The organism is Bradyrhizobium sp. DN3 (genome assembly GCF_041357655.1).
Taxonomy (GTDB): Bacteria; Pseudomonadota; Alphaproteobacteria; order Rhizobiales; family Xanthobacteraceae; genus Bradyrhizobium.
Genome location: NZ_JAULLN010000013.1, coordinates 1 through 55624, shown reverse-complemented (window position 1 = coordinate 55624; position 55624 = coordinate 1). Strand labels below are relative to the sequence as shown.

Annotated in this window: 54 protein-coding genes and 1 pseudogene (1 of these 55 cut by a window edge); 43 read left to right on the top strand and 12 right to left on the bottom strand. The window is 64.0% G+C overall.

Annotated elements, in window-relative coordinates; translation table 11 throughout:
* Positions 1 to 1063, top strand: partial view of a c-type cytochrome gene (locus AAE027_RS20085; RefSeq protein ID WP_370988539.1) — the 3' portion only. Its footprint begins 227 nt before the window's first position; the window shows 1063 of its 1290 coding nt (coding positions 228–1290); the start codon falls outside the window, past its left edge; it ends in the stop codon at positions 1061 to 1063.
* A gap of 36 nt (positions 1064 to 1099) precedes the next feature.
* Here AAE027_RS20085 and AAE027_RS20080 read toward each other — a convergent pair whose 3' ends face one another.
* Positions 1100 to 3070 (bottom strand): 4Fe-4S binding protein, encoded by a 1971-nt coding sequence (locus tag AAE027_RS20080; protein WP_370988538.1) that lies wholly within the window; start codon positions 3068 to 3070, stop codon positions 1100 to 1102.
* Positions 3071 to 3253: 183 nt separating this feature from the next.
* Between AAE027_RS20080 and AAE027_RS20075 the strand changes: the two genes are divergently transcribed.
* The 10 genes from AAE027_RS20075 to AAE027_RS20030 all read left to right on the top strand — a co-directional run bounded on the left by AAE027_RS20075 (position 3254) and on the right by AAE027_RS20030 (position 12385).
* A complete protein-coding gene (locus AAE027_RS20075) occupies positions 3254 to 3973 on the top strand; it encodes a biotin/lipoate--protein ligase family protein (RefSeq protein WP_370988537.1) in 720 nt (239 codons plus the stop codon).
* Entirely contained in the window at positions 3970 to 4509 is a 540-nt protein-coding gene (locus AAE027_RS20070) for a DUF6505 family protein (RefSeq protein WP_370988536.1), read from the top strand. The genes AAE027_RS20075 and AAE027_RS20070 overlap by 4 nt, the downstream gene beginning before the upstream one ends.
* Entirely contained in the window at positions 4506 to 5513 is a 1008-nt protein-coding gene (locus tag AAE027_RS20065; RefSeq protein WP_370988535.1) for a DUF6352 family protein, read from the top strand. The genes AAE027_RS20070 and AAE027_RS20065 overlap by 4 nt, the downstream gene beginning before the upstream one ends.
* Positions 5510 to 6025, top strand: coding sequence for a DUF3305 domain-containing protein (locus tag AAE027_RS20060; protein ID WP_370988534.1), 516 nt, complete (start codon positions 5510 to 5512; stop codon positions 6023 to 6025). Before AAE027_RS20065 ends, AAE027_RS20060 begins: the two co-directional genes overlap by 4 nt.
* The gene (locus AAE027_RS20055; RefSeq protein WP_370988533.1) at positions 6022 to 6645 is read left to right on the top strand and encodes a DUF3306 domain-containing protein; all 624 of its coding nucleotides are present in this window, start codon (positions 6022 to 6024) and stop codon (positions 6643 to 6645) included. The genes AAE027_RS20060 and AAE027_RS20055 overlap by 4 nt, the downstream gene beginning before the upstream one ends.
* A 120-nt stretch (positions 6646 to 6765) precedes the next feature.
* Positions 6766 to 7545 (top strand): molecular chaperone TorD family protein, encoded by a 780-nt coding sequence (locus AAE027_RS20050; protein WP_370988532.1) that lies wholly within the window; start codon positions 6766 to 6768, stop codon positions 7543 to 7545.
* A 29-nt stretch (positions 7546 to 7574) separates the two neighbouring features.
* A complete protein-coding gene (locus tag AAE027_RS20045; RefSeq protein ID WP_091887502.1) occupies positions 7575 to 7793 on the top strand; it encodes a twin-arginine translocation signal domain-containing protein in 219 nt (72 codons plus the stop codon).
* Between the two features lie 2 nt (positions 7794 to 7795).
* Positions 7796 to 10738 (top strand): formate dehydrogenase subunit alpha, encoded by a 2943-nt coding sequence (locus AAE027_RS20040; RefSeq protein ID WP_370988531.1) that lies wholly within the window; start codon positions 7796 to 7798, stop codon positions 10736 to 10738.
* Between the two features lie 11 nt (positions 10739 to 10749).
* Positions 10750 to 11346, top strand: a complete 597-nt coding sequence (gene fdh3B / locus AAE027_RS20035; protein ID WP_091887497.1) for a formate dehydrogenase FDH3 subunit beta — start codon at positions 10750 to 10752, stop codon at positions 11344 to 11346.
* 31 nt (positions 11347 to 11377) lie between these two features.
* Positions 11378 to 12385, top strand: a complete 1008-nt coding sequence (locus AAE027_RS20030; protein WP_370988530.1) for a formate dehydrogenase subunit gamma — start codon at positions 11378 to 11380, stop codon at positions 12383 to 12385.
* A 26-nt stretch (positions 12386 to 12411) separates the two neighbouring features.
* Here AAE027_RS20030 and AAE027_RS20025 read toward each other — a convergent pair whose 3' ends face one another.
* The 4 genes from AAE027_RS20025 to AAE027_RS20010 form a co-directional block, all read right to left on the bottom strand.
* Entirely contained in the window at positions 12412 to 12612 is a 201-nt protein-coding gene (locus tag AAE027_RS20025; RefSeq protein ID WP_370988528.1) for a hypothetical protein, read from the bottom strand.
* Positions 12613 to 12804: 192 nt separating this feature from the next.
* Positions 12805 to 13836: a class II aldolase/adducin family protein gene (locus AAE027_RS20020; protein ID WP_370988526.1), complete on the bottom strand. Its 1032-nt coding sequence runs from the start codon at positions 13834 to 13836 to the stop codon at positions 12805 to 12807.
* 10 nt (positions 13837 to 13846) lie between these two features.
* Positions 13847 to 14701, bottom strand: a complete 855-nt coding sequence (locus AAE027_RS20015) for a TIGR01459 family HAD-type hydrolase (protein WP_370988525.1) — start codon at positions 14699 to 14701, stop codon at positions 13847 to 13849.
* Complete coding sequence (locus tag AAE027_RS20010; protein WP_370988524.1) at positions 14698 to 15978, bottom strand: FGGY-family carbohydrate kinase; 1281 nt, start codon at positions 15976 to 15978, stop codon at positions 14698 to 14700. Before AAE027_RS20010 ends, AAE027_RS20015 begins: the two co-directional genes overlap by 4 nt.
* Before the next feature lie 167 nt (positions 15979 to 16145).
* Here AAE027_RS20010 and AAE027_RS20005 point away from each other — a divergent pair, with 167 nt between their 5' ends.
* The 18 genes from AAE027_RS20005 to AAE027_RS19920 all read left to right on the top strand — a co-directional run bounded on the left by AAE027_RS20005 (position 16146) and on the right by AAE027_RS19920 (position 36040).
* Entirely contained in the window at positions 16146 to 17144 is a 999-nt protein-coding gene (locus AAE027_RS20005; protein WP_128934685.1) for a sugar-binding transcriptional regulator, read from the top strand.
* Positions 17145 to 17167: 23 nt separating this feature from the next.
* On the top strand, positions 17168 to 18607 hold the full coding sequence (locus AAE027_RS20000) for an extracellular solute-binding protein (RefSeq protein ID WP_370988523.1): 1440 nt from the start codon (positions 17168 to 17170) through the stop codon (positions 18605 to 18607).
* Positions 18608 to 18736: 129 nt separating this feature from the next.
* The gene (locus AAE027_RS19995) at positions 18737 to 19663 is read left to right on the top strand and encodes a carbohydrate ABC transporter permease (RefSeq protein WP_206734794.1); all 927 of its coding nucleotides are present in this window, start codon (positions 18737 to 18739) and stop codon (positions 19661 to 19663) included.
* Positions 19664 to 19680: 17 nt separating this feature from the next.
* Positions 19681 to 20538: a carbohydrate ABC transporter permease gene (locus tag AAE027_RS19990; protein ID WP_091887484.1), complete on the top strand. Its 858-nt coding sequence runs from the start codon at positions 19681 to 19683 to the stop codon at positions 20536 to 20538.
* A 4-nt stretch (positions 20539 to 20542) separates the two neighbouring features.
* A complete protein-coding gene (locus AAE027_RS19985) occupies positions 20543 to 21649 on the top strand; it encodes an ABC transporter ATP-binding protein (RefSeq protein WP_370988522.1) in 1107 nt (368 codons plus the stop codon).
* A 16-nt stretch (positions 21650 to 21665) separates the two neighbouring features.
* Positions 21666 to 22781: an ABC transporter ATP-binding protein gene (locus tag AAE027_RS19980; RefSeq protein WP_370988694.1), complete on the top strand. Its 1116-nt coding sequence runs from the start codon at positions 21666 to 21668 to the stop codon at positions 22779 to 22781.
* A gap of 2 nt (positions 22782 to 22783) precedes the next feature.
* On the top strand, positions 22784 to 24364 hold the full coding sequence (locus AAE027_RS19975; RefSeq protein ID WP_370988521.1) for an FGGY family carbohydrate kinase: 1581 nt from the start codon (positions 22784 to 22786) through the stop codon (positions 24362 to 24364).
* On the top strand, positions 24357 to 25397 hold the full coding sequence (locus tag AAE027_RS19970) for a 2-hydroxyacid dehydrogenase (RefSeq protein WP_370988520.1): 1041 nt from the start codon (positions 24357 to 24359) through the stop codon (positions 25395 to 25397). Before AAE027_RS19975 ends, AAE027_RS19970 begins: the two co-directional genes overlap by 8 nt.
* A gap of 19 nt (positions 25398 to 25416) precedes the next feature.
* A complete protein-coding gene (locus tag AAE027_RS19965) occupies positions 25417 to 26169 on the top strand; it encodes a class II aldolase/adducin family protein (protein ID WP_370988519.1) in 753 nt (250 codons plus the stop codon).
* The gene (locus tag AAE027_RS19960) at positions 26166 to 27674 is read left to right on the top strand and encodes a glycerol-3-phosphate dehydrogenase (RefSeq protein ID WP_370988518.1); all 1509 of its coding nucleotides are present in this window, start codon (positions 26166 to 26168) and stop codon (positions 27672 to 27674) included. The genes AAE027_RS19965 and AAE027_RS19960 overlap by 4 nt, the downstream gene beginning before the upstream one ends.
* 136 nt (positions 27675 to 27810) lie before the next feature.
* Positions 27811 to 29142, top strand: coding sequence for an extracellular solute-binding protein (locus AAE027_RS19955; RefSeq protein ID WP_370988517.1), 1332 nt, complete (start codon positions 27811 to 27813; stop codon positions 29140 to 29142).
* Positions 29143 to 29291: 149 nt separating this feature from the next.
* Positions 29292 to 30179: an ABC transporter permease subunit gene (locus AAE027_RS19950; RefSeq protein WP_370988693.1), complete on the top strand. Its 888-nt coding sequence runs from the start codon at positions 29292 to 29294 to the stop codon at positions 30177 to 30179.
* A gap of 4 nt (positions 30180 to 30183) precedes the next feature.
* The gene (locus AAE027_RS19945) at positions 30184 to 31104 is read left to right on the top strand and encodes an ABC transporter permease subunit (protein WP_370988516.1); all 921 of its coding nucleotides are present in this window, start codon (positions 30184 to 30186) and stop codon (positions 31102 to 31104) included.
* A gap of 9 nt (positions 31105 to 31113) precedes the next feature.
* Positions 31114 to 31875 carry a glycerophosphodiester phosphodiesterase family protein gene (locus tag AAE027_RS19940; RefSeq protein ID WP_370988515.1) on the top strand — a complete coding sequence of 254 codons (762 nt, stop codon included), beginning with the start codon at positions 31114 to 31116 and terminating at the stop codon, positions 31873 to 31875.
* The gene (locus AAE027_RS19935) at positions 31872 to 33401 is read left to right on the top strand and encodes an alkaline phosphatase D family protein (RefSeq protein WP_370988514.1); all 1530 of its coding nucleotides are present in this window, start codon (positions 31872 to 31874) and stop codon (positions 33399 to 33401) included. The genes AAE027_RS19940 and AAE027_RS19935 overlap by 4 nt, the downstream gene beginning before the upstream one ends.
* 99 nt (positions 33402 to 33500) lie before the next feature.
* A complete protein-coding gene (locus AAE027_RS19930; RefSeq protein WP_206732729.1) occupies positions 33501 to 34448 on the top strand; it encodes a sugar-binding transcriptional regulator in 948 nt (315 codons plus the stop codon).
* Between the two features lie 124 nt (positions 34449 to 34572).
* Positions 34573 to 35610 carry a zinc-dependent alcohol dehydrogenase gene (locus AAE027_RS19925; RefSeq protein ID WP_370988513.1) on the top strand — a complete coding sequence of 346 codons (1038 nt, stop codon included), beginning with the start codon at positions 34573 to 34575 and terminating at the stop codon, positions 35608 to 35610.
* Positions 35611 to 35650: 40 nt separating this feature from the next.
* Positions 35651 to 36040, top strand: coding sequence for an NUDIX hydrolase (locus AAE027_RS19920; RefSeq protein WP_128934670.1), 390 nt, complete (start codon positions 35651 to 35653; stop codon positions 36038 to 36040).
* Between the two features lie 104 nt (positions 36041 to 36144).
* Here AAE027_RS19920 and AAE027_RS19915 read toward each other — a convergent pair whose 3' ends face one another.
* The 3 genes from AAE027_RS19915 to AAE027_RS19905 are packed head-to-tail and all read right to left on the bottom strand — an operon-like array spanning position 36145 to position 38107.
* Positions 36145 to 36441 carry a hypothetical protein gene (locus tag AAE027_RS19915; RefSeq protein ID WP_370988512.1) on the bottom strand — a complete coding sequence of 99 codons (297 nt, stop codon included), beginning with the start codon at positions 36439 to 36441 and terminating at the stop codon, positions 36145 to 36147.
* Between the two features lie 26 nt (positions 36442 to 36467).
* A complete protein-coding gene (locus AAE027_RS19910) occupies positions 36468 to 36992 on the bottom strand; it encodes a flavin reductase family protein (protein WP_370988511.1) in 525 nt (174 codons plus the stop codon).
* Positions 36993 to 37018: 26 nt separating this feature from the next.
* Positions 37019 to 38107: an LLM class flavin-dependent oxidoreductase gene (locus AAE027_RS19905; RefSeq protein ID WP_370988510.1), complete on the bottom strand. Its 1089-nt coding sequence runs from the start codon at positions 38105 to 38107 to the stop codon at positions 37019 to 37021.
* 124 nt (positions 38108 to 38231) lie between these two features.
* Between AAE027_RS19905 and AAE027_RS19900 the strand changes: the two genes are divergently transcribed.
* Complete coding sequence (locus AAE027_RS19900; RefSeq protein WP_370988508.1) at positions 38232 to 39146, top strand: LysR family transcriptional regulator; 915 nt, start codon at positions 38232 to 38234, stop codon at positions 39144 to 39146.
* 15 nt (positions 39147 to 39161) lie between these two features.
* On the opposite strand, the gene AAE027_RS19895 is transcribed toward AAE027_RS19900, so the two are convergent.
* Positions 39162 to 40049: an SMP-30/gluconolactonase/LRE family protein gene (locus AAE027_RS19895; RefSeq protein WP_370988507.1), complete on the bottom strand. Its 888-nt coding sequence runs from the start codon at positions 40047 to 40049 to the stop codon at positions 39162 to 39164.
* Positions 40050 to 40175: 126 nt separating this feature from the next.
* Between AAE027_RS19895 and AAE027_RS19890 the strand changes: the two genes are divergently transcribed.
* Positions 40176 to 40850 (top strand): TetR/AcrR family transcriptional regulator, encoded by a 675-nt coding sequence (locus tag AAE027_RS19890; protein WP_370988506.1) that lies wholly within the window; start codon positions 40176 to 40178, stop codon positions 40848 to 40850.
* 12 nt (positions 40851 to 40862) lie between these two features.
* Here AAE027_RS19890 and AAE027_RS19885 read toward each other — a convergent pair whose 3' ends face one another.
* Positions 40863 to 41843: a Bug family tripartite tricarboxylate transporter substrate binding protein gene (locus AAE027_RS19885; RefSeq protein ID WP_370988505.1), complete on the bottom strand. Its 981-nt coding sequence runs from the start codon at positions 41841 to 41843 to the stop codon at positions 40863 to 40865.
* 195 nt (positions 41844 to 42038) lie between these two features.
* Between AAE027_RS19885 and AAE027_RS19880 the strand changes: the two genes are divergently transcribed.
* From AAE027_RS19880 to AAE027_RS19840, 9 genes are all read left to right on the top strand, one after another.
* Positions 42039 to 42809 (top strand): enoyl-CoA hydratase/isomerase family protein, encoded by a 771-nt coding sequence (locus AAE027_RS19880; RefSeq protein WP_370988504.1) that lies wholly within the window; start codon positions 42039 to 42041, stop codon positions 42807 to 42809.
* 2 nt (positions 42810 to 42811) lie between these two features.
* Positions 42812 to 44944, top strand: a complete 2133-nt coding sequence (locus AAE027_RS19875) for an acetate--CoA ligase family protein (RefSeq protein WP_370988503.1) — start codon at positions 42812 to 42814, stop codon at positions 44942 to 44944.
* Between the two features lie 58 nt (positions 44945 to 45002).
* Positions 45003 to 46229, top strand: a complete 1227-nt coding sequence (locus tag AAE027_RS19870; protein WP_370988502.1) for an ABC transporter substrate-binding protein — start codon at positions 45003 to 45005, stop codon at positions 46227 to 46229.
* 70 nt (positions 46230 to 46299) lie between these two features.
* Complete coding sequence (locus AAE027_RS19865) at positions 46300 to 47511, top strand: acyl-CoA dehydrogenase family protein (protein WP_370988501.1); 1212 nt, start codon at positions 46300 to 46302, stop codon at positions 47509 to 47511.
* The gene (locus AAE027_RS19860; RefSeq protein WP_370988500.1) at positions 47511 to 48548 is read left to right on the top strand and encodes an acyl-CoA dehydrogenase family protein; all 1038 of its coding nucleotides are present in this window, start codon (positions 47511 to 47513) and stop codon (positions 48546 to 48548) included. Before AAE027_RS19865 ends, AAE027_RS19860 begins: the two co-directional genes overlap by 1 nt.
* 15 nt (positions 48549 to 48563) lie before the next feature.
* Positions 48564 to 49337 (top strand): SDR family NAD(P)-dependent oxidoreductase, encoded by a 774-nt coding sequence (locus AAE027_RS19855; protein WP_370988499.1) that lies wholly within the window; start codon positions 48564 to 48566, stop codon positions 49335 to 49337.
* A 31-nt stretch (positions 49338 to 49368) separates the two neighbouring features.
* Positions 49369 to 50154, top strand: a complete 786-nt coding sequence (locus AAE027_RS19850; protein WP_370988498.1) for a carboxymuconolactone decarboxylase family protein — start codon at positions 49369 to 49371, stop codon at positions 50152 to 50154.
* Positions 50155 to 50171: 17 nt separating this feature from the next.
* The gene (locus tag AAE027_RS19845) at positions 50172 to 50639 is read left to right on the top strand and encodes a tripartite tricarboxylate transporter TctB family protein (RefSeq protein WP_370988497.1); all 468 of its coding nucleotides are present in this window, start codon (positions 50172 to 50174) and stop codon (positions 50637 to 50639) included.
* A gap of 12 nt (positions 50640 to 50651) precedes the next feature.
* The gene (locus AAE027_RS19840; protein ID WP_370988496.1) at positions 50652 to 52151 is read left to right on the top strand and encodes a tripartite tricarboxylate transporter permease; all 1500 of its coding nucleotides are present in this window, start codon (positions 50652 to 50654) and stop codon (positions 52149 to 52151) included.
* A gap of 21 nt (positions 52152 to 52172) precedes the next feature.
* Here AAE027_RS19840 and AAE027_RS19835 read toward each other — a convergent pair whose 3' ends face one another.
* A complete protein-coding gene (locus AAE027_RS19835) occupies positions 52173 to 52922 on the bottom strand; it encodes an IclR family transcriptional regulator (RefSeq protein WP_370988495.1) in 750 nt (249 codons plus the stop codon).
* On the opposite strand from AAE027_RS19835, the gene AAE027_RS19830 reads away from it, so the two are divergent.
* The 3 genes from AAE027_RS19830 to AAE027_RS19820 all read left to right on the top strand — a co-directional run bounded on the left by AAE027_RS19830 (position 52900) and on the right by AAE027_RS19820 (position 55340).
* On the top strand, positions 52900 to 53061 hold the full coding sequence (locus tag AAE027_RS19830) for a hypothetical protein (protein ID WP_176945579.1): 162 nt from the start codon (positions 52900 to 52902) through the stop codon (positions 53059 to 53061). The genes AAE027_RS19835 and AAE027_RS19830 overlap by 23 nt on opposite strands.
* A gap of 70 nt (positions 53062 to 53131) precedes the next feature.
* Positions 53132 to 53662 (top strand): nuclear transport factor 2 family protein, encoded by a 531-nt coding sequence (locus AAE027_RS19825; RefSeq protein WP_370988494.1) that lies wholly within the window; start codon positions 53132 to 53134, stop codon positions 53660 to 53662.
* Between the two features lie 43 nt (positions 53663 to 53705).
* Positions 53706 to 55340 (top strand): flavin-containing monooxygenase, encoded by a 1635-nt coding sequence (locus AAE027_RS19820; protein ID WP_370988493.1) that lies wholly within the window; start codon positions 53706 to 53708, stop codon positions 55338 to 55340.
* A gap of 33 nt (positions 55341 to 55373) precedes the next feature.
* Here AAE027_RS19820 and AAE027_RS19815 read toward each other — a convergent pair.
* Positions 55374 to 55624 (bottom strand): annotated as a pseudogene (locus AAE027_RS19815) (MFS transporter); the annotation flags it as partial.

The window sequence follows — 55624 nt, the reverse complement described above, 5'->3', positions numbered from 1 at the left end:
TGCTGTCGCCTTTCTGAGCGGAGGCCGCCTGGTCACGGCCGGCGCCGATGCACGGATTGCGGTATGGACGGCGGGCCGGCAGCGGCCGGATCGGGTGTTCGAGGGACATGGAGGTCCAATCGTCGCGCTTGCGGTGTCTCCCGATGGTGCGCTTCTCGCATCCGGTTCATGGGATCGGACGGTGCGGCTCTGGTCGCTGTCGGACGGCGCGTCGCGCGTGCTCGAAGGTCATTCGCAGAACGTCAACGGCGTCGCCTTCACACCGGACGGCAGGTCGCTTCTCAGCGTCGGCTATGATCTCACGTTACGCATCTGGCGTTTGCCGGATGGCCAGCCTGAAGTCGTGACGTTGCCGGCGCCGCTCAACGCGGTAGTTGTGGCGCCGGATGGTGAAATCGTCACGGGCGCGGTTGATGGCATGCTGCGGATGCTGACCACCGACGGCAAGGTCAGCGGCGAGGTCGCGGCCGGTCCCACACCCGTGGTGGCCTTGACGATATCGGGAGACGGCACGTTGATTGCTGCGGCCGGCATCGGCGGCACGGTGGCGATCATCGATCGCAAGTCGCGCAGCCTGCTACGAACGCTGGTCGTGTCCGGCTTGCCGGTATGGTCGGTCGCCTTCCTTCCGGATCGAGAGACACTGATGACGGGTGGTGCGGACGGCAAGATCAGGCGCTGGAATGCGCGCACCGGCGATCCCATTGGTTCGAACCTCTCGGGAACGCCGGCCGATCCGCTCGCCGCCTATGCCGGCGATCCTGGCGCCGATGTATTTCGGGCATGTGTTGCCTGTCACACGCTGTCGGATAAGGAGGTTCAGCGTGCGGGCCCGACACTTGCGGGACTATACGGCCGCAAGATCGCTTCGCTGCCGGGCTATCGTTTCTCCGAAGCGCTGAAGACGATGGACATCGTCTGGACGCCGGAGACGGTCGCAAAGCTGTTCGAGATCGGGCCGAATGCCTACACCCCCGGCACCAAGATGCCGGAGCAGCGCATCGGCTCGGCCGAGGACCGCCGTGCGTTGACCGACTTTTTGGGCCGCGCAACGTCGCGATAATTGCCCCTTCCGATCCTGCGAAGATATCCGCTTCGTCTAGTCCTTGCCATCGCGCTGGCGGAGATAGTCATCCGTCGTTCGTGGTGGCGTTCGTTCCGGCACGCCCTTGAAGGGATCGAATTGCTGTTCGCTCATGACGATGACGCGGCAGTCAGCGCACATCCTGAGTGCCGCGATCCGCTTGTCACCCGCCGGATACATCCAATGCCGGCCTTCGAGCTTGGCGGCGATGCGGTCGATCGTGCTCTTGACGCCGAAGGCCGTGCCGCAGCGGACGCAGAGTGCGGGCTCCTCTTCCTTGATAATCACGGCGGAGGCACGGGCCGCGCGGAAATCAATCTGCGGCTTGAGGCTGATGACTTTTTCCGGACAGGTGCTCTGGCACAGGCCGCATTGCACGCAGGCGTCCTCGACGAACTTCAGCACTGGCCGCTCGGGATCGTCGCGCAGCGCGCCGGTCGGGCAGGCCGAGACGCAAGAGAGGCATAGCGTACAGCCGCTGGTATCGACGCTGATTGCGCCGATCGGCGCACCCTGCGGCAGGGCGATTACGTCGACCGGTTTCGGCGCCAGGCGATGCAACTCGCTGAGCCCGAACCGCAAAAGGTCGCGCCGCTTGCCGACGGTCTTGAAGGTCGCGGGCGCAGCGACGGCCGCGAGCGTGCCGATCGCAGCCAAATGCTCGCCGAGCGCGTCGGGATCATCCGTTTCGATGGTGGTGACGCGGTGGCCCTCAAAGCCGAGGCCGCCAAGGATCGCTTCAGCCATGGCGATCGTCTGCGACAGTCCGGTCACATCGTGGCGCGGCTTTGCGCGCAGCAGGAACCGTACCGCCGATACGCCATAGGCAAAGGCGCCGACGACCGCCTCCAGCCCGAGCTGCGTGATCTCGTTGACGGCGAAGGGAAGCACGTTCGCCGGCAAGCCGTCGCCATGACGCGCCAGGGCATCGATCAGAGGCGTGCCGTGCGGGCTGTCATGAAAGAGCAGCACCGCATTCGTGCCACCGGCCTCATGGTAAGTGAGCAGCATGGCACGAATTCTTTGAAGCTGCGTATCGGCGGGCGGCAGTGCATAAGATGCCGCGCCGGTCGGGCAGGCGGCGGCGCATTGGCCGCAGCCCGCGCAGATGTTCGGATCAATTGCGACATGATCGCCGACGGGCGTAATCGCCCCGGTCGGGCAGAGATCGAGGCAGCGATGGCAGCCTGTGCGCTTCGAGCGCGAATGGGCGCAAAGAGCGGGCGTAACGTCGACATATTTCGGCTTGTCGAAGCTGCCGACGAGATCTCGCGCGGTCAGCACGGCGCGGAGCACGGCAGCGGGATCGTTCGGATCTGCGCGCAGATAGCCGTCGCGCAACTCGTGGGCGGGAAACAATGGCATCCCGCCGGAAAGGTCGAGCACGATATCGCAGCGCGAGGTGACCCCGCTTCGCGGTGCGTCCAGCACGAAGCGATCGCGCGAGGAGGGGCGGGGACGCGCATAATCGTCGATCGCAAGTTCGAAAGCGCCGAAATGTCCCTTTGCGGAGCGGATCGTGCCCTGCACGATCGGGAAGACCGTTGCAGCGGACGGCATCATCTCGTCGAGCTGTTTCAGCATCACCGTGACGTCGAGGTGATCGGCAAGCAGGCGGCCGGCTTCGATCGCGGCCTCATCGCGCCCGTAGATCAGGACCACGCCCTCGCTCGACAAGGTGACGAGCGGATAGTCCGGGGCCGGGATGGAGGCGGATGCGAGCAGGGCAGCCATTTTCGCGCCGGCGCGCGCGCCGTCGCCTGACCAGCCGGCCGTTTCGCGGATGTTGACGAAGCTGATCGCATCAGGCCGTTCGCCGGCCTCGTCAGTGAATTGCGCGGCCTGCTGCGTGCAGGCGACCGTCAGTGCGCCTCCAGCGGCCGCTGCGCTGCGGAAGTGATCGAGCTCCGCGCCGCAGAGATGGCGAAAGCTCTTGATCTCGCAGCTGGGACATCCACGCTGAATCGCGGCCGAGTCGAGACGCATCGTGTCTTCGCACGAGCAGATCAGGACGGTCTTGGATGGCTGCTCCAGGTTAACCCCTCCGCCAATCCGGTACCGACAACGGACTCGCGCCGGCCCTGCGCCTCGTATAGAACATTATCCATCGGGAAGAAAAGGAAAGCGGAGGACGGCCTGCCGTCGATCCCAGTCAGCCACGTTTCCCTGGTGGAACCGATCCACCTGCCGCCGCCGTTCACATTGGTGCGGCTGCGCGAGAGTGGCGACGCTTTTGCCCACGCATGCCGCATTGCACCGGAGAGCGGCGCCGGAACGCTCGTCTATGTCGGGCGCTTTGATCTGGCGGAGTTCGCCGTGGTGCTGGAGCCAGCCGAGCCCTTCCGTACGGCGCGGCGCGCGTTCTACGCCGGCATGGTCGCGCTCACCGATGCCTTGCGTGCCTACGCACCGCCGAGCAAGCCCATCACAATCGGCTGGCCGGATGCCGTCAGGATCGACGGAGGGCTGGTCGGCGGCGGGCGCATGGGTTGGCCTCTCGCGGCCACTGAGGAGGAGCCGCCGCCATGGCTGGTGTTCGGCGCGATGATCCGGACGGTTGCCATGACTGACGAGCCGGGTGTCCACCCGCTCGCCGCGGCGCTCGAGCAGGAAGGCTTTGGCGAGGCTGGCGCGGCGCAGATCACGGAGAGCTTTGCCCGGCACCTAATGCTGGCATTCGATGACTGGCAGGCGGGCGGTTTTGATGGCGTCGCGCGCGAATATCTTTCCCGTATGCCCCGCGAACGGCAGACCGTTCAGCGCATCGACGATCGTGGCGATCTCCTCACGCGCCGGATTGGGGCGGGCGAGATCGAACGTGGCGACCTCGCGCAGGCGCTTCTGGCTCCATCCTGGCTCGATCCGGCACTTGGAGGGCCGCGGCTGTGAAGCTCTTGCGTACTATCGCGCTCGATCCCTCCGACACCTTCGTGTTCGATGTGGCGGCCGAGCCGGGTGAATGGGCCGTCTCCGGTGCTTTCCGCTTCTGGGATTGCGACGGTGCGAAGCTCGAGGGCAAGGCGCGTGCGGCGTTTCGCGGCGGGTTCCTCGGCGTGCAATCCTGGGGCTGGTCGACGCTGGCGCAGATCGTTCCGGCGACCGAGGACGATTACCGCAGCCTGGTCGATCTCCTTGCCAGGCAGCTCGTCGATCGTTTCGGTGCGCCGGACATGGCGACAGCAATGACGGCCGCGGAAGAGGAGGTGGTGTTCTCGCAGTCGCTGTGCACCCATCCCGTCAGCTCGCTTATTGCAGTGCACCGGGCTTCAAGCGACGGAGAGATCCGGGAGTCCTTCCGCCGACTGAAGCTCCGCGAAGGGCAGGGGCACAGCAAGGCGTTCTCGTTCATGGAAGTGGACGACGACGTCCAGCCTGACGGCGAGCTCAGGCTTGCGGATCTGGGCCGGGAGCCGACCGTCAGATGAATGATTTCTGGATCGCCTGCGGCCATCATTTGCTCGATCGCGACGAGGGCGGTGGGCTGTGCGTCACCGACGAATTCCTCAAGGCCTATTTTGCGCGTCCCGAACTGATGCCGCCGGCCGATGCATGTCCGATCGAACGCCGGTTGCACCGCGAACTGCTCGCCGATCCGCGTCAGGCGGTCGGCGCCGACGAAATTGCCGCAATTTCCGATGCCGACGCCCGGGAGAACTGGCAGTTCGTGCTGGCCTTTCGCGATCTCCTGTTGCGGCATCCGACGCTCGAAGCCGCCTATCTTGCATCGGTGCGATCAGGCGCGAACGACCTGCCGCCACTGTTCGTCAACCAGCTCGTACATGTCATCCTGCGCAACGCGCTCGACGGCTGCGACGATCCATTCGTGCTGCGCGCGGCCGAGCTGTTCTTCCGGGTCCAACGGATTTTGCCGCATGAGCAGGCCCTGCTGCTTGGCGACGAGGAGATCGTCGGCGGCCGGAGTCCGACCCCGGTGCTCTCCCTGATGTCGATGCTGGGCGGCACCACCGAAGCGGTGCTCGATGTGTTGAGCGACGAGAATGTCGGGGTGTATTGGCAGCGCAGCGACCAATTCGACATGGCCCTTGACCTCACGGCCGGCGGACGCGGACCAGCTGCGCTGGCGGAGGCGATGACGCGCTGGATCTCCCACCTGCTGGGCATCGACGTCACGATCGAGCCGCTGCGTGCGCTGCAGGAGGCAGACCTCACCTGGTATGTCGGGCTCGATGCCGACGCCACTGGGCTCGGCGACCGTCTGTGGCACGGCGACGAACTCGACCAGCGTAGCGCCGACCGAGTGCTCGCGCTGTTCCGGCTGACTTTTGCGGATTCAAGCCGCGCGCATGACGATGTCGGGGACGAACCTATCTATCTGATCCTGTCAATGACGGCGGATCAGAAGCTCCGGATGAAGCCACAAAATCTGCTGACCGGCCTGCCGGTGAAGCGCCTGGAGATGGTGACATGAGCCCGGCGGTATCGCCACTAGCGTCCATCTCCGTCGGCGTCGTCGTCGAGCGGCGCAAGGCCGACTCGCCCTGGATTGACTTCGTCTGGCGCGGAATTGCCGTTCTGCCGGACGAGCCGGCGGCGCAACCCTGGACCGTGCTCCGCGAGCAGGACGGCACGACCCTGTTCTATGCGGGAAGCGCGACCGTGGATCTCTATCCCTCCGAGACGGCGCGCTATCGCGACAATCTCGCCTCCGGCAGTCCGAGCATCTGGACTGTGCTGTCGCCCTCGGAAGGCGCCTGGCCCTATGCCCTTACTGCGGTTACCGCCGACCCCGCTGAGGGCGAGGGCTTTACCGAAGCCGCCGACAATCTCGTCGAGGCCGTGCCGATGCCGGAGGTACTGCGCGAAGCAATTGAAAGGTTCGTGGCCGAGCACCATGTGGAGCGGGAATTCGTCAAGCGCAAGCGGCGCCGCGCTGATCCGGAGGCGCTGGCGCGCCGCGACCATGAAGGCGGACAGGAATGAGTGAGGAGGAGTTCCTTGCACGTTGGTCCCGCCGCAAACGCGAAGCGCGAGCGGAGCCGGCGAAGCCTGCCGCGGCGCAGCCCACGCTGCCGCCCGAGCGCAAGGACGATGATAGCGCGTTCGATCTCTCGAGCCTGCCGTCGATCGATGAGATCAATGCCGCGACCGACATCACCGCCTTCCTGAGCAAGGGCATTCCACAGGAGTTGAGCCGTGCGGCTCTTCGCCGCGCCTGGGCGACCGATCCCGCCATTCGCGACTTCATCGGGCTTGCGGAGAATGCATGGGACTTCAACGACCCGACCGCAATGCCGGGTTTTGGGCCGCTGGATTGTTCGTCGGAACAGCTGGCCGCACTCGTCGATCGCATCGTCGGCGGGGTGCGCGAGGTGGTCCAATCGCTCCCCGAGGCGTCGATTGAAACAGCGGATACTTCGGCGGAATTGCGTCAAGCCGACGCGACGGCCGCATCGGATGGTGTCGAGACATCGGAGGCGAGGGAACAGCCGGCAATCTCTGTTGCGGTGCAACCGACAGTCGCGGACAGATCTGCGGATTTCGCTGAGCCCGTGAGGCGCCGTAATCACGGTGGTGCACTGCCGCGCGAGCAGCACGACTAAAGGCTATAGGCTCAGGCTATGGACGGATGATTGACCATCCGTGGAACCGGGACTAAATTTCATTAGCGCTTTGTAACAAAAGCAATAATCAAGCAGACGGGACTCGGATGGGAGGTCCACGTGCGGGATGACGGGCTTGATCGCGCAATCGATGCTGCAGGCGGCATTGCTCAGCTTGCGCGCAAAATAGGTATCAGCCAACCCTCCGTGTCGAATTGGACCCGCGTGCCAGCACAACGGGTGGTTGCAGTCGAAGCAGCGACCGGCGTTGCACGCAACGATTTGCGGCCCGATCTCTACAGCGAACAAGCCGTATCAGCAGAGCTTGTCGATTCCGTCGATGCTGCGCGCGCGCAGGAATATGCGTTGCTAGCAACGTTGCTGTCCGCGCCGCCGTCGAAACGATTGCTCGAGCAGCTTGCGGCATTGAGTGGCGACGCAACGCCACTCGGCCGCGCGCATGCAGCGCTCGCCGACGTCGCCTCAAGCACGGTCGCAGCGAAAGTCGAGCGCGAATATTTTGATCTGTTCGTGGGGCTCGGTCGCGGCGAATTGCTGCCATATGCCTCGTACTATCTCACCGGCTTCCTCAACGAACGGCCGCTGTCGCGCCTGCGAGGAGACTTGACGACGCTCGGCATCGAGCGGCTGACCAACAATTCCGAACCCGAGGATCACGCCGCGATCATTTGCGAGATCATGTCGGGCCTTGCCGGCGGGCACTTCGGTGCCTCGCCAGAGGCACAGCGCACTTTCTTCGAGAAACACGTATCGCCCTGGATGGGGCGGCTGTTCGCGGACATCGAGAGCGCCGGGAACGCCCATTTCTATCGGGCGGTCGGCGCGCTCGGTCGCACCTTTATCGAGATCGAGATGGAAGCATTCACATTCGCCAACTGACCGGCACGCGCAGGTCCAGGAGAGATGCGATGAGTGAAGACAAGAAGGCCACAGTGGGACGCCGCGACTTCCTGCGCAAGGTTAGCATCGGCACGGTCGGTGTCGGTGCGACACTCGCGACACCGTTGGTCGGGTCGGCGCAGGCCGACAGTGAGACCAACGATGAGAAGCGCAAGGCGCGCTACAAGGAATCCGACCACGTCAAGGCGTTTTATCGCGTCAATCGTTATCCGGCCAAGGGAGGCTGACCGTGCTGATCAAGCGAACACACCAGCATTCCCCGCGCCACGGCTCCGTTGTCGAGTCCCTTGCGGGGCAGGCCGGCGGTCTCGACCGCCGCAGCTTCTTGCGCAAATCCGGTCTTGCCGGCGGTGCACTTGCCGCGCTCGGCAGCTTGCCGGTCGGCAGCGTGCGCAAAGCGGAAGCAGCAATGGCTGGTCCGCTCACCGCAGGCGCGACCATCCGCAAGAACATCTGCACGCATTGCGCCGTTGGCTGCACGGTGACGGCCGAAGTCTTGAACGGCGTTTGGATCGGCCAGGAGCCGAGCTGGGATTCGCCGATCAATCGCGGCTCGCATTGTGCCAAGGGCGCCTCGGTGCGCGAACTCGTACACAGCGAGCGGCGGCTGCGCTATCCGATGAAGCTGGTAAATGGGCAGTGGACCCGCGTCTCCTGGGATTCCGCGATCAACGAGATCGGAGACAAACTTCAAGCTGTACGTGAGAAGTCAGGCCCCGATTCCGTCTATTGGCTCGGCTCGGCCAAGATGACCAACGAAGGCGCCTACCTGTTCCGCAAGCTCGGTGCGTTCTGGGGGACCAATAACACCGATCATCAGGCTCGCATCTGCCATTCGACCACCGTGACCGGCGTCGCCAATACCTGGGGCTACGGCGCGATGACCAACAGCTACAATGATATCCGCAATGCGAAGACACAGGTCATCTTGGGCGGCAATCCGGCCGAAGCGCACCCGGTCTCGCTGCAACATCTGCTCGAGGGCAAGGAGCTGCAAAAGGCCAACTTTATCGTCATCGATCCGCGCCTGACGCGTACGGCGGCCCACGCGACCGAATATGTGCGGATGCGCCCGGGCACCGACATTCCGGTGCTCTACGGCATGATGTGGCACATTCTCCAGAATGGCTGGGAGGACAAGGAGTTCATCCGGCAGCGCGTTTACGGTTTCGACGACATCAAGAAGGAGGTTGAGAAGTGGCCTCCGGAAGAAGTCGAGCGAGTCACCGGCATTCCCGGCGAGCAGCTCAAGCGCGTCGCCAAGATGTTCGCCACCGAGAAGCCGGCAACCCTCATCTGGGCCATGGGCCAGACCCAGAAAACCGTCGGCACCGCCAACGTGCGCGCAAGTTGCATTGCGCTCCTGATGACTGGCAATGTCGGGAAGGCCGGCGCAGGCGCCAACATCTTCCGTGGCCATGACAACGTGCAGGGCGCGACCGATGTCGGGCTCGATATCGTCACGCTGCCGTTCTACTACGGCCTCGCCGAAGGCGCCTGGAAGCATTGGTCGCGGGTTTGGGAGGTCGACTATGACTTCCTGAAGTCCCGCTTCGACTCCAAGCAGATCATGGAAACCCCCGGCATTCCGCTGACCCGCTGGTTCGAGGCAGTGACATTGCCCAAGGATCAGGTCGCGCAGAAAGACAACGTGAAGGCGGTGTTCGTGCAGGGACACGCCTCCAACAGCATCACCCGCATTCCTGAGTCCCTCAAGGGTCTGAAGGCCCTCGAGCTGCTCGTCATTGCCGACCCGCATCCGACGACCTGGGCTTCGCTCTCCGTGGAGGCGGGCCGCAAGGATGGCGTCTACATTCTGCCGGTCGCCACGCAATTCGAATGCAAGGGGTCGCGCGTCGCCTCCAACCGCTCGCTGCAATGGGGCGAGCAGATCGTGAAGCCGATCTTTGAATCGAAGGATGATCTCGAGGTCATCTATCTGATGGCGAAGAAGCTCGGCTTCGCCGACCAGATGTTCAAGAAAATCAAGGTCGAAAACAATCTTCCTGAAGCTGAGGATGTGCTGCGCGAGATGAACCGCGGCAGCTGGTCGACTGGCTATTGCGGGCAATCGCCCGAGCGCCTCAAGGCGCACATGAAGAACCAGGCCAAGTTCGACATGCTGAGCATGCGGGCACCGAAGGACGATCCCGAGGTCGGCGGCGACTATTATGGTCTGCCGTGGCCGTGCTGGGGATCACCTGAGGTCAAGCATCCCGGCACGCCGCTGCTCTACAACACCAATCTGAACGTGATGGACGGCGGCGGTACGTTCCGGCCGCGGTTCGGCATCGAGCGTGAGGAGAAGCTGCCGGACGGCACGACGCGGAAGGTGAGCCTGCTCGCGGATGGCTCGTACTCGTTGGGTTCGGGAATTCAGGACGGCTATCCGGAGTTCACGCTGGCAAGCCTGAAGAAGCTCGGCTGGGACACCGAGCTCACCGAAGCGGAAATGGCCGTGATCAACAAGATCAATCCCGCCAATCCGGACACGGTGTCGTGGGCGCTCGACCTGTCGGGAGGCATCCAGCGCGTAGCGCTGGCGCATGGCTGCGTTCCCTACGGCAACGGCAAGGCGCGCATGAATGCCTTCGGCTTGCCCGATCCTATCCCTGTTCACCGCGAGCCGATCTACACGCCGCGCGTCGACCTCGTCGCCAAATATCCGACGCTGCCTGACGCCAAGCAGTTCAGGATGCCGAATATCGGGTTCTCCGTGCAGAAGGCAGCGGTAGAGAAGGGAATCGCAAAACAGTTCCCGCTCATCCTGTCGTCCGGCCGTCTGGTCGAATATGAGGGCGGCGGCGAGGAGACCCGCACCAACCCGTGGCTTGCCGAATTGCAGCAAGACATGTTCATCGAGATCAATCCTGCCGATGCCGCCGAGCGCGGTGTCAAGGACGGTGGCTGGGTGTGGGTCACGGGTGCAGAGAATAATTCGAGGGCGAAGATGAAAGCGCTCGTCACCGAGCGCGTTGGCAAGGGCGTCGCCTGGATGCCATTCCACTTCGGCGGCTGGTTCGCGGGCAAGGATCTTCGCGGCAATTACCCGAAGGGCACCGACCCGATCGTGCTCGGCGAAAGCGCCAACACGATCACTACGTACGGATACGACCCCGCGACGGGCATGCAGGAGCCCAAAGTCACTCTCTGCCAAATCGCGGCGGCTTAGGAGTAACGACGATGGCACGTATGAAATTTCTCTGCGACGCCGATCGCTGCATCGAGTGCAACGCTTGCGTCACCGCCTGCAAGAACGAGCACGAGGTGCCCTGGGGCATCAACCGGCGTCGCGTTGTGACCATCAATGACGGCAAGCCGGGCGAACGCTCGGTCACGATGGCCTGCATGCATTGCACCGATGCGCCGTGCGCTGCGGTGTGCCCGGTGAACTGCTTCTACACCACCGCTGACGGCGTGGTGCTGCACTCCAAGGATCTCTGCATCGGCTGCGGCTATTGCTTCTACGCCTGTCCGTTCGGCGCGCCGCAATATCCGAAGGTCGGCAATTTCGGCTCCCGCGGCAAGATGGACAAGTGCACCTATTGCGCCGGCGGTCCGGAGGCGGACGGCAGCAAGGAGGAATACGAGAAATACGGCGCGAACCGGCTGGCCGAGGGCAAGCTGCCGCTGTGTGCCGAAATGTGCTCGACAAAATCGCTGCTCGCAGGCGACGGCGAGATCATCGCGCAGATCTACAAGGAGCGTGTGATGAAGCGCGGCTACGGTTCGGGTGCCTGGGGGTGGAAGACGGCCTATCGCGAGACGATCGAATCCTGACGAAGGTCGCGCGAACATTGAGGAGGAGCTCATGGTGTCGTTTGCAAAACTCGTTCGGGCGGCTGTCGGGGCCGGTGCTTTACTCCTCCTCATCGTGGCAGCTCCAGCACCGGTAGGCGCCCAGCAGGTCAATCCGACCGCAAGCTCGGTCAAGGAGCAGCAGCTCTTGCAGGAGCTGAACCGGATCCAGGGCCGCGTCAGCATCCCTGATCAGAGGTCCGGCGTTCTCGAGCAGCCTCAGGGGCGGGAATGGCGCGAGTTCCACAATGTCACGCTGCGCTGGATCGGCGGCATCGCGATCGTCGGTATGCTGGCGGTGATCGTGATCTTCTATCTCACCCGCGGCATGGTGCGCCTCGAAAGCGGACGGTCCGGCCGCACCATCGTGCGCTTCAACATCTATGAGCGTTTCGTGCATTGGATGACTGCCACCTGCTTCATCATTCTGGCGATCTCCGGACTAAACATCACCTTTGGGCGACCGCTGCTATTGCCGCTGATCGGCTTCGAGGCTTTCTCCGAATGGTCGCAATGGGCAAAGTACGCCCACAACTATCTGAGCTTCCCGTTCACCATTGGGGTCGTTCTAATCTTTCTGATGTGGATCGGCGGCAATATTCCGAACAAGGTGGACGTCGCGTGGATGAAGCGAGGCGGCGGCATCGTCGGGCATGATCATCCGCCGGCCTACCGCTTCAACGCCGGCCAGAAGGCGATCTACTGGATCGTCGTGATCGGCGGCGGTCTCGTCGCTGCGAGCGGCTATGTCCTCATGTTCCCGTTCTATACGACGGGGATCGAAGGCATGCAGCTGGCCCAGATCGTCCACTCCATCGTGGCTGTGCTGTTCGTCGCGGCGATGATCGCCCACATCTATATCGGCACCATTGGGATGGAAGGTGCGTTCGAGGCCATGGGTTCGGGCGACGTCGACGTCAATTGGGCCCGCGAGCACCACCGTCTCTGGCTCGACGAGCAGACGGCGCGAACGGGTCCGAACGACGGACAGCCTCAACACGCGACCGCGGCGGCCGAGTAAGGCGGACAGCCTGAAAGCGGAGCGTTCTACTGAGCCGGCTCTCTCGCAAACAGGACAGAGCGGTCCTGCATCTCCAGCTCAGGCAGCTTGCTGGCCTGACCGGTCTGCAGTTCCGTGATGGATGGCATGTTGCTCTGACCGATATGCAGCACGTGCGATCTGAGCACGCTGCTGGCGGCACCGGCGAGAAGCAAGGCTGCGATGAGCGAGGGCATGAGACGTTTCATGCGCATCTCCGTCTGCCATTCCACCCGACACGAGGGATACACCTCAACCGTCTTGCACGGTGTGAGCCACTTCACAGCCAGCGGTTCCACAGTCGTCGGCTTGGCCCGCGCAGCGAGGCCCGCGCGGGTAGGAGCGGCTGATACCGCGCGAAGCTTCGCGAGCAAGTTACGGAATTGTTCCGTTTCAGCCGGTCAGCGATTTGCGGTCAGTTGCTGACGGTATCGCTCGGCATCCCAATTCAGCAGGGCGCACTCGTTCTCCCGCGTCAGATAGCGAACCTGCGCGGTCAGAGGTAGGCGGCCGGTCACCAGGGCGAGACAGCTCAGCATCGCCTCGGCGCCGTCGCTCGCGTCCTTGCGAACGATGCAACCGAGACCTGGAACGAGCAGCGCGACCGGCTGCGGCAGCCCGTCCGGCCGCACCAGCGATTCCTGGGCGCGAAGATCCTGGGCTTGGTCCAGAACGGGTAGGGCCGGACCGAGGAAGACCACATGGTCCGGATAGAGCGAACCGTTGGTCGCAATGGCGCGGCTGTAAGAGTCGATTGCGATGCTATGGGATCGCGGATCCTTTGGCAGTCGATACCCTGTGCCGCCACAGATTGAACGAAGCGCGTCTTCATCTGCGCCAATTGCGGAGCGCGGCGCAAGCGCGAGGCGGCTCTCGACCTCGTCGACCAGCGCCTCTGCGCCGGCACAGGTCTTGGCGCCGACCACCAGGCCATGATTGCCGAGGACCAGTACATCTACTCTGTCCTGCGTCAGGGCATGGTCTACGGCCTTGGCCAGTGGCAGTCCCGGATGATGATAATCGAGCCAGCGCCAGGCCAGTCCATCCAGTCGCTCGGCGAACTCGGCGCGCGCATCGGTCCGCACCGCCCAGGCGATGGTGTTGACCGAATGGACGTGCAGCACGACCGGATGCGGCATGAGCGCATGGAGGGAGGTCTCGATCGAGGCGCGCAAGGCCGTGCCGGCGCCAGGCGCGAGGGGCACCCGTTCGTCGCCTTGCGACAGCGCCGCGCGTGCCGCACCGAGCGACACCGGCACGAAGATGTCCTTGTGCTCGGCATCCGCAAGCCAGGTGCCGGAGGCCTTCACCCACAGCAGGTCGTCATGCTTGATCGACGAGTTGCCGCCGGCGCCCTGGACCAGGAGGATGTTGCGGCCGACGCGCGCCGACATGCGGCGAAGCTCGTGGAGCAGGGCAGGTTGCTGTTGCATCGCGCGCCTCTCACCAGGCCAGATGGTCCATCGTCCAGTGCGGCATCCGCGCATCCTCACCGGGCGGTTGTCGTACCAATTCACCCGGCGTCTGATCGCGGTGCACGCCGGACCTGAGCAGCAGTGTCAGCATCCCGGCGCGGCGGGCGCCGGCGACATCGTGGTCGAGGCTGTCACCGATCATCAGCACGCGCGCCGGATTCGGTTGGCCCAACCGTTCGAGCGCTGCCGTAAAGATCGGCGCGTGCGGCTTGCCGACATAGGTCACACGGCCGCCCAGCGTTTCGTAGAAGCGGGCCAATGCGCCGGGGGCGGGGATCAATCCGGCGGCGCCGAACATTGCGAGGTCGGGATTGGCGCACAGCATCGGCAGGCCGCGTGCAGCGGCTTCAGTCAGGCATGCGCGCCAGTGCTCGGGCTCGGCGACTGCGTCGTCGAGACCCGCGAGCAGGATGAAGTCGGCCTTGCCAACGTCTGCGACGAGATTGAGGTCGAGCCCATCGACGATCGCATGATCGCCGCCGCGAGCGACCAGGAAGCAGGTGCGGCCGAATGCGATGAAGGGCTGTTGCGCACGCGCCTTCAGGCCGTGCCAGGTGACCTCACCGGACGTCAGGATGCCGTCATAGGCGTCCGCTGGAAGGCCCAGCGAGGCAAGCCGTGCCGCGTTGCTGCTCGCGCGCTTGCCGGAGTTCGACAGCACAAGGACGCGCTTGCCGGCCTGGCGCAGCCGCACAACGCAGTCGCGCGCCAGGGGAAAGACGGCCTGGCCTTCGTGCAGCGTGCCCCATTGATCGAGCAGCACGTGATCGAAGCGGTCCGCGATCATGGCGAGACCTTCGATGTCGATGATATCGGCCATCATGGCGGGCCGCCTCGCAGTGCCAATAGCGCCGCGCCGTAACTTGCCTCCGTCTCTTCGGCAACGCTCACGGGAACGCCAAGGGCGCGCCGTCTGATCTCGGTCCAAGCCGCGTTCTTCGCCCCGCCGCCGATGCTGATGACGCGTCGCAGCCTTGGCGCGCCGAGCTCGGCCAGGCGCCGATAGGCGAGCGCTTCGATCCCCCCGATGCCTTCGAGCAGCGCCTGGAAGAAGCGGTGGTCGGCCGCTGGGCGCGGTGCGACCCTTGCCGGCAACGCTGGATCGGCGATTGGAAAGCGCTCGCCGGGCTTGGGCAGTGGGTAGTAGTCGAGCCCGGTCGGCGTCTCCGGCTGCAATTGCGGTGTCAATCGGTCCATATCGGCGGCGGTGAAATGCGCGAGCAGTGCTCCGCCGCCGGAATTGGAGGCGCCGCCTGCGAGCCAGCGCTCGCCAAGCCGGTGCGAGTAGACGCCCTGATTGGCGGCGAAAATAGGCCGGGTCGCCAGCAGCTTCACGACCAGCGTCGTTCCGAGCGAGGTCACGGCATCGCCGGGTGTATCGGCGCGCGTCGCGATGAAGGCGGCGACACCATCGGTGGTGCCGGCCGCGATGCGCACTGCCGATGACAGGCCCAGCATGGCTGCGATTTCGGGATCAATATCCGCAAAGGGGGTTCCCGGTACCAGCACCTTCGGCAGCAGTTCGCGGGATACGCCGAGCTCCTCGAGCCAGGCCGGCCAGGTGCGTGTCACGGGATCGTAGCCGAGCTTCAGGACGTTGTTCTCATCGCTGATGCCGTGACGTCCGGCGAACCGCCCTGCGATCCAGTCGGCCTGATGCACGGCAAAACGCGCCTGGCCCGCTTCCGCGCGATCCGACAGATACAACAGCTTCGCCAACGCGCTGCTCGCGCCGTGCGCACCGCTGTCCGCGGGGGCCACGGCCCCAATGCGGGCGGCCTCCGCTGCCGCGCGCGCATCGTTGTACATCAGCCCCGGCGTGCAGGGCCGACCCGCGGCGTCGATCATCAGCAGCGTGCCTGACGTGCCGTCGACGCTGACGCGCTCGACGGTCTGGAGATCGATCGTGCGGCCGAGCTTGCGGATCGCGACAGCCGTCGCATCCCACCAGAGTTCCGGATCCTGATCGATCGCGTTGCCGTTCTGTCGTGGCGGGGGAAGAGGCGCCGATTCCATTCCGAGCTTGGCGCCGCGCGCATCGACGGCGCAGGCGCGAACGCCGCCGGTTCCGACGTCGATGCCGAGGAACAAGCCTGCCATTCGACCTCCACAGCGTGATGGCAACCATTGCTGATAGCGCAACAAGATTGCACCGCAGCACGTTTGGGGGATTGACGTTCCAATCCGCCTCTGCAATTTTTTGCAAGACGTGAAGAAAATTGCAAGCGGGCTTTTCCGGCGTGGCGATACCTTCCGACAGGCTGCCGATGGTTGACGGTGAGGCGTCGCTCGCAACGCGGGCGGCGTGGCTCTATTTCGCCGCTGGGCTGACCCAGTCCGAGGTCGCCGATCGCCTCAACATCCAGAGCACAAAGGCGCATCGGCTGATCGCGCGCGCGAGCCGCGAGGGCATGATCCGCGTCTTCGTCGAGGGGCCCGTGGCCGAATGCGTCGCGCTGGAGAACACATTGGCCGAGCGCTACGGCCTTTCTTTCTGCCGCGTCGCGCCGGATCTCGGCGAGGGCGACTTGCCGCTGAAAGCGCTGGCGCTCGAAGGTGCGAGCTTCCTGCGGCAGGTCCTGGAGCGCGGCGAGGACAAGATCATCGGCGTCGGTCACGGCCGCACGCTCGCCGCGGTCGTCGAGCAGTTGCCGCAGACGCCGGCGCGGGACGTGCAATTCGTCTCTTTGCTCGGCGGATTGACGCGGAAATTCGCCGCAAATCCGTTCGACGTCATTCATCGGCTGGCGGAGCGCACCGGGGCGGAGGCCTATCTTCTGCCGGTGCCGGTGTTCGCCAATTCGGTCGCCGATCGTGCCGTGTTGATGAAGCAATATGGCATCGCGGACGTGTTCGCGCTCGCGCGCAAGGCCTCGCTCCTGTTCGTCGGCATCGGACAAATCCATGCCGAAGGCTTCCTGGTTTCGAGCGGCATGATCAGGCCGGACGAGGTCGTCGAATTGAAGCGTGCCGGCGCTTGCGCCGACCTGCTTGGACATTTTTTCAACGCCGATGGCGAAGTGCTCGACATCGACCTGTCGGCGCGCGCGACCTCGATGGAAGCGGCAGACCTCAGGAAGCATCGCATCGTCGCCATCGGCGGCGGGCTGGCCAAGGTCACGGCTCTGCGCGCGGTGCTGCGCAGCCGTCTCCTGCACGGTCTCATCATCGACGAGGCGACCGCTCAGGCCCTCGCGACGGAAAAGCCGGAGGCAACATCCGGCAAGACTACCAAGACCAGGAATAAAGGTCGGAAGGGAAAGTAAACGCTCATAACGGGAGGTTGCTCATGCACGATCGCGAGAAGAATCTATTCGATTCCTACGCCGCCAAACGCATCAACCGGCGTGATCTGCTGGATGGTGCCGCAAAGCTCGGCATCGCCGGCGTTGCCGCCAACTCCGCCTACGTCGCCGCGATGTCGCGGGCCATGGCGGCGGACTTCAATTGGAAGGCCTATAGCGGCAAGACCGTCAAGCTGCTGTTGAACAAGCATCCCTACGTCGATGCGATGATTGGCGATATCGAAGCCTTCAAGTCGCTTACGGGGATGAACGTCGCCTACGATATCTTCCCGGAGGATGTCTATTTCGACAAGGTCACCGCGGCGCTGTCCTCGAAATCGGACCAGTACGACGCCTTCATGACCGGCGCCTACATGACCTGGACCTACGGTCCGGCCGGGTGGATCGAGGATCTCAACGCCTATATCAAGGACCCCGCAAAGACTAACCCGGCCTTTGCTTGGGACGACGTGCTTCCCGGCCTTCGGTCCTCGACGGCGTGGGACGGCGTTGCCGGCTCCGAGCTCGGCTCGGGCAAGGCCAAGCAATGGTGCATTCCCTGGGGTTATGAGCTCAACAATATCGCCTACAACCGCAACATCTTCGACAAGGTTGGTGTCAAGCCGCCGAAGAATCTCGACGAGATGCTCGATGTCGCCGCCAAGATCACCAAGGATGCAGGCGGGCCTTATGGCGTCGGCGTCCGCGGCTCACGCTCCTGGGCCACGATCCATCCCGGATTCCTCTCGGCCTACTCGAATTTCGGCCAGAAGGACTTCGTGATGGAAGGCGGAAAGCTGAAGGCCGCCATGAACACCAAGGCCTCCAAGGAGTTCCACGAGAAATGGGTCAAGATGATCCAGACCTCTGGGCCGAAGAACTGGTCGACCTACACCTGGTACCAGGTCGGCACGGACCTTGGCGCCGGCGCCTCCGGCATGATCTTCGACGCCGATATTCTCGGCTACTTCATGAACGGTGGCGAGAACAAGGAGAGGGGTCATCTCGGCTACGCGCCGTTCGCGGCAAATCCGGCCGCCAAGGCGCCGACGCCGAACGTCTGGATCTGGTCGCTCGCGCTCTCCAGCTTCTCCAAGCAGAAGGACGCGGCCTGGCTGTTCATGCAATGGGCAGCCTCGACCGAGCACGATCTGTTCGGAGCCCGCAAGATGGATTTCGTCAATCCGGTGCGCGCGTCGGTGTGGAAGGACAGCGAATTCCGCGACCGCATCGCGAAGTCCTATCCGGGCTATCTCGAGCAGCATGATCTGTCGTCGCCGGGCGCCAAGATCTACTTCACGGCCCAGCCGTTGTTTTTCGACCTGACGACGGAATGGGCCGCCTCGCTCCAGAAGATGGTGGCGAAGGAGGTCAGCGTAGACGAGGGGCTCGATAAACTCGCCGACAGCATCAATCGTCAGCTCAAGCAGGCAGGCCTTGGCTGACTTTGCCGCCATCGACGCCTCGCGTGGTGCCCGATTCCTCCGCGCCACGCCAACCCGCCGGTTCGGAACGCCTATCCGATCCGGGCCGGCGGTGTTGAAGCCAATGCGTGATCCGGTATCGTCATGAGCATGGTCCAATTGTCCCAGACGAATGTGCTACCGCGCCGCGCCACGAGGCTGCGCGGGCGGATGCTGCCCTATGTGCTGAGCCTGCCGGCTCTGCTCGTTTGCATCGCCATCCTGGTTCCCTTCGTGACGGCGGCAGTTTATTCGCTCCAGCGCTACCGCCTGAACCTGCCATATCTGCGCGGCTTCATTGGGATCGACAATTACATCGATTTTCTCTCCGACCCCGCCTTCTGGAATACGCTTCGCATCTCGCTCATCTATACCGCACTGACAGTGGTGCTCGAACTGCTGCTCGGCCTCGGCATCGCCTTGCTGCTGCGGCGTCCCACACGCTTCCATAATGCAGTGTCGATCGTCCTGCTGTTGCCGCTGATGACGGCGCCCGCGATCGCCGCGCTGATGTGGAAGCTCATGACCAACCCGAGCTTCGGCATCCTATCCTATCTCGTGAGCCTGTTCGGCGTGCATGATTTCAAATGGGCATCCGATCCGTCGACTGCATTGTTCACGGTGGTGCTGGTGGATGTCTGGGTCTACACGCCCTTCATCATGATCCTGCTCCTGGCGGGCCTGCGCTCGCTGCCGCGGCAGCCGTTCGAAGCCGCGGCGCTCGATGGTGTCCCGGCAAGCTTTGTCTTCTTCCGCATCACACTGCCGATGCTTGCGCCCTACATCATCACCGCCTCGCTGTTTCGCCTGCTGGATTCGATCCAGCAATTCGACATCGTCTACGCGATGACACAAGGCGGCCCCGGCGATCGGCTGATGGTGTTCCAGGTCCAGGCCTATCTCGAATTCTTTCAATATACCAATGTCGGACGTTCGGCGGCGTTGCTGATGATCCTGTGGCTGATCACCAATATCCTCTCGAACATCTTCATCAAGAACTGGCTGCGGCTGCGGGCCCGCGCCCACGGCCACGCGTGAGGGACGGGAAGACGGCGATGGATCATTCCAGTCTCGCAGGTCGTATCTTCCGCGGCGTCGCGCTCGCGCTCGTGCTGGTCTTCTTCATGTTTCCGATCGTCTGGATCTTCCTGATGTCGTTCCAGACCAATGAGCAAATCCTGCGGATTCCTCCGCGCATCCTCTTCGAGCCGACGCTCGCCAATTACCAGGCGCTGATTTCAGGACAGCTCCGGACCGCCGCCGGCAATCTCGAAATATCGTTCATGCGCAACCTTGTGAACAGTTTCGCGCTGTCGAGCGCAGCCGTGGTCCTTGCCTTGCTGCTTGGCGTGCCCGCGGCCTACGCCTTTGCGCGGTTCAAGTTTCGGCTCGGCGAAACCATCGCATTCACGCTGTTGTCGTTTCGCTTCGCCCCGCCGCTGCTGGTGCTGCTGCCATTGTCGCTCTACTACCAGCAGCTCGGGCTCAACGACACGTATTTCGGCATCGTCTGGGTCTATCAGCTCATCGCACTGCCGCTGATCCTGTGGATCGTGCGCGGCTATTTCGAAGACATCAGTCCGGACATCGAGCACGCCTATCGTCTTGCCGGTCATACCTGGCGCGAGGCGTTCACACGGATCGCGGTGCCGCTCGCCGGGCCCGGCATCGCGGCGGCCGGTCTGCTCTCCTTCATCTTCTGCTGGAACAATTTCGTGTTCGCGCTGATCCTGGCCTCGGCCGACAAGCAGCCAGTGACTGTTGGTGCGCTGGCTTTCGTCACCGCCTCAGGCATTCAGTACGGCCAGATCGCAGCCGCGATCGTGCTCTCCGTCACGCCGACCCTGCTGCTGGCGCTCTACGCGCAACGCTATCTGGTCGAGGGTTTGTCGCTCGGTGCGGTGAAAGGCTGAGGCCATGGCGCGTCTTGAACTCAACGCCGTCGGCAAGTCATTCGGCCCGGTCCGCTGCGCCGAGGATGTTTCCTTGGCCGTCGAACCCGGCGAGATCGTCGCGGTGTTCGGCCCGTCCGGCAGCGGCAAGACCGTGCTCTTGCGCATGATCGCCGGCATGTTCGAGCCGGACGAAGGCGACATTCTGGTCGGCGGTCAATCGATCGTGGGGGCGCCGCCCGAGCAGCGCGGGATCGGCATGGCCTTCCAGAACTTCGCCCTGTTTCCTCACATGAGTGCGCAGGCCAACATCGCAAGCGGCTTGCGTGCCAGGGCGGGCGCGACCGAAGTCGCGAGCCGGGTCAAGTCGATCAGCCGGCTGCTAAAGATCGAGCATGTGCTGGGCCACATGCCCCGCGAATTGTCGAACGGGCAGAAGCAACGCACCGCGCTTGCCCGCGCGCTGATCGGCAATCCCGATGTGCTGCTGCTCGACGATCCCTTGCGCAACGTCGATGCCAAGCTTCGCTACGAAATGCGGCTCGAATTGCCGAGCCTGTTGCGGCGGAGCTCGGCCGCCGTTCTCTATGTCACCCAGGACTATCGGGAGGCGATGGCGATCGCCGACCGGATCGCGGTCCTGGTTGACGGGCATCTGGTGCAGGTCGCGCGTCCCGAGGAGATCTATGCCAGGCCGGCATCCGTTGCCGTCGCGCGCCTGTTCGGCGATCCCAGCATCAATCTGGCAGAGGTCGAGCCGGCCGCGGCGCAGGGCGGTCTCGGTGCGGAGGTGGCAGGGACGTTCGTTCGCCTCGATGCCGCCGATCGCGCGGCCGTCGATCATGGTGCGTGCTGGCTTGGTGTGCGCCCGGATGATCTCGTCATCACCCGCCAACCAAGCGAAAATGCCATTCCGGCGCGCATCGTCGCCATCACACCGATGCACGAAAAGGCCGTGCTGCTACTGCGCTTCTCCGACGGGACCGAATGGCTGGCCGCCCTGCCACAAGATTCCGCCATGGCAAGTGCGGAGGATGGCGTCTTCGTTCGGTTCGCGCCGGAGGCGGCTCTCTTGTTTGACCGCACGACAGGCCTGCGTTTGGACCTGTCGCCTCGGCGGCAGGCCGCATGATGGGAGCGCCGTGAGCATGGGCGTGCTGGAGATCAGGAAGGTCGACAAGGTCTACCAGAGCCGCGGCAAGCCGCCGGTTCACGCCGTGCGCGCGCTGGATATGGAGGTCGACAAGGGGGAGATCGTCGCGCTGTTGGGGTCGTCGGGCTGCGGCAAGACCTCGACCCTGCGGATGATCGCGGGCTTCGAGAGCGTCACCGCGGGGACGATCACGCTCGGCCAGCGCCGGATCGACGAATTGCCGCCTGCGAGGCGCAAGGTGGCGATGGCCTTTGAAGGCTATTCGCTTTACCCGCCGCTCACGGTTCGCGAAAACATCGCCTTCGCCCTGAAGGCGCAGCAGCTCTCGCATGGCGAGGTCTCCCGCCGGGTCGATGCGATCGCGCGGCTGGTGGAAATCGACGACATTCTCGACAGCTATCCGCGCTCGATCTCCGGAGGGCAGCAGCAACGCGTCTCGTTGGCGCGCGCCTTGGTGCGCGATGCCGATCTGTATCTGTTGGACGAGCCGATGGGCCAGCTCGAGCCGCAGCTCCGCGCGGTGCTGCGCGGCCGGATCAAGGGGCTGCTTGCCGAGCGCGGGATGACGGCGATATTCGTCACCCATGACCAGACCGAGGCGAGCGCGCTCGCCGACCGAATCGCGGTCATGGAAGACGGCGTGCTTCAGCAGTTCGCAAGCGAACGGGAGTTGAAGGATCATCCCGCGAACCTGTTCGTTGCGAGCTTCATCGGCGAGCCACCGATGAACCTGCTCGAGACCGAGGTCGCTCGCGCCGACGGCGGCTTTCGTCTCTCGATCGGCCCGGATGTCGCGTTCCAGCTCGACGGGCGGACGCTCGACCCGGCCGCGGGCCGCGCGCTCGAGCAGAGCCCGCGTGTCCGGATCGGCATCAGGCCGCAGAAGATTTCCGTCGGCAACGGGGATGTGCGCGTGCGCGTCGTCTCAAACCAGTGGCTCGGCGACCAGTCGCATGTCGCAGGCGAACGCGAGGGCCGTCTCCTCATCGCGGTGACGCCGAACAAGATCGCCGCGCGACCCGGAGACATTATTCCCTTCGCGCTGGAGACGCGGCACCTTCATGTGTTCGGCGCCGACGGTAACTGCATTCGCCACGCGGAGGCAGCTTGATCATGAGCACCGCGTCGGGTCGCGACGTCATCATCGGCATTGATGCCGGCACTTCCTTGATCAAGACGGTCGCGTTCACGCGCGATGGCCGGCATCTCGGCGAACACGCGCTTCCGAACAGCTACACGACGTCGGCCGGCGGACATGTCGAGCAGGACATGACGCGGACCTGGAACGATACTGTCGCCGCACTGCGCGGTTTGGGAGCGGCGATACCCGATCTTGCCTCGCGGCTCGCCGCCATCGCGGTGACAGGGCAGGGCGATGGCACCTGGCTGATCGACGATGATGGGCGGCCCGTCGCGCCGGCCCTGCTCTGGCTCGACTCGCGTGCTGCCAGTCTCGTCGGGGACATCCGCGCCAGCGAGCGCAATGCGGCGCTCTATCGGCGGACCGGCTCGGGGCTGAACGCCTGCCAGCAGGGGCCGCAACTGGCCTGGTTGCAGGCGCATGCGCCCGAGAGCCTGTCGCGCGCCCGCACGGCCTTTCATTGCAAGGACTGGCTCTATTTCCTGCTCACCGGCGAGCGTGCGACCGATCCGTCTGAGGCGACCTTCTCCTGCGGCGATTTCCGCAAGCGCCGCTTTGACGCGGAAACGGCGCGCCTGATCGGAATCGCCGATTGCATGGCCCTGTTTCCGGACGTCGTCGACGGCGTCGTGACCACGTATCCGCTGAATGCCGGCGCGGCGCTCGAGATCGGACTGCCGCAGGGCGTTCCGGTCTCGCTCGGCTATGTCGACGTCATCTGCAACGCGCTGGGGGCCGGGCTCTACGATCCGGCGCCGGATGTCGGCTGCACCATCATCGGCTCGACCGGCATGCATATGCGGCTGGCGCCAAGCGCCGATGCGGTGGTCCTCAACGCCGAAGCGACCGGCTATACCATGCCGTTTCCGGTCTCCGGTCACTATGCCCAGATGCAATCGAACATGGCGGCGACGCTGAACATCGACTGGCTCCTCGATCTCGCGCGCGACCTGCTTGCCGCCGAGGGCATTACGCGTTCGCGCGCCGACCTGATCCGTCGACTCGACGACCACGTGCTCGAGGCGCGGCCCGGCGAGCTCCTATTCCATCCCTTCATTTCCGATGCCGGCGAGCGCGGCCCATTCGTCGCCCATGAAGCCTGCGCACAATTCCTGGGCTTGCGCACACGCCACGGCTATTGGGATCTGATGCGCGCGGTCATGGAAGGGCTCGCCTTCGCCGCCCGTGATTGCTACGCCGCGATGGGCGCGCTGCCGCGGGACGTGCGCATCACCGGTGGCGCGGCGCGAAGCCGGGCGCTCGGCGCGATCCTCGGTGCTGCGCTGGAATGCAACGTTCGTGTCTGTAGTCGCGGCGAAGCGGGAGCTGCGGGCGCCGCCATGATCGCGGCGGTGGCGACCGGCCTCTATCCGGACATGGCGGCCTGTGCGGATGTGTGGGTGCGGCCGTTTCTCGCTGCGCCGCAAACGCCGGATGCGGCCTTGGCGTCGCACTATGCGCGGCTGTTTCCGGCCTATCTCGAGGCCAGGCTCGCGGCGCGGCCGGTCTGGAAGCAACTCGCGGCCGTGCGTGCGGGAGCCGGTCATGCCTAAGATCATCGCCATCGTCGGTGACCGCTTCATGCTGCCGAGCGTCTTTGCCGAACGCATCACGGCGGCTTGCGGCAACGACATCGACATCCGCATCCGGGAGCAGCCGTGGCCGGACGAGCCGATGGAGCACGGCTATGCCGGCTCCAAGCTCGACGGGTTGAAGGAATTCATGGGCGACCCCGACGAGGTCGCGGATTTCATCGGCGATGCCGCGCTGCTGGTCACGCATCTCGCGCCGATCTCGCGGTCGATGCTGCAGCGGCTGCCGAAGCTTAAGTTCATCGCGGTGTCGCGCGGCGGTCCGGTCAACATTGACATGCAGGCAGCGCGCGATCACAAGGTGCTCGTGGTCAACACGCCCGGCCGCAATGCCAGTGCGGTGGCCGAGTTCACCATCGGCGCCATTCTCGCCGAAACGCGCCTGATCCGCAGCGGGCATGAATCCTTACGCGGCGGCGAATGGCGCGGCGATCTCTACCGCGCCGATCGCACCGGGCGCGAGCTCGGCGAGATGACCGTCGGCATCGTCGGCTATGGCGCGATTGGCACCCGCGTGGTGAAACTGCTCAAGGCATTCGGCTGCAGGATCCTGGTGGCGGACCCATACGTCCAGCTCAGTGTGCAAGATCGCAATGACGGCGTCGAGCACGTCGGCTTGAGCGAGCTCTTGGCGCGCGCCGACGTGATCAGCCTGCATGCGCGGGTAACCGCCGAGACCACCGGCTTCATCGATCGCGCGGCGTTGGCGCAGGCCAAGCCGGGCGCCATCTTCATCAATACGGCGCGCGGGCCCTTGGTCGACTACACGGCGCTTTACGAGGCGCTCTCCGCCGGACGGCTCGGCGGGGCCATGCTCGACACCTTTGCCGTGGAGCCGGTGCCGGCCGACTGGCCGCTCCTGCAGCTGCCCAACGTCACGCTGACGCCCCACATTGCGGGGGCCTCGTTGCGCACCGTCACCATTGCTGCCGATCAGGCAGCCGAAGAGGTTCGCCGCTATCTCGCCGGCGAGCCGCCGCTCAATCCGTGCTGAAGACGAAAGGTATCTTGCCATGACCCGTGAGGAGCGACAGTTGCGCGAGGCGATCATCGCCAAGTGCCGATGGATGAACGCTTCAGGGCTCAATCAGGGGACGTCAGGCAACATCTCCGCCCGCTACAAGGATCGGATGCTGATCACACCATCGGCGACGCCCTATGACGCGATGAAGCCGGAGATGATCGCCTCGATGCCGCTTGAAAGTGACTACGGCTCCTGGGATGGGCCGTTGCAGCCGTCGACGGAATGGCGCTTTCATCTCGACATCATGCGCGGCCGTCCCGACGTCGGCAGCGTCGTCCATACCCATTCCACCTACGCCACGGTGCTTGCGATTGCGCGCAAGCCGATCCCGGCCTGCCACTATATGATGGCCGCGTTCGGGGGCAATGACATCCGCTGCGCCGGCTACGCGCGCTACGGCACGGCGGAATTATCCGAGCTGGCGCTCGCCGCACTCGAAGGCCGCAACGGCTGCCTGCTGGCCAATCATGGCATGATCGCGGTCGGCGCAAACCTCGACAAGGCGATGTGGCTGGCGGTCGAGCTCGAGACCATCGCGCGTCAATATTATCTGTCGCTTGCATTGGGGGCGCCGCACATTCTCAGCGAAGCCGAGATCGCCGACACGGCGAAGGGGTTCTCGACCTACGGTCTCCAGCAGCCCAAATCCAGGACGGCGAAGGCAAAGCCGGGTAAGGCAGGCGCATCTGCAAAGGCGGCCGCGCGACAACGGATCGAGAAGAAGCGCAGCAGGACGCGATGACGCAGACTGCGCCGTACGCGGGCAGGGATCATGGGCTGGTCGACATCGCGATTATTGGCGGTGGCATCAACGGAGCCGGCATCGCGCGCGATGCGGCGGGCCGCGGCCTGAAGGTCCTGCTGTGCGAGAAGGGTGACTTCGCCGAAGGCACCTCGTCGCGCTCGGGCAAGCTCGTTCACGGCGGTTTGCGCTATCTCGAATACTATGAATTTCGCTTGGTGCGCGAAGCCTTGATCGAGCGCGAGGTGCTGCTCGCGTCCGCACCGCACATCATCTGGCCGTTGCGCTTCGTGCTGCCGCACTCGCCGGAGCAGCGGCCGGCCTGGCTGATCCGCACCGGCCTGTTTCTCTACGACCATCTCGGCGGCCGCAAGCGGCTGCCGTCGAGCAGGGGTCTCGATCTCGCGCATGCGCCGGAGGGCGCGCCGCTGCTCTCCGAATTCAGGCGCGGCTTTGAATATTCGGATTGCTGGGTCGATGACGCACGGCTCGTGATCCTCAATCTGGTTGATGCCGCGCGCAACGGCGCCATCATCCTGCCCCGCACCCGCGCCCTAAGTGCGCGCCGGGAAGGGGACGCATGGCAGCTGGAGATGCAGGGGGATGACGGCGGCAGGCACATCGTCCGGGCGCGCGCGCTGGTCAACGCGGCGGGGCCGTGGGTCCAGGACGTTATGCAAGATGTCGTCGGGCTGAATTCCTCGCACAGCGTGCGGCTGGTCAAGGGCAGCCATATCGTGGTGCCGAAATTCTGGAGCGGAGCGCAGGCCTATCTGCTCCAGAATGAGGACCGTCGCGTCATCTTCGTCAATCCTTACGAGAAAGATCTGGCCCTGATCGGCACCACGGACATCTCCTATAATGGCCGCGCGGAGGATGTGGCGATCGACGACACCGAGATCGCCTATCTGCTCGGCGTATTGCGCCGTTACTTTCGTGTCCCGCCGGCAGAGCAGGAGATCGTCCATGCATTTTCCGGTGTTCGGCCGCTCTATGACGACAATGCCGAAAACCCGTCCGCGGTGACGCGCGACTATGTTTTCGAGGTTCACGGCGAGCAGGGCGTGCCGCCGCTGCTCTCGATCTTCGGTGGCAAGATCACGACCTATCGTCGGCTTGCGGAGCATGCGTTGCAGCGACTTGAGGCATGGTTTCCGAAGATGTCGCCGGGCTGGACGGCGGGAAGGCCGCTGCCCGGCGGCGACATCGGTGGTGACTTCGATGCCTTCATCGTCCAGCTGGCAGGCGAATATTCCGACCTTCCGCGCAAGCTGATCCACCATTATGCGCGCCTGTATGGCACGCGGGCGCGCGAACTGCTTGGTTCGGCCCGTGTCTCGGCCGATCTCGGTCGGCATTTCGGTGGAGACTTTTACGAACGTGAGGCCACGTTTTTACGCGAGAGCGAGTGGGCCAGGGAGCCTCAGGACTTTCTGGATCGGCGTACCAAACATCGCTTGCATCTGACAGCGGCGCAACGGGACGCCTTTGCAAGCTTTATCTAATTCGCCTGTGCCCGCGCGAGGCCGGGCGAAAGCTGCCCGACGCGAGCCGACCCTCTTTCATCATCTCGACACATATGTCATGATAGGAATACAAATGTAAAAGCCGGGCGTCCTGCCCGGCCAGGGAGGGCTGCCTATGGGTAGGAAAGTCGCATTCATTGCGGCCTTGTTCGGCGCGTTGGCATTGGTCGGTCCGGTACAGGCGCGGGTCGAGGTGCAATGGTGGCACGCCATGAGCGGCGTCCTGGCCGACCGGCTCAATGAGCTTGTCGAGAAGTTCAACGCATCGCAGGACAAATACACCGTCGTCGCCGTCGCCAAGGGCAATTATGACGAGGTGACGAACGGGGTGATCGCCGCTTATCGCGCCAAGCGGCCACCGGAAATGGTGCAGATCGCCGAGCGCGGTTACATGACGATGCTGCTCTCTGGGGCCGTAGTACCCGTTCAGGACTTGATGGAGCAGAAGGGTTACAAGATCGACTTCTCGGACTTCATCAAGCCCGTGGCAAGCTTCTGGAGCTATAAGGGTCGGATGTCGGCGATGCCCTTCAACTCGTCGACGCCGATCTTCTGGTACAACAAGGATCACTTCCAGAAGGCCGGGTTCGACAAGCCGGCCGACACCTGGCAGGAGTTGGAGAAGCAGCTCTACACCATCAAGTCCAAGGGCATTAGCGAATGCGGCACGGTGCTGCCCGGCGATTTCTACTGGAGCCTGCTTGAGAACTACAGCGCCATCAACAACCAGCCTTACGGCACGCTCGCAAACGGCTTTGACGGGCTTGGGACCGAGTTCGTCTACAACAAAACCAAGGTGGTCTCGCAAGTCGCGCGCTTGAAGAAGTGGCTCGACGACGGCGTGATGCAGATCGCGGGCCAGGGCTTCAGCCCAGAACAATTGTTCACGTCGGGACGGTGCTCGACGTTCGTCAATTCGACCGCATCGCACGGCAATATCGAGCGCAATGCGACCATCAACTGGAGCGCGACCTTCCTGCCGCACGAGAGCGATGTCAATCCGCCCCTCAACAGCACCATCGGCGGCGGCGCCATCTGGGTCCTGAAGGGCCACACGCCGGAGCGATACGAGGCCGTCGCGGCCTTTCTGAACTTTGTCGCCCAGCCGGAAACCCAGGTGTGGTGGCATGGCGCAACCGGCTACGTTCCCGCCACGAACCGGGCCTATGCGCTTGCGCGGGAACGTGGCTACTACAAGGATCACCCGACCAGAGAAATTGCTGTGCTACAGCTCTCGCGTGGCACGCCGAATGAGAACTCGCGCGGCTTCCGCTTCGGCAATTTCGTGCAGACGATGCTGGCCCAGCGCCAGGAGGTGGAGGCCGTCTTTGCCGGTCAGAAGCAGCCGCAACAGGCGATGGATGACGCGGTCAAGCGGGGCAACGAGATCTTGCGCCAATTCGAGAAGCTCAACGCCGGGAAGACTCCGGAAACCGAGCGTCCATGACTTTACGACTATCCATCCCTTGGCGTGATGGGCGCGCACCCGTGCTTCAGAGAAGGCACGGGGGCGGCCAGTCCAAGCTCGGGACGGGTGCGACGGCTGGCGGATCCCGAGCGCCCGCAAAGGCGCGGCGCCGCGAGCAAGAGGCAGGACTGAAGCGAGCCAATTTCGGCGATAGCCCCGGCCTGCCAACGTTGCTGTTGCTGCCGCAATTGCTGATCCTGCTGTTCTTCTTCTTCATCCCGTCGCTGCGGGCGCTGATGCAATCCGTCCTGCTCAGTGATCCCTTTGGAACCAACGTCCAGTTCGTGTGGTTCGACAATTTCAAGATGCTGTTTGCGAGTAGCGAGTATCGCCAGTCGATCGCAGTGACGTTCTGGTTCACGGTGGCGCAGAACGTGCTCACGCTGGGGAGCGCGCTGGTGCTCGCCTTTGCCACCGACAGGATCGTGCGCGGTCGCTCGATCTATCGCACGATCATTCTGTTGCCCTATGCGATTGCGCCCGCGATCGCCGGTATCCTGTGGGCCTTCCTGTTCAATCCGGCGGTTGGCCCGCTCGCGCAGGTGCTGCACGGATTCGGCATTGCCTGGGATCCCAACCTCAATCCGACCGACGCGCTGATCCTGGTTACGCTCGCAGCGTCATGGAAGCACATCTGCTACGACTACATCTTTCTGGTCGTGGGTCTGCTCGCGGTGCCGGTATCGCTCATGGAGGCCGCCGCGGTGGACGGCGCCGGTCCGATCCGGCGCTTCGTCTCGATCGCGCTGCCGATGCTCGGGCCTACCATCGTCTTTCTCACCGTGATGAACTTCATCTATGGCTTCTTCGAAACCTTCGCCATCATCGATGCCGTCACCAAAGGCGGTCCGGCCGGCGCGACCAACATCCTGGTCTACAAAGTCTTCGTCGATGGCTTCGTCAATCTCGACCTCGGCTCTTCAGCCGCGCAATCTGTTCTTTTGATGAGCTTCGCGCTGATCTGCACGCTGCTGCAGTTCCGCTACTTCGACCGTAAGGTCAATTACGGAGTCTAGCCGTATGGTCGAGCGCTCACCGGTCCTTAGCATGGTCTGCCACGCGATCCTGATCGCCGGTGCGCTGACGGTCTGCATTCCGCTGTATTTCGCGTTCGTAGCGGGCTCGCTTACGGTCGCCGAGGTGCAGAAGGTGCCGCTGCCGTGGCTCCCGGGCAGCCAGTTCTTCGACAATCTGCAGTTGGCGTGGAGCAAGGGCAATTTCAGCCGCACCTTCACCAACTCCATCGTCGTGGCACTCGGCATCACCGCCGGAAAGATCGCGGTATCGCTGCTATCGGCCTTCGCGATTACCTACTTTCGATTCCGCTACCGAATGCTCGCCTTCTGGCTCACCTTCGTCTCGCTGATGCTGCCAATCGAGGTTCGGATCGTGCCGACCTTCGAAGCCGTGGCAAATGCAGCGCTGCCTCTGCAATGGCTCGTCGACACCCTGCATTTGGCGGATCTGTGGGGCCGGATCAGCGGTCACGACATCGCGATCTCGCTCGAATGGAACATGGTCAACACCTATCCCGGGCTGATCCTGCCGCTGATCGCTTCGGCCACTGCCACGTTTCTTTTTCGCCAGTTCTTCCTGACGGTCCCGGACGAGCTGTGCGAGGCGGCGAGGCTGGACGGTGCGTCGCCGCTGCATTTCTTCTGGAGCATCCTGCTGCCGCTGTCGGTGCCGAACATGGTGGCGCTCGCCATCATCCTGTTCCTGTTCGGCTGGAATCAGTATCTCTGGCCGTTGCTGTTCACGACCGACAAGGACATGGCCACAGCGGTCATTGCATTGAAGGGGCTGATTCCGCGCTCCGACAGCGAGCCGGCCTGGAACATCGCCATGAGCGGCGCGCTCCTCACAATGTTGCCGCCGGCGCTGGTCGTCCTGCTGTTGCAGCGCTGGTTCATCAAGGGTCTTATCGACAGCAGCAAGTAGGGATCGATCATGGTTTTCATCGCCGGGCATCGCGGCGCGCGCAATCTTTGGCCGGAGAACAGCCTGACGGGCTTCCGCAACTTATGCAGGGAGGGTGTCGATGCGGTCGAGTTCGACGTCCATCAAAGCGCGGATGGCGGGCTGGTCGTGATTCATGATCCGCTGCTCGACCGCACCACGTTCGATAGCGGGCCGGTTGGCGAGCGCAGCCTGAGACGCTTGACGGCGACGCGTCTTCGCGACGCCGGCGACGAGTGCATTCCGACCTTGGACGACGTGCTCGACGTGTTCGTCGAAACGACGCTTGAGCTCCACATCGAGATCAAGACGGATGCGCTCGGCAATCCCTATTCGGGTCTCGAGGCGCGGCTGATCGACGACATCAGGCGCCGGGGTCTGGAACGGCGTGCCGTCATCACCTGCTTCGTGCCGGGCGTGATCGAGACCGTGCGCCGGCTATGGCCGGAGGCGCGGGTGCTCGCCTCGCTCGACCGCCGTTCGGCGGAGATGATGGGCGGGATAGCGTCGGCGCTGGCGCAATTTGCCGCCATTCCCGGCTGCATCGTCGCGGTTGAAAAATCGCTTCTGGGGCTCACGCTGCCGCTCGCCCTCAAAGTGCTGGGATCCGAGCGTCTCGGCGCATGGGTGACGAATGAGCCGGAGGATATCGCCTACTGGCTTGCCCAACCAGTGCGGCAGATCACGACCGACCGGCCCGATCTCGCCGTGAGCATTCGCCGCAAGCTCGCAACCGCGCCCGCGCATCCATGATTGCCCGCCGCCGCTTTCTCGCGGGATCATTGGCGAGCGTCGCCTTCGCTGCGCCGGCCGGGTTCGTACGGGGAGCGCCGGTCTCTTTCAGTGCAGATCCGTTCACTCTCGGTGTTGCGTCCGGATGCCCGCGACAGGATGGCGTCATCCTGTGGACCCGCCTTGCGCCACAACCTCTCGAAGGCGGCGGCATGCGGGACGCTCCGGTGGACGTCGAGTGGCAGGTTGCTGAGGACGAGGCCTTCTCGCGCATCGCCTCCCGCGGCGTCGTGCGTGCGACCGCAGAGCTTGGACATTCCGTGCATGCCGAGGCGACGGGATTGCGGCCCGATCGCGTCTACTGGTACCGCTTCCGCGCCGGTCCGGCACTTAGCCCGGTCGGTCGCACTCGAACCGCACCGGCCGAGTCCGGGCGTCCTTTCCGTTTTGCCTTCGCATCCTGCCAGCAATACGAGCAAGGCTATTTTACCGCCTACCGCGACATGGCCGCACGCGATCTCGACCTGGTCGTGCATCTCGGCGACTACATCTATGAGAAATCCTGGGGATCGCACCACGTCCGCCAGCACGGCGTCGGGGTCCCGACGACGCTGGAGGAATTTCGCAACCGCTACGCGCTCTACAAGAGCGATCTTGACCTGCAAGCGGCGCACGCTGCCTTTCCTTGGCTTTCGGTCTGGGATGACCATGAGGTGATGGACGACTATGCCAATGATCGCTCCTACACCGTGCGCGATCCCGGCCAGCTCCTGAAGATCCGTGCGGCAGCCTATCAGGCCTGTTACGAGCACATGCCACTGCCGCCTTCGGCCCGCCCACGGGGCGCGGATGCCACGATCTACGAGCACTATCGCTTCGGCGACGTGCTCGACGTGCTGCTGCTCGACGACCGGCAATATCGCTCGGCATCGGCCTGTGTCGGAAGCAGGCGTCCGACCTGGGCGACTGATTGTGCAGGCCGGACGGACGAGGCGCGGACGATGCTGGGCGAGCGACAGGAACAATGGCTTGATGCGCGCCTGCGCGACTGTCGCGGCCGCTGGACGATCGTCGCGCAGCAGACATTGATGGCGCAGGACAAGCGGGAAGGGGACGATGGCGCGCATTTCTGGATGGACGGCTGGGACGGCTATCCCAATGCCCGCCGTCGTCTCCTTGATTCGCTCGTCACGCATCGCCGACGCAATCCGATCGTGATCGGCGGCGACCGTCATGCCTTCTTTACCGCCGATCTGAAGCATGATTTTGCCCGGCCGGATGGTCCGACCATCGCGACCGAGTTCGTCGGCACCTCCATCAGCTCGGACGGGCCGAGCGAGACCGGTGTGCGCAAGGCGCTGGCGGAAAATCAACATCTCGTCTATGCGCGTGGCGACAAGCGCGGCTATGCGACCGTCGAGCTCGACACCCGGCATTGCACTGTGGGATTCGAGGCGCTCGACGACGTCAAGGACGTCAAGAGCGCCGTACGCCGGCTGACGACCTTTGTGGTCGAGGACGGCGTGCCGGGGGCGAAGGCCGCATGACGAGCGTCCGCATGGCCCGGCATTTGACGACCACCGAAAGATCGCCTCAAATGCTCCGACGTCTGATTATGCCTTGAGGCCGCTGCGGGGGGCTGCGCCGTGACTGATCAAACCATCCTGCGGGTCGCCTGGCTCTACTACATGGAGAACCTGACCCAGGCCGAGATCGGCGAGCGACTGGGGCTGACGCGTGCGCGCGTCAACCGCATGTTGTCGGATGCCCGGCAGACCGGCATCGTCAACATCAGCCTCAACTCCGCCTTTGCGAGCTGCACGGAGCTGGAGCACCGGTTGCGTCGCGAGTGCGGCCTCGAGGACGCAGTCGTCATCCCGACCCCGGAGAACCCCGAGCAGGTCGGAAGCCTGATCGGGATGGCGGCGGGAGCGTATTTGTCGAAATTCCTTGAGCAGAAGCGCCCGCGTATCATCGGTATCGGCTGGGGCGCTACCTTGCGCGAGACCATCCGCTACGTCACGCCGGCGGACTATCCCGAGCTCTCGATCGTCTCCATGATGGGCGGCCTGTCGCGCGGACTCGAGCTCAACACCTTCGAAATCGCGGGCGAGCTCGCGCACCGGCTGCACGCCCAGTGCAGCTATCTGGCCGCCCCGATTTTTGCCAGCAGCCGACGCTCGCGCGATACGTTCCTGGCCCAGGAGGTCTATCAGGAGGTGCTGAACAGCGTCGAGCAGATCGATCTTGCGCTGTTGAGCATGGGAGATCTGACCCCGCGGTCGCTGCTGGTGCGGCACGGTCTGCCGCCGGACGTACGCATCGAGCATTTGCGGGCCGCAGGCGCCGTCGGCGACGTGCTCGCGCAATTTCTCGACAAGTCTGGTCGGCCGATCGATCACGGCATCAACAGCCGCGCCATCGCGCTGCCGCTCGAAAAGTTGGCGCGCGTGCCGACCTCGATGCTGATCGCCGGGGGCCTCAACAAGGCGCCGATCATCGCCGCGGTACTACGCGGCCGGATCGGTAAGGTCCTGGTGACGGACGAGAACGCCGCCGTCGCCGCGCTGAAGCTGATCGACAAGCAAAAATAGCCCCGTTTTCGCAACGAGTGTCAAATCCGTACCCTGGCGCGATCGCACCGTGCTGTCCCGGAGAGGTGCAAAAGCATTTGTCACGTCATGATTACATATGTAATATAACGACGACAATTGCTCAATGAGAGATGGCGTCGACATGCGCGCTGCGGTGCTCCAGGACATTCGCGATATCCGCGTCCTCGATATTCCCGAACCGAGGCCGGTGGCGGAGGACGATCTCATCGTCCGTGTCAAAGCGGTCGGTGTCTGCGGCAGCGATCTGCATTCCTACCTCGAGGGCGGAACGACCGGCCCGACGCGCGTCAGGCCGTTCGTCCTCGGCCATGAATTCTCGGGTATCCTCACGCCGGATTCGGCGCGCAAGGCAGGACTGTCGGCCGATGCGCTGGTGGCGGTCGATCCCTCCATTCCCTGCGGTCATTGTGAGTGGTGTCACCGCGGTCACACCAATCTTTGCCCCAACGTGAAGTTCCTCGGCTACGCGCCACACAATGGCGCCATGGCCGAATTTGTCTGCGTGCCGAGATCGGCCGTGCATTTGGTGCCTGACAGCATCGACCCGGCCGGCGCAGCAATCCTGGAGACGCTCGGCGTCGCGATCCATGCCATGGACCTGGCGCGTCCGCGACTTCTTGAATCCGTGGCGGTGCTTGGTTGCGGGCCGGTGGGGTTGTTGTTGGTGCAACTCGCGCGGCTCGCCGGTGCCGGAAAGATCATTGCGATCGACCCGGTCGAGCAGCGTACTGCGCTGGCGTGCGACCTCGGTGCGGATGTGGCGTGCCGTAGCTACGCCGGGGTCGGGGACGTCACCGAAGGCCGCGGCGTCGATCTGGTGATCGAGGCGACCGATTCCTCGCACGGTTTCGAGCATGCGGCGCGCTGTGCGCGTATCGGCGGCCGGCTCGTTCTCGTCGGCATTCCCGAGAACAACCAGTACATCCTGAGCGGTGCGGAGTCGCGCCGAAAGGGCTTGTCGATCAAGTTTTCGCGTCGCATGCCGGAGGTTTATCCGCGGGCCATCGCGCTTGCGCAGGGAGGGCAGGTCAAGCTCACGCCGCTGGCGACGCACCACTTCTCGCTCGACCAGACGCCTGCCGCGTTCGAGCAACAGGTCGCGCGACGAGATGGAATCATCAAGGCGATCATTTGCCCGTAGATGAGCGCTATCTTGCCAAGAGCTTGGTGGACTGGTCGTGATGGCGAAATCGTCGAAGCTGGTCGTCGCAAAGAAAGGCCGCGTCCTGATGGTAAGACGCAGGCGCGACGGGCTCTGGATGTTTCCCGGCGGCCGCCGGCGAGCCGGCGAGAGCGACAGGCGCTGCCTTCGTCGTGAGATCAAGGAGGAGCTCCCCAAGCTGAAGCTTGGGCCGCTGAAACTCTGGAAGGAAGTGAAGGCGAAGAACCGCCGGTCCGGTCGCCGCATGAGTGATGCGATTTTCCTGGCAAAGAAAGTATCAGGGCGCTTGAAGGTCGGCGACAAGAAGGAGATCGATAGAGCAGTTTGGCGTAAGCCGCATGGCGCGAGATTGACTCCGACCTCGCGCTACATTCGCGATAGGTTGTTTCCAAGGCGAGGACGTCGTTAAATTGTTGGCGACCGTTCTGCGATGGTGCGTGCCCCGGTGAGCCTGAGCCGTTCCCCGATTTCCTCCCTGGTGAAGGTCTCCAAAAAAAACATCACGGCGCGAAGTTAAGGCTCGCGTTCGACATGTGCTCGGATGGCATTGCTCGTCGTTTCGATCCAGCCATGCTCACGAGCCTTCGCAACCATGTCGGCGTAAGCCGCGTCCCACGTCCTGTCGTCGGGGCGTCCGGGCAGGGTCGGGACAAGATCGATGGGGACAAGCACGTTGTTGTCATCGACGAAGGTGATTCCTCTCGTCGTGGCGGCTCGCGCGGCGGCTTCGCCCTTCAGCACCAGCTTGAATTTGCGGAAGTCGGACGGCTCGGCGAGCCGGACCTCGTTGGACGTGCATGCGATGATCATGGCTCTGCCCTCTAGCGCCGTCTCTATCACGCATGCAGCAGGGTGCGCAGCGCGCCTTGGAAATTGACCAGAGGGCCGCCGTCGCCGCCGCGCGTTGCCACGATCCGGCCGATGAAGATGCCGTGAGTGCCGACCGCCTGGTGCTGGTAGAGCTCGCATTCGACCGCGCCGATCGCATCCCGCAGCACGGGGACGTCGAGCAGGCCCTGGTCCCAGGGCGCGGTCGCAAAACGTTGGGCGCCCTTGACGCCGTCACGGCCGGCGAAGCGCAGGGCCAGATCCTGCTGGCCGCTGCCGAGCAGGCTGACGGCAAAGCTGCCATTGGCGAGGATCGCATCATGGGTCTCGGAGCTCGCATTGATGCCGACCAGCAGGCAGGGCGGATCCATGCAGAGCGAGGTGACCGAGCTGACCGTCAGCCCTCGCCGGTCGGCATCCGTGCCGGTCGCCACGATGGCGACGCCGCCGGCCAGATTCCCCATGGCACGGCGAAACTCCGTCGCATCGACCGAGTGGCGATCGGCTCCTTGCGGAAACTTCTGGTGAGCCATGGCCAACACCTCCGGACTTGCCGACGTCAAGCCGACACTGCTTCGCCGGCGACCTTCGCATCCTTGCGGCCGCTGCGCAGTTCCTTCCGGATCGCGGGGATGATCTTGCTGCCCCACAGCTCGATCTGCTTCAGCATGGTGCGCTGGTCGAAATCGCCGAGCTGGGTCTGCACCGCGATATGCGACGGCTTGAGGATACTGATCTCCTCCAGCATGCGGTCGATCACCTGGTTAACGCTGCCGACCGGCAGGTTCTTACGCATCGTCTCCAGGCTCATGTCGTTGGGCCCGGCCTGTTCCTTGATCAGATAGCCGTCGTCGCTCTGGGCGCGGCGGAATTTCAGGCTTTCGGAGAGCCGGCGCTGGAAGCGGGCATTGTCGAGATAGGAGGTGACCTCGCTGTCATTGTCGCTGGCATAGGCGCAGCGCAGGAAGCCGAAGCGGGTGGCGTCGATCGACCGGCCTTCCTGGGCCGCAATGCCTTCGAGCCGCTCGCGCAGTGCCTTGATGGCATCGGTGCCATTGAGGAGAGCGGTCACGAACAGATTGTGGTTGTCGCGGATGGCGCGGCCGAGGGTCTCGGCATGGCCGGACGTCACCCAGATCGGCGGCATCGGGGTCTGCACGGTGCGCACGGCAATCGAGGTCGGCGGAATCGTCAGGTGCTGGCCGGCATAGGAAAAGATCCGCTCCTGCATGCCGGCATGCAGCACGTCGTAGAACTCGGCAAACAGCGAGTGCGAATCCTTGAGGTCGACGCCGAAGCGGTCGAACTCGAATTGCTGATAGCCCGAGCCGATGCCGAGATCGAGGCGGCCGTTCGAAACGGTGTCGGCAAAGCCGATCTCGCCGAGCAGCCGCGCCGGATGATACAGCGGCAGCACGCAGACCGCGGTGCCGAGCCGGATGCGCTTGGTGAGGCCGGCGCAGTGCGCCACCATCATCAGCGGCGAGGGGCACAGGCTGTAATTGTTGAAGTGATGCTCGGCGTACCATGCGGTATCGAAGCCGGCCTCTTCAGCCGCCACGGTCTGTTCGACAGCGTTGTGGATGACATGCTGCGAGCTTTGATGATAGCCGCGCTGCTGAGCCAAGATGAATACGCCGAATTCCATGGATGCATCCTCCGCCAAACTGACTAGTCGCTTTTGCGACCTGTTCTCATCAGGCTACCGGCTTGAGATTTTTCGAACAATTGGCGTAATCTGATCATGTCTTTTGCAGAATCTGAAAAGATCGATGAATCGCCTCCAAGCCATGGAATTGTTCGTCTCCGCTGTCCGCGAGGGCAGCTTTTCCGCGGCCGGACGCCGCGCGGGGCTCTCGCCGGCATCCGTGTCGCGCTATATCGGCGAGCTCGAGGCGCAGCTTGGCGTGCAATTGCTCAACCGTAGCACGCGCCATCTCGGATTGACCGATGCCGGCAAGATCTTCTTCCAGCGCACCGAGCAGGTGCTGCACGGGATCGAGGACGCGGAGGCTGCAGCGCTCGCGCTGCAGACCGCGCCGCGGGGGACGCTACGCGTTCACTCTCGGACGCTGTTCGGCATCAAGGTGCTGTCACCATTGATCCCGCAGTTCCAGGAGCTATACCCGGAGCTGAAGGTGGAGCTGCGGCTGTCGGAACGGCGCGTCCAGCTTCGCGAGGAGGAGTTCGACATCGATTTCCAGATCGCCGCGCCCAAGGATCCAGGCCTGATGCAGCGCCGGCTGGTGCGGAGCGAACGCATCCTCGTGGCGTCACCCGACTACGTCGCGCGGAAGCCAAAGTTGCGCGGACCGGATGATCTCGTCGGCCACAATTGCCTGACCTACTGGATGGGGCCCGATGATGTGGTCTGGAAGTTCATGCGCAAGAGCAGGCTGCGCGAGATCGTCGTGCCGTCTTCGTTCAGCAGCAATAATGGCATCATCCTGTGCGACCTCGCGGTGCGCGGGCACGGCATTGCGCTGCTCGACGACTACACGGTCGCGGACGAAGTGAAGAGCGGGAGGCTGGTGCGTCTGTTGCCGGGCTTTCGCGTCACCAACTCGACCTTCGACGAAGGCATTTATGCGACATTCCAGCAGAGCAGCTATCTGCCTGAAAAAATCAGGGTGTTCGTCGACTATATGGCCGAGAGCGTGCCTCGGCTGATCAAGCGATCCGGCTAGCACCACGCGCCGCCTTCAGCGTGTGCCAAACCTGTGGGCAGGGAGTCCCGTCACACCGAGATTCTCGACGGCGAACAATCCGCCGGCGTCCGGGCTGTCATCGAAAAGATGCGTGCTGCGCGAGATCGAGGACACATAAAGCACGTCGAGACCGGGGCCGCCGAAGGTCACGCTGGTCGGATGCCGAACGGGCATCTCGATCTTGCGCACCATCGTTCCGTCGGGTGCGAACCGTGCAATGGCGCCGATCCGCACCAGAACGGTCCAGAGATAGCCGTCCGCATCGACGGTCGCGCCGTCGCCGCCCGAGCCATGCGCGTCCATCTCAGCGAACACGCGCTTGTTCCGCAGCGGGCCGTCGCGGTGATAGCCGTAAGCCCAGATCACACGTCGCGCCGTGTCCGCGAGATAGAATATCCGGCCGTCCGGACTGAAGCAGGGGCCATTGGTCACGGCGAGATCGGTTTCGAGCTGCTCGATGGCGCCCGCCGCATCGATGCGATACAGGCCGCCGAGCGGCTTTTCATCCTCCGCGCGCCCGCCGTGCATTGTACCCGCCAGGAAGCGCCCGAACGGGTCGGCCTTGCCGTCGTTCAGGCGGAGCATCGGATGATCGAGGCCGATCGAGGGGCCCTTGGCCAATTCCCGCGTGCTGAAATTGTAATGCGCAAAGCCGTGGCGCAGCGCCAGCACGGCGCGGTCGTCATGCGCGAGCGCGAGCGATCCGATCGGGGCGGGCACCGAGAATTCATCGATTGCGCCGGTCGCAGGCAACAGCCTGCGGATCAGTCCGGCGAGCGAATCGATCCAGTAGAGCGACTGGGTCCGGTCATCCCAGACCGGGCTCTCGCCAAGCCGGTCCCTGGTCTTGCCGATACGGGTGATGCGCGGGAGCGCGTTCATGGGAGCACCTCGTTGATCCCTTCTGCAGAGCGGACTTGACCGATCGGTCGGCGAAAAACTACGTTGGTTTTCACATGAAGATCAGTATTCGGCCGGCCCAGATGTCCGGCCAGATTTGCGGGTTCGATGGTTGAGTTGTCGACAACAAAGGACGGGGTCGCCAACCAGGCGGAGGCGTCCGATCGCGTCCTGCAGATCCTGAGCGAGGCCGGGCGTCTGTTCGCCACCAAGGGCTATGACGGCACCTCGATGCGCGACATCGCGGTGGCCTGCGGCATCTCGAAGTCGCTGCTGTATCATCACTTCTCCAACAAGGATGAAATCTACGCGCGCGTCGCTGTCGGCTCCACGCTGGAATTGTATCTCTTCGTGCGGGACCGGATTCCCGACGGACCGCCGTCGCAGAAGATCCGGGCCTTCATGGTTGCGACCGCGGAATATTTCCGGCGCTATCGCTGGGCATGGATCGCATCGACGACCGCCTTCTGGAACGATCCCGATCGCCACCGGCAGAAGGAGCGGATGACGCGCCGCGACCGGTTCGAGCACTTTCTGCGCGGATTGATCCAGGAAGCGATCGACGCCGGCGAGATCCGCAGGCTCGACGTTGCCATGACGGGGCGGTTGATCCTGTCGTCGCTGAATTGGATGCATCGCTGGTACAATCCCAACAAATCGGCAACACCCGAGCAGATCGCCGACATCTTTTTTGACATGGTGTTCAACGGCCTTCGGACCGACGGTCATGCGGGGCCGCCAACCATCGAGCCTCCGAAGTCGCCCCGGCGAAAGGCGCGCTAGAGGCGCCTGCCTTCAATCAAGCGCGATGTGCTGCGCCGTGATGACCGGTCCCCACAGGGCGGCATCCTTGCTCAGCTGGGAATCGAGCAATTGAGGCGGCCCGAGATCGGCCTGCAGGCCGTCGATCTCGAGCTGCCTGGCGATCTCAGGCTTTTGCATCGCCGCGTTGGCGGCGGCATTCAGCCGGTCGATCGCCTCGCGCGGTGTGCCAGCGGGCGCGTGCAGCGCAGTCCAGAACGATGCCGAAAGCTCGGGATAGCCTGACTCGGCAAAGGTCGGGATATCAGGCAGGTTTGGCCTGCGCTTGTCGGAGGAAACGGCGAGCAAGCGGAGCTTGCCGGCCTTGACGTGCTCGATCACGGCAGCTGGCGTCGCAAAGTTGAGGTCGCACTCGCCCGACAGCAGTTCCATCACCGAGGCCGGATTGTTGCGATAGGCGACGTCGGTGACTGCAAAGCCCATCGATTTCCCCATCACGATCCCAAACAGGTGCGTCACGCTGCCCGGTCCCAGCGTGGCATAGAACATCGGCTTGTCGCGACCCTTGGCGTAACCGACAAAACTCTTCATATCGGTGACCGGCATCTTCGCGTTCACGGTCAGCGACAGCGGGCCATTGCAGAGCATGGCGACGGATGCGAAATCCGCAAGCTTGTACGGCAAGTTCTTGCGTAGCAGCACGTTGAGCGAGATCGGACCAGTGCCGCCGGCGAGGAGCACCGAACCATCCTTGGCCGCACGCGCCACATATTGCGATCCGACGATGCCGTTCGCGCCTGGCTTGTTGTCGACCAGCACGGGCTGATCGAGCGCCTCCGACATGCCCTTGGCGATCGCGCGCATCAGGCTGTCGATCGAGCCGCCGCTCGCATAGGGCACGATGATGAAGACGGTTTGCGACGAGCGCGCGCTGACGATCGCAGGTGCAGCAAACGGCGCAACGATAGCGCCGGCCATGAGCGTTGCGGCCTGACGTCGGCTGATGGGTGCCACGGCGGCTCCTCCTTCATTGATTTGCTCGAAATCTAAGTCCCGACCGATCGGTCAGTCAACAGGTCAAACATCGCGACTATTGCAAGATCGCGCGCTTGGTGTTATCAGCGCACCGACTGACCGATCGGTCAGGTGGCTTTGAAGCTGCCGTCCGAGGTCGCGGAAACAAGATCAAGCAAGCGCCAGGAGGAAGCCATGTCCGATGACATCGTGACGCTCGAAGTATCCGACCACATCGCAATCGTGACGCTGAACCGCCCTCCGGTGAACGCGCTCAACCGCGCGATGCGCGATCGCATCGTCGCGGTGTTCGATCAGATTTCGGAACGTAGCGATGTTCGCGTGGCGATCCTCACTGGCAACGGCAAGGTGTTTTGCAGCGGCGCCGATCTCAAGGACCGTCCAGACCCGGCCAAGGTCGGTGCATTCCATGATCACAACCGCATCACCCGCGAGACCGGCAACTGCATTCGCGAGTGCTCCAAGCCGGTGATCGCAGCGATCAACGGCGTCGCGCTCGGCGCCGGCCTCGGTCTGATGGCATCCTGCGACATCTTCTACGCGTCCGAAGAGGCTGTATTCGGCATGCCCGAGATCAATGTCGGCCTCGCGGGCGGTGCGGCGATGCTCAACACTTTGTTCGGCCGTTCGCTGATGCGCCGGATGTTCTTCACCGGCGTCCGGATTTCCGCGGCCGAGCTCTATCGCCTTGGCATCATCGAGGCCTGTACCAGCAAGGAAGATCTCATTCCCGAAGCAATGAAGATCGCGCGTGAGATCGCAGCCAAGAGCCCGATTGCGATGGAGTACGCCAAGAATGCGGCCAACATGGTCGAGCTGATGCCGCCGCGTGATGCTTATCGCTTCGAGCAGAACATCACGATGGCGCTGTCGAAGACCGAGGATGCCAAGGAAGCGCGCATGGCGTTTCTTGAGAAGCGCGCGCCGGTATTCAAGGGGTGCTGACGATGCGGCCGGGAGAAGGTCTCGACGCGCTGATGGCGCCGCGCTCGATCGCGATCATCGGCGCATCGCAGGATGCGACCAAGATCGGGGGCCGACCGGTGGACCTGTTGCGCCGCTACGGCTACGCGGGCAAGATCTATCCGGTCAACCCGAAGGCCGCGATGGTGCAGGGGCTGCAGGCCTACGCGTCGGTGGGCGCGCTGCCCGAGGCGCCTGATCTCGCCGTCATCGCCGTCGATGCCGAGCGGGCGCCCGAAGCGATCGAGCAGTGCGCCGATCGCGGTGTCCGCAGCGTCGTCGTGTTCTCTTCCGGCTTTGCCGAGCTTGGCGAAGAGGGGCGCGCGATGCAGGATCGGCTTCGCACGGCTGCGCGCCGCACCGGCATGCGGCTGCTCGGCCCGAATTGCCTCGGCGCGGTCAGCATTCCCGAAAAGGCCATCGCAACATTCTCGATCGTGCTCGAGCACAGCATGCCGGCCGTCGGCTCGCTCGGCATCGTCTCGCAGAGCGGCAATCTCGGCAGCTACACCATGCGCATGGCGAGCGATCGCGGCGCCGGCATCAGCCGTTTCATGACCACCGGCAATGAGTGCGACATCGATATCGCCGACGGTATTGCCTGGCTGGCCCGCGATCCCGCGACCAAAGTCATTCTTTGCTGCTTCGAGGCCTGCCGTGATGCCGGCCGGCTCATCGCCGCACTGACCGAGGCGCGCGATGCCGGCAAGCCGGTCATTGCGCTGAAAGTCGGCACCTCGGAGGCCGGGCAGGCCGCGGCGGCGTCCCATACTGGTGCCATGGCGGGATCGGATGCGGTGTTTGATGCGCTGTTGGAGCGCTACGGCGCCGTACGGGTGCGGAGCATCGAGGAGCTGATTGATCTCGGTCATGCCGCCTCCATCCTGTTGCCGGATCGGTTGCCAAAGGGGCGGCGTCTTGCGGTCGTGACGGCATCGGGCGGTTTTGGCGTGCTGCTTGCGGATGCGGCGCAGGCGGTCGGCCTATCGTTGCCGGAACTGAGCCAGGCGACCCAGCGCGCGATCCTCGATCTCGTGCCATTTGCGTCCGCGCGCAATCCGGTCGATGCCACCGCGCAGATGTCCAGCCGGCCCGATATGCTGCAGAAGATTCTGTCGGCGGTCGTGGCCGACGACCGCACCGATGCGATCGTGCTGCCGCTGCCGTTCTCGCTGCACAGGCCACGGCTGCGCTCGGTTTACATGGAGACATTGCGCACCATCCGGGCTCAGTACCCCCATCGTCCCGTCATTCTGTGCGTGGAGGGCCCGCCCGATGCGCTCGCCGAACTGCATGCCATGGGTTATCCCACCATTGCGAGCTTTGACGGCTGTTGCGCCATCGTCGCGGCGCTGGCGCGATTGCAGGCGCTGGCGACCGCACCAAAGGCTGTGAGCCAGCCTGCCTTCGCGAAGGCTGCGCCGCTCGCGGCTGATGCGTTCCGTCATGAGCTCGGCGCCAAGCGCGCGCTGGCGGAGGCCGGCATCCCCGTGCTGGCCGAGCAACTGGTATCGGACGCCGAGGCCGCGGCGCGTGCAGCGCGCGAGATCGGTTTCCCGGTCGTCTTGAAAATTGCCTCGCCCGATCTGCCGCACAAGACGGAGGTGGGTGGCGTTGCCGTGGGTCTTCGCTCCGAGGAAGAGGTGCGACAGGCCCATGCCCGGATGCTGGCGCGTGTCGCGGAGAGGGCGCCACGCGCGGTGATCGACGGCACGATCGTTGCTCCCATGGCGCATGGCCTGTCCGAGTTGATCCTCGGCAGCCGGATCGATCCCGTGTTCGGGCCGGTTGTGATGGTCGGTCTGGGGGGCATCTTTGCCGAGATCGTACAGGACACCGCCGTGCAGATGGCGCCGGTGAGCGAGACGCAAGCAATGGCGATGCTGAGGTCGCTGAAGGCGTTCGCCGTTCTCGACGGCGCGCGCGGGCGGCGTCGCACCGATCTCGAGGCCGCAGCGCAAGCGATCGCGGCGCTCTCGCGTTTTGCCGTCGCGCATGCCGATACCGTGTCGGAAATCGACATCAATCCGCTGCTGCTGAAAGCGGACGGCGAGGGCGCCGTCGCGCTCGATGCGCTGCTGATCCCAAACGCGGGCAAGGCAACGCAACACCACTGAACACATCGAACAAAAAGAACCGCGAAGTCGGCTCAATGATTGCTGGGAGGATTTTGTGATGAAGCTCAATACCCGTCTCCTCGAAATCGCCGTGATGCTGGGAGCTTTGCTGATGCTGGCGACGCCGCTGCGCGCCCAAGGCGTGTCCGGCGATGTGATCAAGATAGGCATCATGAACGACCAGAATGGTCCGTATGCCGACAATTGCGGCCCCGGTGCGGTGGCCGCGGCAAAGCTCGCGGTCAGCGACTTCGGTGGTGCGGTCAATGGCAAGAAGATCGAGCTCGTTGTCGCCGACGACCAGAACAAGCCGGACATCGGCGTTGCGGTGGCACTGCGCTGGCTCGACAATGAAGGCGTCGATGCCATCGTCGGCTGCTCGGCCTCGTCGATCGCGCTCGGCGTGCAGGACATCATGAAGGCGCGGAAGAAGCCCTACATGCTGGCGGGGACAGCAGGTTCGTTCTTCACCAACGACAAGTGCTCGCCGATGACCACGCAATGGATGGTCGACACCTATGCGCAGCCGAAGGCCACGGTGAAGGCGCTGCTGTCCCAGGGCGTCGACACCTGGTTCTTCCTGACCGTCGACTACGCCTTCGGCAAGGGATGGCAGGCCGACGCCACCAACTTCATCAAGGCCGGCGGCGGCAAGGTCGTGGGATCGGTGCTGCATCCGCTGAACTCGTCGGACTTTTCCTCGTTCCTGCTGACGGCGCAAGCGAGTGGCGCCAAGGCGATCGCGCTCGCCAATTCTGGTTCTGACTTCGGCAATGCCATCAAGCAGGCCCAGGAGTTCGGCCTGTCGCAGAAGCAGCTGCTGGTGCCGCTTGGACTTATGATCAGCCAGACCCACGGCATCGGTCTGCGCGACCTGCAGAACGTGCGCCTGACCACGCCGTTCTACTGGGACATGACGCCGGAGACGCGGGCCTTCGCCAAGCGTTTCACCGAGGCGTCCGGCGGGCAAATTCTGAACGAGGCCAAGTCCGCCACCTACAGCGCCATCACGCATTACCTGAAGGCCGTCGCGGCGACCGGAACGGATGATGGCGAGGCCGTGATGAAGCAGATGAAGAACACGCCGATCAACGACTTCGAAATGAAGGATATCAGCATTCGCGCCGACGGGCAGGTGATGCGTCCGCTCTATGTGGCCCGCATCAAGACGCCGCCCGAGTCCAAATACGCCTTCGACTATTACGAGATCACGGGGACGATTGCCCCCGAGGACGCATGGCGTCCGGCCTCGGAGAGCGCGTGCGATCTGCTCAGGTCGCAGTGATCGGAAAGAAAGGGCGCCCGGCCGATGCATGGCTGGCACCCGACGGTACAGCCAAAGCGAGACATCCACGATGACAGTCATTGAAACAGAGCCGCCGGTAACCGCCACGGCCGGAGAATTGTCCGGCGAGGCCTATCGGGTGGCGATGCGTCGCTGGCTGCGCGCCAATCTGCCAGCGAGCTTTCGCAGTGACAGCGCGGCGTTCTCGTCGCCCAGCCTGCAAGAGCAGATCGCCTGGGAAGCGGCGATGTATCGCGCCGGCCTGGCCGGCATCACTTGGCCAAAAGCGTATGGCGGGTACGGCCGCACCTTGCGCGAGCACCTGATCGCCAATCAGGAAATCGGCGCGCTCGCGATGCCGGAGAGCGTCAATTCGATCGGCAAGGAGCTTGCCGGTCCGATCATCCTCGCGGTCGGCACCGAGGAGCAGAAGCACCGCTTCCTGCCGGCAATCCTGGAGATGCGCGACATCTGGTGCCAGGGCTTTTCCGAGCCGGAAGCAGGTTCCGATCTGGCGGGCCTGCGGACGCGCGCCACGCGCGATGGTGATATCTGGCGGATCAGCGGGCAGAAGATCTGGACCAGCGGCGCCTATCGCGCCCAGCGCTGCTTGGTGCTGGCGCGGACCGGCCCGCTGGAGGATCGGCATCGCGGCCTCGCCATGTTCGCGGTGCGGCTCGATGCCAAGGGCGTGCGCGTGCGGCCGATCAGATCGATCGATGGGCGCGAGAGCTTTTGCGAGGTCTTCTTCGACGACGTGGAGGTCTTGCAATCCGATGCGCTCGGCGCGCCCGATGAAGGCTGGAACGCGGCGATCCGCGTGCTCGAGATCGAGCGCGCAACCAACCGCATGTACCGGGCCTGGCGCTTCGAGAATGAGCTGCGGCATCTGATTGCGGTCTGCAAGAGTGATCCGGCGCTGGCGCAGCTGGTTGCAAACCGATGTTACGAGGCCAAGATTGGCGAGGTCGTCGTGGATATCGAGGTGCTGAAGGCGCATGTCGAGACAGCTGTCGACGCGCTCGTAAACGGCGACAGGATCGGCGCAGGCGGCAGTTTGGCAAAACTGCACTGGAGTGAAGCGCACCAGCGTTTTGCCGCGCTCGCGCTCGAGCTGCTGGCGCAGGCCTCGTTGCCGCAGCTTCCGGCCGTGCAAGTCGCGCGCCGCCGTTTCGACGCGATCTATCTGCAGGCGCGCGCCGAGACTATCTACGCCGGTACCACCGAAATTCAACTCGGCATCATCGCCGACAGGATCCTGCAGCTCTCGAAAGGCAAGTGATGACGACATTGAGCGGCGAAGGATTGCAGCCGAGCGAGTTCGCGGTCACCGCGGCGCGAGCCGTGGCGGATTGCGCGGCGTTGGGGCCGCGCGAGCAGGCGAAACACCTCGCCGACGACGGATTGCTCGGGGTGCTTGCCTCGCAGGACGTCGGCGGGCTCGATCTGCCGCTGGCCTTTGCAGTTCCGGTGGTGGCCGCCGCCGGCTCGGGCCTGCTCGGTTTTCCGCTGATGGAAGCACTGCTGCTTGGGCGGACGCTGCAGGCCGCGTTGCCGCGCGTGGCGGATGCGGTCGTGTCCGGCGGCATGCTGGCGACGATCGCGTGGCAAGGCAGCGTGAGCGCCGAGCGCGAAGGTGAATCGGTCGTGCTCAATGGCTGGGTTGCGCGAGCGGCCTGCGCCCGCGACGCCGATTGCATCCTGGTACGGATTGGCACGGCCGCGGCGGCGCTGGTTCCGACTGACAGCGAGGGAGTCGTTGTCGAGGACGCGGCAGGGCTGGATTTGACCGTGCCCGAACACTCGGTTCGCTTGCAGGGCGTCACCATACCGGCCGCAAGTGTATTGCCTGACGGCACGTGGGCTCTCTTGAGCTCGGATGCCAACGTGCTGCGTGCCGCCGCCATTCTCGGCTCGGCCGAGACGTGCCTCGCACTCGCACAAGAGCACGCCTCGACGCGCCGGCAGTTCGGCCGAGCGCTGTCCTATAACCAGGCGCTGCGGCATTCGCTGGCGCGGCAGAAGCTGGCGCTCGAAGGCATAAGGCATGCGATCACCCGTAGCGTCGAAGACGAGTCCGGTCCGCTCGAACGCGACGCTGTGTTTCTCGCCGCGGCCGCCTATGGTTGCGCGATCAGTGAAGGCGCGCTGCAGGTTCACGGCGGCATGGGATTCACGTGGGACGTGCCGGTGCATCGGCATCTGCGTCGCGTCCGCGCCTTACAGGCGCAAGGCGATGCCAGCGGAAGCCTGGCCGCGCTCGGCCGCCGTACCATCGCCGCAATAGCTCCGGCGTCCGATCTCGCCGTGTCGGGATAAGAAAGGAAGACCGCAATGACTGATGCCAAGGACAAGCCCCTCGCTGGCCGTGCTGCGCTGGTCACCGGGGCCGGAAACGGAATCGGACGCGCGACCGCTCTTCTGCTGGCCTCGCGCGGCGCGATCGTCGGCGTCAACGACCTCAAGCCTGAGTTCGTTGCCGGGACTGTCGATGCGATCAAGATGGCCGGCGGCGAGGCCGTTGCGATCACCCAGGACGTCGCCAGCCGCGACGGAATGCGCATGGCGGTGATCGGCTTTGCCGAAGGGCAGGGCCGGCTCGATATCCTCGTCAACAATGCGGCCTGGGTCCGCTATCAGTCGGTGGCCGACATCGCGCCGGAGACCGTCGACCGCATGCTCAATATCGGCTTCAAGGCGATCATCTGGGGCATTCAGGCCGCGGCCGAAGTGATGGATGCCGAGCGCGGTGGCGCGATCGTCAATGTCGCCTCCGTTGCCGGATTGATCTCGGCCAAGAACAGCATCGTGTATAGCGGCATCAAGGCCGGCGTGATGGGGATTACGCGTGCCGCGGCAGCCGAGCTCGGCGAACGCAAGATCCGCGTGAACGCCGTTGCGCCATCAGCGATTCCGACCGAAGGAACGATGCGCAACCGCAACGCCGAGCTCGACGCACGGCGGATCGCGCGCACGCCGCTCGGACGGCTCGGCACAGTGGACGATATTGCCAAGGCAATCGCTTTCCTCGCCGGCGACGACAGCGGCTTCATCTCGGCGCAGGTGCTGACGGTCGACGGCGGGATTGTCTTCACCAACATCGCCTAAGCGCCACCGAGGCCGCTGCAGGATACGCTATATGATTCTCACCGCAGATGAGCAGGCGCTGAAGCAGCAATTCATTCGCGCCCGCGGTTACTGGCGGCCGTGGACGGAGGGGCTGCTGCGGCTCGATCCGGCGTTTCTTGCGAGCTATGCCCGCTATGGCGGCTATCCCGCGGAAACCGGTCCACTGTCGCGGAAGATGTGCGAATTGATCTATGTGGCGCTGGATGGATCGGCGGCGCATCTGTTTCGCTCAGGGCTCGCGCTGCACATGCAGCTGGCCCTCGAGCAGGGCGCGACCACGCAGGAGATCGTCGACGTGCTGCGGCTGGCCACGGCGCAAGGGCTCGACGGCTGTAATCTCGGCATCGGCATTCTCGCCGAAGAACTGGCGCTGGCGGGGCTGGATTCGGACCAGGCGCCGCTGTCGCGCGAGCAGATGGCGCTTCGCGACGCCTATGTCGCGCAATTCGCCGATTGGCCGGACTTCTGCGATCTCTGGCTGCGCGCCGATCCCGGCTATTTCGCGATGATGCTCGACCTGCTGACAGCGGGAGCGAAGGCCGGCGGGCTCGACCAGCGCTCGCGTTGCCTGATCTCGCTGGCCTTGAACGGATGCTTCACGGCCCTCAATCCACACGGCCTTCGCCTGCAGATCAGGCGCGCGTTGCGGCTCGGGATCGAGAAGCGCGAAATCCTCCAGGTGCTGCAGATGACGGCACATCTGGGCGTGCATGCCTGCGCGATCGGGGTGCCGGTTCTGATGGAAGCGATCAGCCCGGCGGCAGGCAAGTCGTCTTCCGTCGACGTAACGGGATAGCAGGGAGGTCGACGACGATGGCGAGGCCAACCATCAGAGATCAGCGCGCCTTCGCATCGGGCGCATTGTTTCTTGCCTTTGCGATCTTCTTCTTCGTGATGGCACTGAATTATCCGGCCGGCACCGCGGCGCGGATGGGGCCGGGCTATTTTCCTCGGCTGCTGGCGATCGTGCTTGCGGCCATCGGGCTCGCCGTGATGCTGGGTGCCGTGCTGAGGACGGCAGAGCGGCAGAGGTTGCGGAGTTGGGACGTAAAGGGCCTCGCCTGGGTCACGGGCTCGGTGGTCCTGTTTGCGCTTCTGCTGTTTCCGGTCGGTCTGGTCGGTGCGCTGCTGGTCCTGATCGTGGTGTCGAGCAGGGCTAGTCCCGAGTTTGCCTGGAAGGGCGCGTTGGCCAATGCAGCCGTCCTGATCGCGCTGTGTCTCCTCGTATTCGTCTATGGCCTCGGGCTGCAGCTGCCGGTGTGGCCGGTGCTGCTCAATTGACGGGCCGTGACGATGGACCTGTTTCATAACCTGGCGATCGGATTCTCCACCGCGGCCCAGCCGGCCAATCTGCTCTACGCCTTCTTCGGCTGCCTGTTGGGGACGCTGATCGGCGTCCTCCCGGGCCTGGGCCCACTCGCCACCATCGCGATGCTGCTACCGATCACCTACGCGCTGCAGCCGGATTCGGCACTGATCATGCTCGCCGGCATCTATTACGGCGCGCAATATGGCGGCTCGACCACCGCCATCGTGGTCAATCTGCCCGGCGAATCCTCCTCCGTCGTCACCACGATAGACGGCTATCAGATGGCCAAGCAGGGCCGGGCGGGTGTCGCGCTCTCGACAGCCGCGATCGGTTCGTTCTTCGCCGGCTGCGTGGCGACGCTGGCGCTGGCGGCGCTGGCCGGGCCGCTGACGGCGGCAGCGTTGCTGTTCGGGCCGAAGGAGTTTTTCGCGCTGATGCTCCTCGGCCTCATCCTCGCCTCGGTGCTATCCAGTGGCCCCTTCATTGAAGGCATCGGCATGGTCGTACTCGGCATGTTGTTGAGTCTCGTCGGCACCGATCTCAGCGCGGGCACGCAGCGCTTCGCGTTCGGCATCCCGCAGCTGTTCGATGGCCTCGATTTCGTGCCGTTGGCGATGGGCATTTTTGGCTTTGCCGAGATCGTGAAGAATCTCGAGCAAGACGACAAGCTGTCGCTGGTGACGCAAAGGATCGCAAATCTGTTTCCGACGCGTGAGGATTTCCGGCGCATGATCCCGGCGATGCTGCGCGGCACCACGCTCGGCACGATGCTCGGCGTGCTGCCGGGCGGCGGTGCGGTGCTGTCGTCGTTTGCCTCCTACACGCTGGAGAAGAAGCTGTCGAAGCACCCCGAACAGCTCGGCAAGGGTGCGATCGAAGGCGTTGCCGGCCCGGAATCGGCCAACAACGCAGGCGCCCAGACCTCTTTCATTCCGCTGCTGACACTTGGCGTGCCCTCCAATGTCGTGATGGCGCTGATGGTCGGTGCGATGAACATCCACAACATCCAGCCCGGTCCGGAGGTCATGACCAAGAACCCGACCCTATTCTGGGGCCTGATCGCCTCGATGTGGGTCGGCAATCTGATGCTGCTCGTCCTCAATCTGCCGCTGGTTGGATTGTGGGTGAAACTTCTCACCATTCCCTATCGCTATCTGTTCCCGGCGATCATGGTGTTCTGCTCGATCGGCGTCTATTCGATCAACAGCGGGACCTTCGAGGTGTATGAAGCGGCGGTGTTCTGCGTATTCGGCTATGTCCTCATCAAGCTGCAGCTGCCGGCCGCGCCGCTGCTGCTCGGCCTGGTGCTTGGGCCAGCGATCGAAGAGAACTTCCGCCGCGCTATGGTGCTGTCGCGCGGCGATGTCAGCGTGTTCGTGACCTCGCCATTGTCGGCAACTCTGCTGGCCGCAGCCGCAATCGCGATCGTCATGATCATGCTGCCGGCGATCCGGTCGCGGCGGGAGGAGGCGCTGCAGGAGTAGGTGCCGCGGGCCCGCCCGGCGTCAAAAGTCTGTGTCGGTGTCGCCGGCTTTGACCGATCTGGCGGCCTGTCGCAGAATATTCAGGTAGCGACTGGCGTTTTGCTTGATCCGCTCGGCGACGCCGCCAAGCCCGAGAGCGACGGGTTGATTCTGAATTGTGATTGGGAGCAGGACGCAGATCGTCGCCCCGCCCAGCATCGGGACGTTCTCCGCCGAGCAATGTCCCTTGCCCCGGATCTCCCGAATCCGCCGGATCATGTCCTGAGGCTTGACTCTGTCTGCTGCGTTCGGCGTCGCGATGTTGGCGCGGCGCACGATCGTGTCGAGCTTCTCGTCGGACATCGTCGACATCAACAGCCAGCCGAGCGCGGACTGCGTCAGCGGCCGCAGCGTTCCCTCGTCGACGTGGAATCGCAGCGGGTGGGTCGACTGGATGATCTTGACGTATTGCAGATACACGTCGTTGGTCGTGCCGATTGAAACGGCTTCGCCCGTTGCGGCGTGCACGTCGCGCATCGCCTCCAGCACGCGGCTGTTGCCGAACAGGGATTTGGGAATCCAGTCGCCCAGCGATGTCACTTTTGGGGTTGGGAAATAGAGTTTCGTCCTGCGGTCGAAATTCAGGTAGCCGAGACCTACCAGGGTCTTGAGCAGGACTGTTGTGCTGGATGCCGGATAGCCCAGCGCCTCGCCGATTTCGGACATCGCACGCGGCTGCCGCTCCCGCATGAAGAATTCGAGAATTTCGATGGCGCGCAGCGCGGATTTCACGGTCGATCCGGCGGCGGAAATCGAAGCGGAGGTCGTCAGCTGCGATGGCAATCGTCCCTCCCTCGGCCGCAGCAAATTCACGGATGTGAAATTCAGCTTCACATATGAACATTTGTTGGTGGCCTCCCACTGCACATGAGATGGTCGCTGCCGTCAAGGGAGGGCCGGTCCGCCGACGGCGGATTGAGCCGGAGCTTCGAGGCTCGGAAATGACCGTAACGCACGAGAAGATCGCGGAGCTGCTCGACAAGGAGGCGATCCGTGATTGCATCTTCCGCTATTGCCGCGGGGTTGATCGCGGCGATGAAGCCGCGCTCTGCAGCGCCTACTGGCCGGATGCCACCGACCAGCATGGACCGTATTCGGGGCCGGTCGAAGGCTTCTTCGACTGGGCCAAGGACATCTTCAAGACCGACGCGCGCAATGTTCATACCGTCGGCAATATCCTGATCGAATTCACCGCGCCCGGGCACGCTGTCGTCGAAACCTACTTCCTCGCCTTGCAGCGCGGGCCTTCAACAGACGGTGGCGTTCGGCAGTTTCTGATCGCCGGCCGGTACTGCGATGTCTTCACAAAGCGCGATAGCGAATGGCGAGTTGCGCGCCGTGTCGTCGCCTACGACTGGGTGGACGAGCAGGTCGCTGCGACCGAGTCCGAGGCGGTCCGCTTCGGTCCGCGGTTGCCGTTGGGCGCGCGATATCCCGACGATCCCATCTACGATCTGCTCCGCCGGAGCTAGTGGACACTGACTTGCACGAACCAGCCTTTGAGGGAATGCCGATATGAGCCATGCAGATGTGAGGGGGCGGCGCCTGGACGTGGTCGTCGTTGGCGCGGGATTCGGCGGTCTCTACGCCGTCTATAAGTTCCGCGAGATGGGTCTGAACATCGCGGCCTACGAAGCGGGCGGCGATGTCGGGGGCGTGTGGTACTGGAACCGTTATCCCGGGGCGCGCGTCGACCTGCCGAGCATCGACTACAGCTATTCGTTCTCGCCCGAGATCGAGCAGGAATGGACCTGGTCGGAAGAATTCGCCTCGCAGCCGGAGCTCTTGGCCTACTTCAACTTCGTCGCCGATCGCCTCGACCTGCGCAAGCACTACCAGTTCAACACGCGCATCGTGAGCGCCGTCTGGGACGAGACGCGAAAACTCTGGTCGGTGACGACGGATCGCGGCGAGATGATCGAAGCGACGTATTGCGTGATGGCGACCGGCCCGCTCTCGGTGCCCCGGGATCCCGAGATCCCCGGCGTCGCGCGCTACGCGGGCGAGTTGCTGCGGGCCGGCCGATGGCCGCATCATCCCGTCAGCTATGAAGGCAAGCGCGTCGGCGTGATCGGCACCGGATCGACCGGCATTCAGATCGTGCAGGAGGTAGGCCGGGAGGCCGGCGAACTCTACGTGTTCCAGCGCACGCCGAGCTTCACGATGCCGATGCGCAACCAGAAGCTGGATCCCGACTACGTGGCCGAGGTCAAGCGTAACTATACCGGCATTCGCGAAGTGGCGCGCAACAGCCCGAATGGCGGCGTGCGCCCGTGGACGACGCGGGCCTTCTTCAGTGTGACGCCGTCGCGCCGCCGCGAATTGCTCGAAGACGCCTGGAAGGCCGGAGGGCTGGCCATGCTCGGCACTTTCACGGATCTTCTGAGCAACGAGGAAGCCAACGAGCACGTGGCGGAGTTCGTGCGCGGCAAGATCAACGGCGTCGTCGCCGATCCCATCACCGCGGAGAGACTGAAGCCGCGCGGCTATCCGATCTTCGCCCGTCGTCCGTGCCTGGATACAGGCTACTACGAAACCTTCAACCAGCCGAATGTCCACCTGATCGATTGCGTCACCGATCCGATCGTGGAGATCACGGCGCAAGGCGTGCGGACGCAATCGAGTGAAACCGCACTCGACATGCTGATCTTCGCGACCGGCTATGACGGGCTGACGGGAGCGTTGACTGCCTTCGACGTCGTCGGCCGCAACGGCCGGACAGTCAATGAGAAATGGAAGGCAGGAGCACGGTCGCATCTCGGTCTCATGATGGAAGGGTTTCCGAACCTCTTCATGACCACCGGACCCAACGGCCCCGCCGCGCTCGCCAATATCGTCAGGATCAGCGAGAACGACGTCGACTGGATCGCGCACACGATCACGCATATGGCCGATCAGGGCCTCGACACCATCGAACCGACCAGGCAGGCGGAAGACGAATGGATGGCGCTGGTATTCAAGCTTGCCCAGCGTTCGCTGCTGACCAAGGCGAAGACCTGGTACGTCGGCACCAATGTCAAGGACAAGGCGCAAGGGCTGTCGCTGTTCACGGGCGGCTTTCCAAAATACCGGGAATATTGTGCCGCCGCGATCGAGGCCGGGTACCGTGACTTCGTGTTCGAGCGCGCACGAACGACGGTCGCAGCCTGACAGCCGCAACCGAGGAGACCGCATGCACGCTGCTTACCGCTCCTGTTCAGCAAACTCGTGCTTGCTGTCGTGGCGGCCGACGAAGACCAGGAGGCCGGCGATCAGCGGCAGGACGGCAAGGACGAGCAAACCGGTCGAGGTCTGGCCGGTGGCTTCCTTGACCCAGCCGATCAGATAGGGCCCACCGAACCCGGCGAGATTGCCGATCGAGTTGATCAGGGCGATGGCGCCGGCCGCCGCCGTGCCGGACAGCCAGGCGGTCGGCAGGGTCCAGAACACGCCGA

What these genes read in the sequence shown, in the direction of transcription:
- AAE027_RS19955 (WP_370988517.1), top strand. Translation starts at nt 27,811, where the DNA reads ATGGGTAGGAAAGTCGCATTCATTGCGGCCTTGTTCGGCGCGTTGGCA.
- AAE027_RS19970 (WP_370988520.1), top strand. Translation starts at nt 24,357, where the DNA reads ATGCCTAAGATCATCGCCATCGTCGGTGACCGCTTCATGCTGCCGAGC.
- AAE027_RS20025 (WP_370988528.1), bottom strand. Translation starts at nt 12,612, where the DNA reads ATGAAACGTCTCATGCCCTCGCTCATCGCAGCCTTGCTTCTCGCCGGT.
- AAE027_RS19850 (WP_370988498.1), top strand. Translation starts at nt 49,369, where the DNA reads ATGATTCTCACCGCAGATGAGCAGGCGCTGAAGCAGCAATTCATTCGC.
- AAE027_RS19870 (WP_370988502.1), top strand. Translation starts at nt 45,003, where the DNA reads ATGAAGCTCAATACCCGTCTCCTCGAAATCGCCGTGATGCTGGGAGCT.
- AAE027_RS19855 (WP_370988499.1), top strand. Translation starts at nt 48,564, where the DNA reads ATGACTGATGCCAAGGACAAGCCCCTCGCTGGCCGTGCTGCGCTGGTC.
- AAE027_RS19845 (WP_370988497.1), top strand. Translation starts at nt 50,172, where the DNA reads ATGGCGAGGCCAACCATCAGAGATCAGCGCGCCTTCGCATCGGGCGCA.
- AAE027_RS19985 (WP_370988522.1), top strand. Translation starts at nt 20,543, where the DNA reads ATGGCGCGTCTTGAACTCAACGCCGTCGGCAAGTCATTCGGCCCGGTC.
- AAE027_RS20015 (WP_370988525.1), bottom strand. Translation starts at nt 14,701, where the DNA reads ATGATGGCCGATATCATCGACATCGAAGGTCTCGCCATGATCGCGGAC.
- AAE027_RS19945 (WP_370988516.1), top strand. Translation starts at nt 30,184, where the DNA reads ATGGTCGAGCGCTCACCGGTCCTTAGCATGGTCTGCCACGCGATCCTG.
- AAE027_RS19975 (WP_370988521.1), top strand. Translation starts at nt 22,784, where the DNA reads ATGAGCACCGCGTCGGGTCGCGACGTCATCATCGGCATTGATGCCGGC.
- AAE027_RS20010 (WP_370988524.1), bottom strand. Translation starts at nt 15,978, where the DNA reads ATGGCAGGCTTGTTCCTCGGCATCGACGTCGGAACCGGCGGCGTTCGC.
- AAE027_RS20020 (WP_370988526.1), bottom strand. Translation starts at nt 13,836, where the DNA reads ATGCAACAGCAACCTGCCCTGCTCCACGAGCTTCGCCGCATGTCGGCG.
- AAE027_RS19900 (WP_370988508.1), top strand. Translation starts at nt 38,232, where the DNA reads ATGAATCGCCTCCAAGCCATGGAATTGTTCGTCTCCGCTGTCCGCGAG.
- AAE027_RS20005 (WP_128934685.1), top strand. Translation starts at nt 16,146, where the DNA reads ATGGTTGACGGTGAGGCGTCGCTCGCAACGCGGGCGGCGTGGCTCTAT.
- AAE027_RS19965 (WP_370988519.1), top strand. Translation starts at nt 25,417, where the DNA reads ATGACCCGTGAGGAGCGACAGTTGCGCGAGGCGATCATCGCCAAGTGC.
- AAE027_RS19920 (WP_128934670.1), top strand. Translation starts at nt 35,651, where the DNA reads ATGGCGAAATCGTCGAAGCTGGTCGTCGCAAAGAAAGGCCGCGTCCTG.
- fdh3B (WP_091887497.1), top strand. Translation starts at nt 10,750, where the DNA reads ATGGCACGTATGAAATTTCTCTGCGACGCCGATCGCTGCATCGAGTGC.
- AAE027_RS20080 (WP_370988538.1), bottom strand. Translation starts at nt 3,070, where the DNA reads ATGCGTCTCGACTCGGCCGCGATTCAGCGTGGATGTCCCAGCTGCGAG.
- AAE027_RS19935 (WP_370988514.1), top strand. Translation starts at nt 31,872, where the DNA reads ATGATTGCCCGCCGCCGCTTTCTCGCGGGATCATTGGCGAGCGTCGCC.
- AAE027_RS19925 (WP_370988513.1), top strand. Translation starts at nt 34,573, where the DNA reads ATGAGAGATGGCGTCGACATGCGCGCTGCGGTGCTCCAGGACATTCGC.
- AAE027_RS19995 (WP_206734794.1), top strand. Translation starts at nt 18,737, where the DNA reads ATGGTCCAATTGTCCCAGACGAATGTGCTACCGCGCCGCGCCACGAGG.
- AAE027_RS19940 (WP_370988515.1), top strand. Translation starts at nt 31,114, where the DNA reads ATGGTTTTCATCGCCGGGCATCGCGGCGCGCGCAATCTTTGGCCGGAG.
- AAE027_RS19915 (WP_370988512.1), bottom strand. Translation starts at nt 36,441, where the DNA reads ATGATCATCGCATGCACGTCCAACGAGGTCCGGCTCGCCGAGCCGTCC.
- AAE027_RS19825 (WP_370988494.1), top strand. Translation starts at nt 53,132, where the DNA reads ATGACCGTAACGCACGAGAAGATCGCGGAGCTGCTCGACAAGGAGGCG.
- AAE027_RS19860 (WP_370988500.1), top strand. Translation starts at nt 47,511, where the DNA reads ATGACGACATTGAGCGGCGAAGGATTGCAGCCGAGCGAGTTCGCGGTC.
- AAE027_RS20045 (WP_091887502.1), top strand. Translation starts at nt 7,575, where the DNA reads ATGAGTGAAGACAAGAAGGCCACAGTGGGACGCCGCGACTTCCTGCGC.
- AAE027_RS19865 (WP_370988501.1), top strand. Translation starts at nt 46,300, where the DNA reads ATGACAGTCATTGAAACAGAGCCGCCGGTAACCGCCACGGCCGGAGAA.
- AAE027_RS20055 (WP_370988533.1), top strand. Translation starts at nt 6,022, where the DNA reads ATGAGTGAGGAGGAGTTCCTTGCACGTTGGTCCCGCCGCAAACGCGAA.
- AAE027_RS19840 (WP_370988496.1), top strand. Translation starts at nt 50,652, where the DNA reads ATGGACCTGTTTCATAACCTGGCGATCGGATTCTCCACCGCGGCCCAG.
- AAE027_RS19880 (WP_370988504.1), top strand. Translation starts at nt 42,039, where the DNA reads ATGTCCGATGACATCGTGACGCTCGAAGTATCCGACCACATCGCAATC.
- AAE027_RS19890 (WP_370988506.1), top strand. Translation starts at nt 40,176, where the DNA reads ATGGTTGAGTTGTCGACAACAAAGGACGGGGTCGCCAACCAGGCGGAG.
- AAE027_RS19990 (WP_091887484.1), top strand. Translation starts at nt 19,681, where the DNA reads ATGGATCATTCCAGTCTCGCAGGTCGTATCTTCCGCGGCGTCGCGCTC.
- AAE027_RS19830 (WP_176945579.1), top strand. Translation starts at nt 52,900, where the DNA reads ATGGCGCGCAGCGCGGATTTCACGGTCGATCCGGCGGCGGAAATCGAA.
- AAE027_RS19980 (WP_370988694.1), top strand. Translation starts at nt 21,666, where the DNA reads ATGGGCGTGCTGGAGATCAGGAAGGTCGACAAGGTCTACCAGAGCCGC.
- AAE027_RS19895 (WP_370988507.1), bottom strand. Translation starts at nt 40,049, where the DNA reads ATGAACGCGCTCCCGCGCATCACCCGTATCGGCAAGACCAGGGACCGG.
- AAE027_RS19905 (WP_370988510.1), bottom strand. Translation starts at nt 38,107, where the DNA reads ATGGAATTCGGCGTATTCATCTTGGCTCAGCAGCGCGGCTATCATCAA.
- AAE027_RS20030 (WP_370988530.1), top strand. Translation starts at nt 11,378, where the DNA reads ATGGTGTCGTTTGCAAAACTCGTTCGGGCGGCTGTCGGGGCCGGTGCT.
- AAE027_RS20000 (WP_370988523.1), top strand. Translation starts at nt 17,168, where the DNA reads ATGCACGATCGCGAGAAGAATCTATTCGATTCCTACGCCGCCAAACGC.
- AAE027_RS19960 (WP_370988518.1), top strand. Translation starts at nt 26,166, where the DNA reads ATGACGCAGACTGCGCCGTACGCGGGCAGGGATCATGGGCTGGTCGAC.
- AAE027_RS20065 (WP_370988535.1), top strand. Translation starts at nt 4,506, where the DNA reads ATGAATGATTTCTGGATCGCCTGCGGCCATCATTTGCTCGATCGCGAC.
- AAE027_RS19910 (WP_370988511.1), bottom strand. Translation starts at nt 36,992, where the DNA reads ATGGCTCACCAGAAGTTTCCGCAAGGAGCCGATCGCCACTCGGTCGAT.
- AAE027_RS19820 (WP_370988493.1), top strand. Translation starts at nt 53,706, where the DNA reads ATGAGCCATGCAGATGTGAGGGGGCGGCGCCTGGACGTGGTCGTCGTT.
- AAE027_RS19875 (WP_370988503.1), top strand. Translation starts at nt 42,812, where the DNA reads ATGCGGCCGGGAGAAGGTCTCGACGCGCTGATGGCGCCGCGCTCGATC.
- AAE027_RS20060 (WP_370988534.1), top strand. Translation starts at nt 5,510, where the DNA reads ATGAGCCCGGCGGTATCGCCACTAGCGTCCATCTCCGTCGGCGTCGTC.